Below are 57,671 nucleotides of genomic sequence, written 5' to 3' on the forward strand. Positions count from 1 at the left end.
CCGGGACGATCCGGCGCGGCGCCACGCCCGACGACGATCGCGCACTCGGCGCGGCCCTGATGGCTTCCGCCAAGGAGCGGCTCGAACACGCGCTCGTCGTCGACGCGATCCGCGCCGCGCTCACGCCGCTGTCGCGTGCGCTCGACGTGCCCGCGGAACCGTCGCTGCACCGGCTGCCGAGGCTGCAGCACCTGAGCACGCCGATCCGCGCGACGCTGAACGCGGACGCGACGCTCCTGCAGGTCATCGCGGCGCTGCACCCGACGCCGGCGGTGGCCGGCCATCCGCGCGACGCGGCGCTCGACCACATCCGCGCGCATGAAGGATTCGATCGCGGCTGGTATGCGGCGCCCGTCGGCTGGATCGACGCGCACGGCAACGGCGACTTCATCGTCGCGCTGCGTTCCGCGCTGGTCGACGGCGGGGCCTGCCGGTTGTTCGCGGGCTGCGGCATCGTCGCCGATTCCGAACCGGTCAACGAATATCAGGAGACCGAACTCAAGTTGTCGGGCATGCAGGCGGCGATCCGCGTGCGTGATGTGGGGATGGAGGCGGCATCGGGTGCGCATGACCCGGCACGGGTGTCGGCTTCGTCGACGGTCGAGTGACACCGCGGCGCGGCGGCCGCGCGCATCACAACAGCGGCAGCGTGAGCCGGATATGCTCGGCGAACGCCGCCGTCAGGTGCGACGGCCGCTTGCGATCGAACTTCAGCGTAATGCCCACGGCAGGCAACGGCGGCAGGCGCGGATCGCCGGTGACGATCGCCAGGTCGGCCGGTACCGCCGTCTGCGTCATCACCGCGAACGCCTGCCCCGAACGCACCAGCGCGATCAGCCCCGCGAGACTGCTGCTCGCGTATGCGACACGGTAATGGCGGCCGGCGCGCTCCAGCGCCTCGCAGGCCGCGATGTGGTCGAGCGTGTCGCGATCGGACAACGCGAGCGGCAGCGGATCGAAATGCCCGGGTTCCAGCCCCGGATAGCCGATCCAGACCAGTTGCTCGCGGCGAATGATGTCGTCGTTCGCGCCGTCGTCCGGCAATGAAATCATCGCCAGGTCGACCGCGCGTTTCTCCAGCTGTTCGACGAGACGCGGCGTCGGCCCGCACACGACCTCGACGATCGCCTGCGGATGCTGGCTCGAAAACTGCCGCAGCAGCGACGGCAGCCACACCTGCGCGTAATCGTCCGGGCACCCGAAGCGGATCGTCCCCGACAACCCCGTGCCGCACAGGTCGGCCATCGCCTCGTCGTGCAGCCGCAGGATGCGCTGCGCATGCACGAGCAGCCGCTCGCCCGGATGCGTCAGCACCACGCCGCGCCCGGTGCGCTGGAACAGCGGCTGGTCGACGGCCTCCTCGAGCCGCTTCATCTGCTGGCTGAGCGCGGACTGGGTGCGGCCGACACGCGCGGCCGCGCGGCTGAGCGCCCGCACCTCCGCGATCACGACGAACGAGCGCAGCAGGTCGATTTCAAGCGAAAGCCCCAAGGTATTAGCTCCTTTTCTACCTTGCATAAGAACTATTCGTTTCCATCAAACCAGACACACGCCTAGACTGCAAGCGATCCCTGCCCCTTGCCCGGAGAAGCCCGATGTCCCTGAACGACGACCCGACCTTCTGGCGCAACGCCAGGCAGCACCTGGTCCGCTACGGCGGCACGTTCGAGCCGATGATCATCGAGCGCGCGAAAGGCAGCTTCGTCTACGACGCCGACGGCCGCGCGATCCTCGATTTCACGTCGGGCCAGATGAGCGCGGTGCTCGGCCACAGCCATCCGGAGATCGTCTCCGTGATCGGCGAATACGCGGGCAAGCTCGACCATCTGTTCAGCGGGATGCTGTCGCGGCCGGTCGTCGACCTCGCCACACGCCTCGCCGACATCACGCCCGACGGGCTCGATCGCGCACTGCTGCTCAGCACCGGCGCGGAATCGAACGAAGCGGCGATCCGGATGGCGAAGCTCGTCACCGGCAAGTACGAGATCGTCGGCTTCGCGCAGTCGTGGCACGGGATGACGGGCGCCGCCGCATCGGCCACGTACAGTGCCGGCCGCAAGGGCGTCGGCCCGGCCGCCGTCGGCTCGTTCGCGATCCCGGCACCGTTCACGTACCGGCCGCGCTTCGAGCGCGACGGCACGTACGACTATCTCGCCGAACTCGACTACGCGTTCGACCTGATCGACCGCCAGTCGAGCGGCAACCTCGCCGCGTTCATCGCGGAGCCGATCCTCAGTTCAGGCGGGATCATCGAGCTGCCGGAAGGCTATATGGCGGCGCTCAAGCGCAAGTGCGAGGAACGCGGAATGCTGCTGATCCTCGACGAGGCGCAGACCGGCGTCGGGCGCACCGGCACGATGTTCGCGTGCCAGCGCGACGGCGTGACGCCCGACATCCTGACGCTGTCGAAAACGCTCGGCGCGGGGCTGCCGCTCGCGGCGATCGTGACGTCCGCGGCGATCGAGGAACGCGCGCACGAACTCGGTTACCTGTTCTACACGACGCACGTGTCGGACCCGCTGCCGGCGGCCGTCGGCCTGCGCGTGCTCGACGTGGTGCAGCGCGACGGGCTCGTCGCACGGGCGAACGTGATGGGCGACCGGCTCCGGCGCGGCCTGCTCGACCTGATGGAACGGTTCGACTGCATCGGCGACGTGCGTGGGCGCGGGCTGCTGCTCGGTGTCGAGATCGTCAAGGATCGCCGGACGAAGGAACCGGCGGACGGGCTCGGCGCGAAGATCACGCGCGAATGCATGAACCTCGGGCTCAGCATGAACATCGTGCAGTTGCCCGGCATGGGCGGCGTGTTCCGGATCGCGCCGCCGCTGACCGTCAGCGAGGAGGAGATCGATCTTGGCCTGTCGCTGCTGGGGCAGGCGATCGAACGGGCGTTGTAACGGCGCGCGGTAACGCCCTTCCCCGCATCACGCATTCCGTCGCGCCGGCTCGACCGACCGGCGCGACGAATTTCCGATCGATCAACGCGCCTCGGCCGCCCACGCCTCGGCATCCGCGCCGGCCGGAATGCGCATCGGGCTCGACGGATCGGTCGCCGCCCGCCATACGGCTTCGGCGACGTCCTGAGCATGGGTGATCGGCCCCGATGCATCGAGCATCCGCGCGACGGCCTTCCCGACAAACTCCGCATACGCTTCATGCTCGAAGCCGTGCATGTTCGCGCGCGCGTTGTCGCCGAAGCGCGTGTCGGGCGCCCGGCCCGGCAGCACCAGATGCGCGCGCACGCCGAACGGTTCGAGTTCGACCGCCATCGATTCGGTGTACGCATTGACCGCCGCCTTGCTCGCGCGATACGCGCCGACCAGCGGCAACGCCTTCAGCGTGACGCTCGACGTGACGTTCACGACCACCCCGGCCCCGCGCGCGCGAAACTGCGGCAGCACGGCCTGCGTGAGCGCGATCGTGCCGAGCGTGTTGGTCTCGAATAGCGCACGCACCGTATCGAGCGGCATGAGCTCGGCCGGCGCGGCCGCGCCGAAACCCGCGTTGTTGACGAGCACGTCGATCGGGCCCGCCGCGTCGACCGCGGCACGGATGCTGTCCGCGTTCGTCACGTCGAGCGGCAGCACGCGCAGGTTGGCCGACGGCGGCAGCACGTCCTCGCGCGGCGTGCGCATCGTCGCGACGACTTGCCAGTCGCGAGCCAGGAAATGGCGGGCGATCTCGAGGCCGAAGCCGGAGGAACAGCCGGTGATCAGTACGGTCTTCATGTGAACTCCTGTGATGTGTCATGTGTCGGGCAGGTGTTCGTACGATAGATGGCCGGATCCGTATTCGCTACAATCGAAAATCCGCTTTTCTTTTGCGAGAGTCCGGCGATGATCGACCCGCTGACCGAAGTCGTGACGCTGTTGCAACCGGGCGCGCGGTACTCGAAGTACGTGCGCGGCGCGAGCCCGTGGGCGATCAGCCGCACGGTCGCCGGCGAACCGTTCTACTGCGCGATCCTCGACGGCGGGTGCCGGATCGCGATCGACGGGCACGCACCGATCGAACTGTTGCCCGGCGACTTCATGCTGATTCCGGCGGCCCAAGGCGTCGCGATGTCGAGCCTCGAACCACCGGCACCGGGCGTCGAAACCGCGCCGCCAGTCGCGCTCGACCACGGCGAATACCGGATCGGCGACGCCGCCAACCCGGTCGACACGCGGATGATGGCCGGCAACTGCAGCTTCGGTTCGCCCGATGCATCGCTGCTGGTGTCGCTGCTGCCGCAATTCGTGCACGTGCGCGGCGAACCGCGGTTGACCACGCTCGTGCAACTGGTGCGCGACGAATCGCGTGCGCAGCGGCCGGCCCGCGAGATCGTGCTGGCGCGCCTGCTGGAAGTGCTGCTGATCGAGGCGCTGCGCTTCACGTCCGGCACGAACGCGTCGCCCGGCCTCGTGCGCGGGCTTGCCGACAGCCGCCTCGCAGCCGCGATCCGGCGGATGCACGAACGTCCGGCGCACCCCTGGACGGTCGTCGAGCTGGCAAAGGAAGCCGCGCTGTCGCGCTCGACGTTCTTCGAACGCTTCAGCCGCGCGGTCGGCGTCGCACCGATGGAATACCTGCTGACATGGCGCATGGCGCTCGCGAAGGACCTGCTCCGGCGCAACGAGGGCCGTATCGCGGAGATCGCGGGGCGTGTCGGCTACAGCTCGGCCAGCACGTTCAGCGTCGCGTTCACGCGGCACGTCGGCCGGCCGCCCGCGCAATATGCGCGCGACGAACAGGCGACGACGAACGACGCGTGAATGGCCGGGGCCGGGGCATCCGGCAGCGCGTGAGCGGGCGGCATCGGCGTACACTGCAGGACACGTCACGACGCGGCACGAAACGAGCGATGGAGAGGGACACGGCGACGAACGGCAGCGACACGCGCGACCACTGGCTCGTCGCTCGGCGCGATGCGGACACCGGCATCGAGAGCCTGCATGCGCATTTCAGCGGTCATGCATACGATGCGCACGATCACGACGACATGCTGGTCGGCTTCACCGAACAGGGCGTGCAGCAATTCCAGTGCCACCGGTCGGTGCATACGAGCGTGCCGGGCCGCGCGATCCTGATCGAGCCGGCCGCGCTGCACGATGGCCACGCGCCCGAAGCCGGCGGCTTCACGTACGGAATGCTGTACCTCCCGCAGGCATGGGTCGAGCGAGCGGCACGCCGGCTGGACCTGCCGGGCCTCGGCGGCGTCGAAGCCGCGTTCGGCCACACGCTGGTCGACGATCGCGGCCTCGTCGACACGATCCGGCAGGCGTTCGTCGCGCTCCACGGCAACGAGGGCAAGCTCGCACGCGACCAGGCGCTCGACCGCCTGCTGACGCGGCTCGGCGGCGAATTGCGCGCCCCGCTTGAGAGCAGCGGCCATGCCGTCGCGCCCGCGATTGCCCGCGCGCGCGATCTGCTGCATGCGCGCATGAGCGACGATATCGGCCTCGACGCACTCGTCGATCTCACCGGGATCGACCGGTTCCGGCTGACGCGGCTGTTCCAGCGCGCGTACGGCACGTCGCCGCACGCATACCTGGTGCGCGTGCGGCTACGCGCCGCGCGCCGCCTGCTGGCCGCCGGCCGCACGCCCGCACAGGTCGCGGCCGACGTCGGCTTCGCCGACCAGAGCCACCTCGGCCGCTGGTTCCGCCGCGCATACCGGATCACGCCGGCCGCGTACCGGCAGATGTGCACAAACGTTCCAGACTGATCGCACGCGGCATCCGATCATGTGCGCTTCAACGAGGAGCAATCATGTTCGATACCAAGGTGGCGCTGATCGTGCGCGACGATCTCGCGGCGTGGCAGAAACTCAATGTCGTCGCGTTTCTCGCGACGGGCGTCGCGGCTGAAGCGCCCGAAGCGCTCGGCGAGCCTTACGAGGATGCGGCGGGACGCCGCTACGGCCGCATGCTGGGCCAGCCGATGCTGGTGTTCGCGGCCGATTTGAACGGCCTGCAGGCCGCGCACCGGCAGGCGCTGTCGCGCGAGCTCACGATCGTGCCCTACGTGCACGCGATGTTTTCGACCGGGCACGACGCGGCCAACCGCGAAGTCTTTCGTGCCGGCGATGCCGAGCATCCCGACCTCGTCGGGCTGGCGCTGCGCGGGCCGAAGAAGGCGGTCGACAAGGCCGTGAAGGGGCTGGCATTGCATACGTGAACACCCCGGCCGCCCCCGCATCCCGGATCAACGATGCGCGAGCACGTTGACGAGCTTGCCGAACGGATCGCGCACGTAAAACCGCCGCACGCCCCAAGGCTCGTCAGCCGGGCCGTATTCGACGGGAATCCCCGCCGCATGCACGCGTGCGAGCGCTTCGTCGACGTCGTCGACCTCGATCGACAGATCGGGCGTCGGCGTACCCGCCCCGCCATGCGATGCGAAGCTGATCTGCACGTCCATCTGCTCGGCATTGCCATAGGTTGCGATCCAGCCGTGGTCCATCAGCACGTCGAGGCCGAAGATCCGCTGGTAGAAGCGCTTTGCGTCGTCGACTGATCGTGTGTCGATATTGGCGACGATCCGTTTGACCTTCATCGGATTCCTTCACAGGTCGTGACAGTACCGCGACGCTACACCGGAATCGCGTGCACAACCAGCGCGTCAGCGCCCGGCCGCTTCCATCCTGGCACGCCGGGCCCGGGTGGCCCGCTCGCCTGGCTTGCCGGCCAGCCACACACCGATCGCGACGACGACGATGCCGAGATAGGTCGACACCGCGATGCTGTCGCCGAACATCCACGCGGCCCAGGCCAGCGTCACGGGCGGTTCGAGATAAACGAGGGTCGCCACGCGCGTCGCGGGCATGCGCTTGAGCAGCGCCCACAACGACAGGTAGGCGATGAAAGTCGAGAAAACCGTCAGCCACACGACGGACACCCACACATCCGGCTGACGGACGACGGCAATCGCGCCGCGCTGCAATTTGCGCGACGTGCTGAAAAGCACGTTCAGGATCGGCCAGGGTAGAAAAGGCATCGGCAGGTCGAGGTCGAGGCCGAACCGCTGCCGATGGAGGTGTTTCGCGTCGCCGCCAGTCGTAGCCGGATCAACTACGATCGAAGCCGAATCGGCTACACCATTCGCGTAGACCGCCGGCCCGTTGCAGGCCGGCGGCTTCCTTCATCAACCGCCGAGGTACGCTTGCTTGATCCGGTCGTTCGCGAGCAGGTTCGCGCCCGTATCGGCAAGCACCACACGCCCCGTTTCGAGCACGTAGCCGCGATCGGCCACACCGAGCGCCTTGTTCGCGTTCTGCTCGACGAGGAACACCGTGACGCCCTCGTCGCGGATCGTCCGGATGATGTCGAAGATCTGCGCGATCACGAGCGGCGCGAGGCCGAGCGTCGGTTCGTCGAGCAGCAGCAGGCGCGGCTTGCTCATCAGCGCACGGCCGATCGCCAGCATCTGCTGCTCGCCGCCCGACATCGTGCCGGCCCGCTGCGTCGCGCGCTCCTTCAGGCGCGGAAACAGCTTGAACACGTGCTCGATGCCGTCGTCGATCTCGTGACGGCTCGCGAAGAAGCCGCCCATTTTCAGGTTCTCGAGCACCGTCAGGCTCGGGAACACGCGCCGCCCTTCCGGCGAGATCGCCATCCCCTGCCGCATGATCTGGTGCGTCGACATCGCGGCGATGTCGTTGCCCTCGAACAGCACGCGGCCCGACGATGCGCGCGGCGTGCCGCACACGGTCATCATCAACGTCGTCTTGCCGGCGCCGTTGCTGCCGATCAGCGTGACGATCTCGCCCTTGTTCACCTCGATCGACACGCCCGCGAGCGCCTCGACCGCGCCGTAGTGCGTATGGACCTGTTCCAGCTTCAGCATCACTCTTCCCCCAGATACGCCTTGATCACGCGCGGGTCGTTGCGGACCGCTTCCGGCGTGCCGATCACGATCGGCCGGCCGTGCTCCATCACGAGGATGCGGTCGGACACGCCCATCACGAGGCTCATGTCGTGTTCGATCAGCAGCACCGACACGCCGAACTCGCGGCGCAGCTTGTCGATCAGATGCTGCAGTTCGACCTTCTCCTGCGGGTTGAGGCCGGCCGCCGGCTCGTCGAGCATCAGCAGGCGCGGCTCGGTGATCATGCAGCGCGCAATCTCCAGACGCCGCTGATGCCCGTACGACAGCGTGCCGGCCGGCCGGTTGGCGACCGACGTCAGCCCCATCCGGTCGAGCCACACCGCCGCGCGCTCGAGCGCTTCCTTCTCGGCACGGCGATACGCGGGCGTCGAGAAGAGGCCCGGCAGCAATCCCGCCTTCACCTTGCGGTGCTGCGCGACGAGCAGGTTCTCGACGACGGTCAGCGACTTGAACAGGCGGATGTTCTGGAACGTCCGCACGAGGCCCTTCAACGCGATCTTGTGGCTCGGCAGCCCCGCGATCGCGTGGCCGTCGAGCACGACGTCGCCGCCGGTCGGCTTGTAGAAGCCGCCGACGCAGTTGAACACCGTGGTCTTGCCCGCGCCGTTCGGCCCGATGATCGCGAACACCTCATCACGGCGCACGTCGAAATCGATCCCGTCCACCGCGAGCAACCCGCCGAAGCGCATCTGCAGCCCGGCGACCTTCAACAGTTCTGCATGTGCGCTCATCGCGGCAGCTCCACGTGGGGACGGCTCGCGGGCAGCAGGCCCTGCGGACGCCACATCATCATCAACACCATCACCAGACCGAAGATCAGCATCCGGTACTCGGCAAAGCCGCGCGCGACTTCCGGCAGCACGGTCAGCAGGATCGCCGCGAGAATCACGCCGAGCTGCGAACCCATCCCGCCGAGCACGACGATCGCGAGAATCAGCGCCGATTCGATGAAGGTGAACGATTCAGGATTCACGAGGCCCTGGCGTGCCGCGAAGAACGCGCCGCCGATGCCCGCGAACGCCGCGCCGAGCGTGAACGCCGACAGCTTGATGCGTGTCGGGTTCAGGCCGAGCGAACGGCACGCGATCTCGTCGTCGCGCAGCGCTTCCCACGCACGGCCCATCGGCATGCGGATCAGGCGGCTCGTGACGAACAGCGTGAAGCCGACCAGCACGAGCGCGAGCAGGTACAGGAAGATCACCACGTGGTCGCCGCTGTATTCCAGCCCGATCAGTTCGTGGAACGTCTTCGCGCCTTCGACGCTCGCGCTGCGCGCCATCTCGTAGCCGAACACGGTCGGCTTCGGGATGCCCGAGATGCCGTCCGGGCCGCCCGTGAGGCTCGTCAGGTTGTTCGCGAGCAGGCGGATGATTTCGCCGAAGCCGAGCGTGACGATCGCGAGATAGTCGCCGCGCAGCCGCAGCACCGGGAAGCCGAGCAGGAAGCCGAACGTCGCGGCCGCGATCGCCGCGAGCGGCAGGCACTCCCAGAACGACAGCCCGAAGTACTGGTTCAGCATCGCATACGTATAGCCGCCGACCGCGTAGAACCCGACATAACCGAGATCCAGCAGCCCCGCGAAACCGACCACGATGTTCAGCCCGAGGCCGAGGATCACGTAGATCAGCGCGAGCGTCGCGACGTCCACCGCGCCGCGCGAGCCGAAGAACGGCCACACGAGCCCGACCGCGAGCAGCACCCATACGACCGCGCGCTGCTGCCGCGCGCCCATCGCGGGCATCGCCGGCAGCTTCACCGCCGATTTCGCGCGCACGAGCCACGGCTTGAACAGCTGGAACAGGAACACGGCCGCGACCGCGATCCACACCGGCCGCCAGTGCGGCGTGAGCACCACCTGATAGCCGTCGAGCTTCAGTTGCAGCCCGAGCACCGGAATCGTGAGGATCGCCGTCAGGAACGCGGCGGCCACGGCATTTTTCAGCGCCTGGCCGAACGAAGCGTCGGCGGCCGGGCGGCGAACGGAAATGACTGTACTCATCTGCGTCTCCGTCAAACCTTTTCGATGTCCGACTTGCCGAGCAGGCCGGTCGGGCGGAAGAGCAGGATCAGCACGAGCAGGCCGAACGCAACGACGTCCTTGTACTCGGCCGGCATGTAGCCTGCGGCGAAGGTTTCAGCGAGGCCCAGCAGCACGCCGCCGAGCATCGCGCCCGGGATGCTGCCGATCCCGCCGAGCACCGCGGCGGTGAACGCCTTGATGCCCGCGACGAAGCCGATATACGGGTTCAGCTTGCCGATCGTCAGCCCGATCAGCACGCCGCCGACGGCCGCCAGCATCGCGCCGAGCACGAACGTGAACGAGATCACGCGGTTCGTGTCGATGCCGAGCAGGTTCGCCATCTTCATGTCCTCGGCGCATGCGCGGCAGGCACGGCCCATCCGCGAATGCGAGATGAACAGCGTGAGCGCGATCATCAGCACGACCGTCACGCAGACGATCAGCAGGCGCGCATACGGGATCGTCACGTCGAAGTCGCCGCCGAGATGGATGTCGAACGCGCCGGAGATCAGCACCGGCACGGACACGTCGCGCGCGCCCTGGCCGATCTGCACGTAGTTCTGCAGGAAGATCGACATGCCGATCGCGGAGATCAGCGGCACGAGGCGCGGGCCGCCGCGCAGCGGCCGATACGCGACGCGCTCGACCGCGAAGCCGTACAGCCCGGTGACGATCACCGACACGATCAGTGCGGTGCCGAGCACGAGCGGCAGCGGATAACCGGCGGAGATGCCGATGGCCGTGAGGGTGACGAGGCCCACGTATGCGCCGATCATGTAGATCTCGCCGTGGGCGAAGTTGATCATGCCGATGATGCCGTAGACCATCGAATAGCCGATGGCGATCAGCGCATAGATCGCACCCAACGTCAGGCCGTTGACCAGCTGCTGGGCGAATTGCGGAAAGAAGTCAGTCATGTGCGGGAAGCTCCCGTTGGCGCTGTGTCGCGTACCGCGCCGGATCACGGCATTCGGCCGCGCGCAACGCACGGTGTCGTCTCGGGCCGCCTGCCGGCCGCGCACTGGGGACATGCGCGGCGCGAATGCACACCGGCCCCGTCCGGGTTTCGGACAGGGCGGATGCGTGGGCGGGTACTCCGTATTACTTGGCGGCGGTCTTCGTCGCGTCCTTGTGCCACGTGTACACGACGAACTTGAACGCCTTCAGGTCGCCCTGCGCGTCATACGCGACCTTGCCGATCGGCGTGTCGAACGTCGTCTTGTGCATGTACGCGGCGACCTTGGTCGGGTCGGTCGTCTTCGCACCCGCGATCGCGTCGGCGATGATCTTCACCGCGGCGTACGACGGCATCTGGAACGGGCCGTTCGGATCGCGCTTCTTGTCCGCGAACGCCTTCACGAGCGCCGCGTTGGCCGGATCGGCGGAGAAGTCGGCCGGCAGCGTGACGAGCATGCCTTCCGAGGCCGGGCCGGCGATTGCCGTCACGTCCTTGTTGCCCACGCCTTCAGGCCCCATGAACGTGGCCTTCACGCCCTGCTCGCGCGCCTGGCGCAGCAGCAGGCCCATTTCCGGGTGGTAACCGCCGAAGTAGACGAAATCGACGCCTTGCGACTTCAGCTTCGTGATGATCGCCGAGTAGTCCGAATCGCCGGCGTTGATGCCTTCGAACAGCACGACCGGGATCTTCGCGGCTTCGAGGTCCTTCTTCACCGACGATGCGATGCCCTGGCCGTACGACTGCTTGTCGTGCAGCACCGCGACCTTCTTCGGCTTCACGTTGTTGATGATGAAGTGCGCGGCGGCCGGGCCTTGCTGGTCGTCACGGCCGATCGTGCGGAAGATGAAGTGACGCTTCTTGCCTTCCGTCAGCTGCGGTGCGGTGGCCGACGGCGTGACCATCACGATGCCTTCGTTCTGGTAGATGTCGGAGGCCGGGATCGTCGACCCCGAGCACACGTGGCCGATCACGTACTTGATCTTCTGGCTGACGATCTTGTTGGCGACGGCGACGGCCTGCTTCGGTTCGCATGCGTCGTCCATCATCACCACTTCGAACTTGTTGCCGCCCGCACCGCCTGCTGCGTTGACCTGCTCGATCGCGGTCAGCGCGCCGGCCTTCACCATGTCGCCGTATTGGGCGACCGAGCCGCTCATCGGACCAGCGATGGCGATCTTCACGGTTTCCGCTTGCGCGGTGGCCGCGCCGGCGGCGAACAGCACGGCGGCGACGGAAATGGACGTAAGACGGGACAGCGTCATCTGGGAGCTCCTCGATGTTGTTTAGTCATACGGGCAAAGGCGGCATGACTTGCGCAATCGAACAGCACCCGGGGCGAGGACATGGGACACGCCCGAGACACATAGAAGACGGAACTCCAGCGGAATGTTGCGTAGCGGGGCCCGGCTCTTGCAGTCCCCGAAGGGGACGTCTGGTTCGGAAAGACATCGTGATGCGTCTTGCATTGCGCAAGCGTTTCGCCTGCCCCGCTTGCCAAACCGCTTGATCGGAGGGGTGGTCCGACAGCCGTTGGCAAGGCAGTCGAAATTATATGGGCGTTTTTAAATCGTCTGTCAAAAATGCCGGTCGACCGAGGGAAAACACGTAGAGAGGTTGTGACAGTCGGTAGCAATGACGGCGCAACCTTGGGGGCCGTGGGGTGCTTGGTGGGAGTGCAATCTGGTTGCTATTGGCGGGGGTTTTTCGGCGCTGTGCCTTGTCGGGATTGGGATTGGGTGATAGGCGATTTTTCGTGGGGTGTAGTTGGGCCGTAAAGGGTCGCATCGTCGTTCTTCAATCGACTGATGATTGGTTTGGCGGGCACCATTGCAGTGCGTTGGGTGGAGGCGCTCAAGCCTTCTGTTTGCCGACGATTCTCGATCATTTGAAAGGTGATTGTTATTTATGTGAAATAATACGAATTCGCCTCTGCAATCCAGCCAGCCTTCCTGCGAGACGCGTCCACCGCGCCTCGCAGTCGCTTCAGGGCCACTTCAACGCCCGCCCGTCGCCCAGCCGCCAGCCAGTGATCTGCCGTTTTGTTCATTGCACATCACCTGATTGGGATCGCTCATGAATCATCCGTTTCGCCTTTCCTCCGCCGCCGCGATCGCGTGCGCGCTTTCTGTTTCTACCGCCAATGCGGCCGGTCGCGATACGCTGACCGATCGGTCGGCCGGTGCCAATGTCTTTCGTTCCGAACGGCGCGCCGCCATTCGCGATGATGGACATACGGCACGCATGAACCGCCGCCGCTCGCAGTACGCCGCGCCCGTGGAACGTAGTCCTTTCGATACGCCGGATACGCGGCCGTTGCGTGTAACGGGCGATGCGCTTGTGGCACCGCCGCCTTCGTCGGAACATGAACCCGAGTTGGTGTTGCCCGCGAATCGGGTCGCACTCGGGGCGGGTGGCAGCGAGAGTTTTGGCCGCGCGGTGCCTGGATACGAGCAGCGTGAGCAGAACTGGAATGAATACCTGCGAGCGAATGGCTCACGGCCGGCGGGTAGTGGCGGATCGTATGCGGCGCAGCGGCCGTACGACGCACCGCGCGGGCCGCATGGTGCGCCGAATCCGTTCGATCCGTCCGTGCCGCAGCCGGAGACGCGGACGTTCTATGACAATGGAGCGGGGACGCATTGCACGGCTACCGGCGGTGCGGGGACGTCGCGGTCTTCTTGCAATATCGCTTGGTGATCCGCTCGTCGCGGGTGGCTTAGGTTGCCCTGCCCGGCGCGCTGCGCGAGTTCGCGCAGCGCGACCGCATCTTGCGGCGTTGCCTTTTATAACTGCGTGATGATCAGGCTGCCGGGCTCGATCAGGACTTGTCCTTTGCGGCGCGGGACAAAACACGCGTCGTTGATCAGCCATATTCCACCGATCTTTATGTACGGAAAGAACTTTTCCGGCTTGAGGTCGGTTTTCGGCGTACCCCACATTTCCTGAATCGTGACGAAACGTTCCGTCTTTGGTGGTCGTGCTTTATGATTCGGCTTAGCCATGGGCAACGCCCACTTAGTTGGCCGCGGTTAGCGGGTCGTGAGTGTTGGTAGCACTTGCGGCCTGCGCTCGTTTACTGCGGCGTTTTAGTGGTTCGGAATCCTTCTTTGTTGGTATTCGGTAGATACAGTGCCTTGATAGGGAGTCGGCGCGTGTGGCACATCCATTCACGCGCTCGGCGTGCACGCAATCATCATCAGTTGGACATTGCCTATTAGACCATCACCGACGCGTATTGAGCTGCACGTTAGCCATTGGGTATAGGCACGCGACTTGGTCAGTCCTCGGTTTATTGCGCGCTTCGAAGCCAATGGGGAGCAAATCGACGCAAGCGCGATCCGTCCCTGACACGACTGATCAGAACGTGACGATTTGAAACGGTTCGGCCTTGGCCACGCGCCACGTATAGCCGCTACCGGTACGGCGGTGAGCCTGCGCTTCCCCTAACGCGAACGCGCATAGCGGTTGCCGTGGTCGTTACGATGGCATCCGCATTAGACATTCGCGCAGGCGCTTAATCAACTCCGGGTTGTCAGTGCAATCGATAGGGCGGATGTTGTCGAGTGCCGGGACGTTCAAACTTATCCACTTCTGCGCCGACTTCGGGCCGGCAACCCAGTAGATCGTGTAAGCAAGATCAAGGTGCCCATTTAGAGCCTTGGCGAGATCTCGGACCTCCGGCAAATCCTTGTATTTCGCGAAAAGATCGGAGAATTTTTTCCAGACATCGTCACCAGCGTAGTACTGTTCGAGCTGATTCAACAGAGCACCCCCAAAAAGAAGCTAGATCGCCATCCTCATGATCATGCGCCAACGGCACGAGCACTACACCGTCACAATTCTGGCTGACTCAGCCTCCCGTATGTGAGTGCATGTGTAGTTGCTCTCGATGTCTTGGACCTCGGCAGATACCAGTCGTCCACCCGTACCGCAGCGATAAGAAAGCTCCATACTCGGTGTGCCAGTCGCCGCGCGGTACGGAATCTTCTTCGGCAACAGCGCGCAAGTATTGCGGTAAACAGTCGGCCGCTGTAGCGCGTGTAGTCGTCCACCGCATCCTTCGGGCGTGTGATTCGGAATCGGTCGAATCGCTTACGATCCGCGCCAATCAGGAAACGCGCTCACGGTAGCTTTCGCACCGGCTTATTCGTGGACGCTTTTTGCCAGGCGAGCAATATTCCCGCCTCTCCGCAAGCGTTGTTGACTTCGGGCAAAGCAGTCGCATCGATCGACCAAATCCACATGCCATTTGAAATGCTTTCCAACGATCCTCGAGAAGAATCAGATCCGATCCATTCTTTCAATGAAAGATCGTTGACGCGAATCTCCAGATGTTCTTCATTGAGAACATTCAGGGGATAAACCATCCTGAGTTTTACTCCTTCGTAGCTCGCCGACCCTGGCGACCTATTAGGAAGCTCCCCGGTGAAAAGAGATGTATTTTCAAAAGGAAAAATTCCAACCAGATTAACACCAGTCGAATATTTGAACGCAATCGAAGAATTTTCCGCATCGTAAGCGATCGCGTATTTAAATCTCACATTAATGGCCGCATGCTTTATAAATTTCACTATTTCTTCACTCACCTCGCCAATTGACCTCCCTATCTGGACATCAACAAATGATAGCCCCTCAAATTCCGGAGCGTTGTGGCCAAATGAAATAACTGGGACGCCACCATTTTCCTCGTCGTTATATACCTGAAATTCAACGACCTCCCCAGCTGCAATCCTGCCCCTTAATTCAGCGATAGACGTTTCACGATCATCAGCAAATCTCTCTCCGTTCCGGACAACGAATTCCAGAAAAACCGCCTTAGTTGCTTCTCCACCAAATTGACGAAACAGGCTTTCAGCCAATGACAGAGCGGACTCGACCTGAGTCGGATCGGTTCCATAAATTACGATTCCAGCGCTCATCTCTTCTCAGACTCCTGATATTGAGGCGAGAACAATTCCGTTCGCGTCTTAGTTGGAAAATTCCGGCTCTTGAAGCTCCGGCGCATCTGGCCCAGTAGATCCGAGGAAGAATCGAATCCGAATTAGCTGTCGCACTTCCCCGCTACGGTTTGTCTTTCGCGCATCTCCAAGGATCATCTCGAAGAGACATCGCTTTCCGGCGCACCGTGCGGCGAGTTCGTTCCTCTCGAATTTGCCCACCACCTGCAAGTAGGCCCTTGCGCCAAAGGCAACGTCTGGAAGCGTATCAAGATTGAGGTAATTTGTATGCAGCACTGCCCGTGATCTACGTTTCGGGCTCGTCATTGACTCATACCTTCATCGTACGACCTAGATCGAACCAATATTTGGCCATGGGAAATCAGTGGATCAACAGTCTGCATGCTAGCTGCTTGAGTATTCGACGGATGCTCTCCGAGAGTTTAATTTCAAGCCGCATGAAATCTCAATGCACCTCCGTCACTGTCTTCAAACGTAACCTACTGGCTGCCTATGGCGGCATTCCAAGCCCGCTCAAAATCTTCTTGTTTAATTTCGTCTTTTAACGAAAGATTAAGATCACCCCTCACTCCATCAAAGAGCAAAAATCCTATATCAGGATTCCAATCCTGTAAGGATGAAGACGCGTAGACCTTTCCACTATCAGGACAGCTGATCTGACGTGCCGCAACACCATTGACAAATTCCGTAAAAATCTCTCCGAAACCACACGGAAACTCCGTCCTAGAGCGAAAATACTCTCTTTTCACGAATAGATCGATCCGCTTATCTTCATTCGACACGAAATGTCAACCGTTAAAAAATCATCAAAACCCACACGAACTCGAAAAATAAGGAAAGCAACGCTGCCTCGCTCGATTCCAGGTCGCTCATGCATATAATTACCTACAATATTCTTTTATAACACCATCATCAAACGACTTACTTCCTGACACCCTACTTCCCAATAAATAATCAACATCCAGCCCACCCAATTCGACACCATTTCTTTTCGCCGCAAAAACAATGGTCAAAAGTGGATAGGAATAATAGTTTGGATTTTCCATTACATCCCAAATCAATCGAGCCCCAACCTCCATCGCATTTATGACCCTAGGCAAATAAATACCTGTCACTTTTTCGCACATCCATCGACACGTCGATTCGACTTCCATCTCGTTCTGCGGCAAGTCAACTGCACCACCGGGATTCGGAGAGAAAGATTTTACTCTCTCCATGGATGTATTCATCGCAAGCACCAACCCCGTAGGTATCCTCGGCTTATACGGGGGATTATTTTTTTTAAAAAAATCCTGAAGATCAGGCGAATCGGCAGCGGCGGAAAGAATGTAGCCATTTGCATTCTTCAGGAATCTGAATCCAATTCGCCCGTTACCCCCACCTTCTCGACCGACAAGAATTTCCCCCTTTGACACCTTAGCACCACTCTCAGTGACCTTTTCCTTGAGAACTTCCTGCAATCTTTTTTCAAAAATCTTCCTTAACTCCGCACTCACCTTGCACACCTCAGAATTTCAGCCATCGAATGGTGCATCGTACGAAATATCACGCCCCCAGGCACCTCACCTATATCTACATTGCCAGCTTCGGTCCAAATTTCCCAGATTTTCCCCGCTGACGACCTAATTACCGCACAACCAATTCCGGCGACCGTATCGATGCCATCCATTCTTTTTGCATCGAACTGTTCCAAATCTTGTAGCAGCCCGCAAGATCAATTTATTCAATGCTCACACTCAGATCCCAGCTACCTGTTGTCATTGATCGCCAGGAATTAAGCTCTTCAAATAGGAAAGAATTTTCCTCCCGAGAGGAGACCCTAAATTCCCATTCAACAATATGATCTCGCCATACTCATCCATCGAAACACCAACATCATGTTCGCAAATATAATTACACAGTGTATCCAGAGCCAAGGGCGCCTCATTGAAATCGATATATCCTAACGCAAATCTTATTTCATTTTCGGAAAGACGGCCATTAAACCCCTCTCCAAGCACCCTCAATCTCTCCAAATCTTCCATTTATTTCGCCTCCGGTAAAATCGGAATAGGTTCATTGTCCGGGAATGCTGTCACGATTCGGCCAACAGCAGGCTGATAAACAGTGCGAATTCGCACACCATCTCTCACTTCCCAAGACACCCACGTGGCCGGCTCTCCCGCCTTAGTTAGAGCCCCGCCGGTTCCTGTCTGGGCGTACCATTTGGTGTTCGGAGAATTAACAACGCCGTCAACCTCAGAAATAATCTTTGTTGCATCCCACGATTCTGGAAATACGGTTTTCCCGGGATTACCGGGCCACATATGCCCGCCACTCGTAGGACTATCACCATAGAGGATATGTTTACGTGCTTTTGGATCACATCCAAACAATCCAAGTGGATCAATCCAGCTTATCGGATTGCCATTGGCATATTGATATAGATTAACCCCACCTGCCAGACCGATCGGGTCCGGACTAATATAACGTCCAACGTCAGGATCGTAGTATCGGAACAGGTTGTAATGTAGCCCCGTCTCTCGATCTAGATATTGCCCCTGGAAACGCAGGTTCTGCGGCCGCGGCACGGAACTCGGTCCAGATGCGGTCCCCTGCACTTCACCCCATGCCGGAATTGGCCGCTGTGACTCCCGCACGATCCAATCCTCCCGGACCGCGCTCCCCCACATCTTGTAGCGAGCCTGCCAGGTCAGTTCGCCATCGGCATTGGTCAGTTCCTCCGGCAACCCCGACACATCGTTGTGGAAATAGTAGACCGCATCCCTCGCATCAGCATCGTTAGCCGCCGGCTTGCCCTGATCAATCCGCGCAAGCGGCACATAGCTATCAGCCTCATACAAATACGTCAGCGCTTCCTCACCCTGACGGTCGTGATACGTCTCCTGCACGAGCCGCATACCGTCCCACAGGAAATCCGTACTCGCGTAACTGCCGTTGAGCTTCCGAATCCGCCGACCAAACGCGTCGTATTCAAAATGCGTCGTCGAGATCCCAAGCCGATCCTTCGTCACGACGGTCTTCAACTGGTTCCAGTCGTCGTATTCAAGCGCCAGCTCTTTAGCAGGCCCATGACCACTCACCTTGCGAACCAGCCGACCATAAACGTCATACTCGAAGCGCTTGTCCTCGAACATCTTGAGCCGGTTGTGCTCGACGTAGCCACCCGGGTGATCACTCGACACCAAGTTAGCCGCCGCATCCCAGCGAAACACCTCCGACGGCAATCCCGGCCCCGCCGCCTGTTCAATGCGCCCCGTCGGGTCATACCGGTAGTTCGTCGTCCCATAACGCTGATCGCGCTTCTGGATCACGTCGCCCGCTGCATCGTATTGCCACTGCTTCGCAAGCAGGTCATCAGCCGCATGGCCCCGCTGCGCAGCGTGCCGTGCGCGACGGCCTACCGCGTCGTATCCGAAACGACTGGTCAGCTTGCCCTGCGTTCGCAGCACCTCGCGATGCAGATCATCGCGTTCCATGTCGGCGACCGCAGCACCGTCAACACGAATCTGGTGCACATGTCCCGACCCGTAATGCAGCCAGTCGATCGTGCGCTCACCGGAGATCGTGGTGCTGACGCGATTGCCGAGTTCATCATAGGTATGCGCGAGCCAGCCGGTCGGTGTGTATTCCTCGACGACCTCACCGCGAGCGCCGTATTTCAAGCTGACCCGATTCTTCAGCGACGGGCCGCGAGCAGCCAGCGTGTACAACTCGGCGGATGTGATTCGGCTCGCCTTGTCGTACAGATATTCACACCGCTCATGCGCGGCTTGCTTCGCCGTCAGTCGACCGATCGCGTCGCGCTCGTATCGCGTCTCGATCTGTCCATCCCGGACACTCGTGCCTTGGCCGCACACGTCATATTCGTACGTACGCTTGTGACCATCGAGGCCGATCTGCGCAGAAACCAGATCGCGACGGTCATACTGGAAGCGATACGTCTCGCGATTCTCGTTGGTCAAACTCGCGAGCCGGAACGCATCGTCGTACCCGAATCGCACGACACGATCAGCCGCATCCGTGCGTGATACCAGCAATCCCCGCGGATCAAGTTCATAACGCGTGCTGCGCTGATTCGCATCAACGACCTCGACGAGCCGCCCGGCCGCATCGTATCGAAACATCTGGCGCGCACCGTCGGCCGTCCCGATCCCCGTGACACGCCCCATCGCATCCGTTTCATAGACGGTGGACTGGCCCATCGCGTCGGTCACGCGCGCAAGCGTACCCCGCGCATCGTATGCAAACCGCGTGATCTTCCCGGAACAATCCGTGTACGAGGTCAACTGCGCGCGGCCGTTCCATTCGAGGAACTTGTAACCACCGCGCGCATCGCGGATCGTGTGTACCAACCCGCGTTCATCCCGGTGATACTCGGTCGCGAAGCCCGCCGGATCGCGCGTCATCGTCAGGTTGCCGCGATCGTCGTAGCGATAGATCCAGCGCGAATTGGCCGGATCGGTTTCCGCGACGGGCAGATCGTAGTGCCCGTTCCACTCCGTGCGCTCGACCTGGCCCAGTGCATCGATGCGCTGCGTCTGCCGCCCGCGCTCGTCATATTCGAAGCGGGTCGTGTTCCCTGCCGGATCGGTCGTACTGACCAACTGCCGCATCGCGTTCCATTCGAGGTGCCACACGTGACCTTCGGCATCCGTATGACTCGTCGGCTGCTGATCCTCGTTCCACGTCCACTGCGTCACGCGGCCGATCTGGTCGGTAATCGTCACCGTGCGCCCGGCGAGGTCCGCATTGAACGTGTACGCTTCGCCGTCGTTGGTCCAGTGGCGCACGACACGCGCATCGCGCCCAACCCCCTCCCACGCATAGAAACACTGCAAGCCGCCGCGCAACGTGTGCTGAACCATCAGTCCACGCTCGTACGCGAAACGTCGCGCGATATAGCCGCTGCGGTCGGTAACGGCAACCAGTTCGCCGGCATCGTTGTACGCGTAACGCACCAGCGTATCGGGTTGCTCACCGTCCACACCACGGGTCAGCTCGATCGCGGCAATGCGCCGGGCGTGCGACTTGTCGTAGGCGAACGCCAATACGCGACCAGCGCTGTCATGCAGCCGTGCCGGCCGCACGAACTCACCGGCCACTTCCTGCTCCACCTCGATCCAGTTACCGTTGCGATCCTCGAGACGCCACAGCTTGAGCGTTTCGTTATCCGCATCGCTCCGGGCACGACCGAAATCGCGATACACACCATCGACCGTCTCGACCACATAGTGGCCACCCTCGGTGCAGATCAGGTAAATGCCTTCAGGCACGCTGAAGTGACTCTCACCCGGCGACACGGCCGGGAACACGATATCGCGCCCCTGCTCGTCCCAGTAAGTGATCGACTGAACCTCGCCGTGTTCACGCGCGAGCCGCAGTTCGACGCTGATCGGCACGCTCCATCCCGTCCCGAACAGGCTGTCGGCACGATCATCGAGGCTGCTATAGAAACGCTGCCACACGATCGGCAACGGCCCGGGCAGTACGAAGTCGGTATCGTCCGTGCCGTCGAGAATCTTGCTGCCGGTAATGACGTTGACCGGATGCCCTGCCGACGGCCGCGCCAGGCTCCCCAGCCAGGTACCGAACGCACCCGCCGCAAAATTCACCGCAAGACACGGCACCTTGCTCTTCAGGAACTGCCCCCAGCTCATCTTCCCGCGCCCGCAAACTGCGAGCGCAATACCCAGCGCCGCCCCCAGCCATCCGAGCCGGGTAGCCGACTTCACGTCCCTCACCCGCTGCGTGCCGCCGCCGATGAAAACGTTGTCCGAACCTTCGGCAATCGTCCCGTCGCACGTGGTCTTGTCCCCGACCCGCGCGGCCGGTTGATCGTTGATGTAAACACTCCCCGACCCATCGGCAATCATCTGCGGCCCGGGATGATCGGTACACGCAACGGTATCGAGATCGCCCGGCTTCGCCGCCCGCGCCGCCTTCTTGTTGTTGACGTAAACGTTCCCCGATCCGCTTGCGATCTTGCCCTTGATCTCGGGCGGCACCATCGAATTGGCCAGCGCCTTCGCGCCGTCGTCGATGGCCTCGTTCATCCCGCTCGCTTCCATCAGCGCGCCCGAGCCAACGGCCACGCCGACGCCAATCGCAATCACGAGCGGCGTCGCCAGCCCGGCCGTGCCGATCTCGAGCGCGGCGAGGCCGGCGAATATCAGCCCCTCCATCGCCTCTGCCACCAATGCCCCGACGATGGCGCCGCCGACCACCGATCCGACCGTACCGACCAGTTCACCCAGAAACGACGTGTGCTGGATCGGATCTTCGAAGCGAGCGGCCGCGAAGTTTTCCGCGCTCACGACGCGTCACCCGGCCCGAGCAGGGTCGGTCGCGCCGCGCGCGGCTGGAAACTGGCCAGCATGCGGTCGGCGATCGCCTGCTGTTCTTCGGTCAGCGGTGCCGCGCTGGTCAGCGTCATCACCAGCACGCGGCCGGCGTCGTCCGACGGAAACATGGTCTGCACCTGATGCCAGAGCCGGCCGTCCCGTTCGTGCGTGGAGTCGATCTGGATACCCGCACGACCCGCCACCGTCACGGGCCGGCGCGCTTTCTCGGTCAGCATCCTGGCATCGCGCGACGCCACTTCCCATTCGCGCGCGACGAACGCGTCGAGATTCTCCCCGTCACGCAAGCGCCCGCGAGCGATCACGAGATTGAGGCCGCCGGGGCCGGCGTTCATCATCAGGATGTTGACCGTACGATCAAGCGCCGCGTCCGGCAGTTCGAAGGTGCCTTCGTGAATTGCGTAGTGCATGGCTGGTTTCGTTCGTTTTATTTGTTGAGATCGATGCGCTTGCCGTTGACCATCACGCCGTCGTCGGTCATCAGGATCACGGAGCCCTTGTGTTCGAGGCGAATGCCTTCCGGCGCGAGCGAGATCGAGCTGTCCATCACCTTCAGCAGGATGCCTCGCTCTGCCATGTAAACCTGCGTGCCGCCGCCCCCGTCCTTGGCCGGCGTCGTCACCTCGACGGTGGTCGCGGTCGTGCTGCGCTTCTCGGCGATCGTCTCGGTCAGGTTGCCCTGCGGAATCTGCTTCTCTTCGCTGCCGGTGGCCACCAGCACGGTACGCATCGGCCCCAGCACCTTGTGCGTCTCGTTGTTCTCGACGACGGTGTTCATGTCCTTCTGCGCGTGCATGAAGAACTCCTGCATGCCGTTCGTGTCGGTCATGCGGATCTCGTTCGACCCCTGCCCCTTGTGCGTCTGGCTCTTGATCCCCATCGTCTGGCCGGCCGCGCCGTGATACGGGTTGCCTTGCTCGCCGTTGAACACGCGGCCGACGATCACCGGGTTATCAGGATCGCCCTGGTTGAACGCGACGAGCACTTCCTGCTTGATCCGCGGAATCGCGGCCGCACCCCAGCCGTCGCCGGCCCACGGTTGCGACACGCGCACCCACATCGAATCGGAGCCGTCCTTCTTGCCGCGCCGGTCCCACGGAAAATGCACTTTCACCGCGCTGCCGTTGGTATAGATTTCCTCGCCCTTCGGCCCGACGACGATCGCCGACTGCGTGCCGTGAATCACCGGCTTCGGCGTGCTGCGCGGCGCGCGATACGGCACCTTCTTCGGCAGCAGCGCAAAGCTGTTGCGGTACGGCAGCTTCGCGCTGTGCTGCGTGTAGTCGTTCACCGCCTCGTGACGCACGTGCAGGATCACGTATTCCTGGTTGTTCTCGAGCACCGGGTGATTCGCCACGGTGACCGCGCCCGCCGTGGTCATGCGCCACGCGTAGCCGCCGCCGGTATAGCGGTGGGCCTGCGCCTCCTCGGCCTCCATCGCAAAGCGGGCGTAGCGGTTGCCGTCGTCGCCGTGGTCGTACAGCGACTGGTGCTCGAACCGCTCGGTCGCGTCGAGCCGCGCATGCTTGAGGTTCTGCGGCCCGGCTTCCACCAGCATCAGCGGCGACGACGGGTTCTGGTGATTGAAGTCGCGGAACGTGACCTTGCCGACGCCGAAGCGCCGGCCTTCGTGCAACTGGTCGATCCCGCTGTCCTCACTCGCCTCGGTGGCCGCGAACGGCACCGTGGCGAGCCCGTCGATCGGGCGGAACAGCAGGTTCGAATCGCCGATTACCAGGATGTGCTTGTCCTTCTCGTAGCGATGCGTCCAGACGAGCCCCTCCTGCTCCATCAGCCGCGCGCAGAAGTTGTAGTAGCTCTCCTGGTACATCACGACATACTCGAGCGGCTTCTGGCTCGTCCGGATGTCGAACACGAAGTCGGAAAACCCGTGCTCCTGGAAGATCTCGGTGAGGATGTCCTGCGCGGTCTTGTTCTGGAAGATCCGGCAGTCGGTCGAGCGCGTCAGGAACCAGAACCACGGCACCGCCGTCAGGTGATACTGCGTGACGTTCCCGGGGTTGCCCGCGCGGTCGAACGATGCCACGTAGCCGTCGAAATAACGGTCGTTGTCGCCGGTACCCGATGCGACGACACGCTCGAGCGTCGACAGGCGCGCCTGCTGGTCGAAGCGGATCTTGACCTGCTGGCCGATCAGGTCTTCCGGGCGAAGGTCGTGGCGATGGGACAGCAGGTCGAGGTGGATCTCGGGCAACCGGTTCACGTGCTCGTCGACGACGGCGGCGCTGACCAGCAGCACATCCGGGCCGAGCGGCGTATCGAGCGTCACGTAGCGGTTGAGCTGGGTCAGGCGCGCGGGGTTGGCGGCACCGTTGATCGCCTCGGCGATCGCGCCGGGCGTCTTGTCCATCAGCGAGAAGCCGGTCTGCGCGAGCTGCATCGCGCGCTGGACGGTGTCGACGTGGCCGGCCAGCCCCGCGAGCGGCCCGAGGCTGCCGGCGACACTCGACGCAACCGGGCCGGCCAGGCCGCCGAGCGCGCTCAACGAGCCCAGCCCGCCGCCGCCCAAACCATTGGGAATACCCCCGTTCGGAGCGAAACTCATTCTTGTTCCTTGCGTATGATCTCAGGTTCCGTAGGCCGGCTGGCCGGCCCGAAGCCCCGATAATGTAGGACAAATTCCGACAGCGCGGAAGCCACTCGCAAACGTTTACGCTCGCGCCCCGAAAACCGGTAAACCAGGCTGACAGCGGGATTCCGGGGCAGGATCGCCCTCGGCGCCCCCATGGTGAGGAAGTACTCAAGGAGCCGGTGGGGCGATTTCGTCCGGGCACGTGAAAGCCCCGGGCTCGAATGCGTCGAGCAACGCCATCCGGGCGTCGAAGACTGCTTCACCCGGTAATGCGCCACGTCAGCATGTCAGGGGCATGACGATCGGCTGCTCGCGGGGAGCAAACACCCGGGATTCCGCGGCACGCGCCGCGCCGCCCCGCCGAAACGAAACCTCACCGCGGCGAAACCACGATCGCCGCCCGCCGATTCTGCGCGCGGCCCGCCGGTGTCCGGTTGTCGCCCACCGGGTCGAGCTTGCCTTTCCCGACGACCGCGATGCGCTTCGGGTCCAGCCCGAGATCGACGAGCTCGATCGCCACCACCTCGGCACGCCGACGCGACAACTCGACGTCGTAGTCGTCCACGCCCTCTTCGTCCGTATAACCGTAGACCCGCACCCCGTTGATCCCGGCCGAATGGAGCGTGCGCCCGATCCGCTCGACGATCCGCCGCACATCGGGCTTGAGGTTGTAGCGATCGAAATCGAACAGGATCGGCCCGGTCGAGCCGAATTCGAAACCCTGCTGGGTTTCCTGGAAACCGGCCGACTTGAGCGCCGTGACCTGCGTCTGCGTCAGCCCGCGATGAAGCGGTGGCGTCTTGCAGCCGCCCAGCGCCATGCACAGCAGCAGCGCGCTCCAAACGCACGTACGCCCGATGCCCACCGGAAACGAGTGGTTCATGTCGCATCCCCTTCGAGTGCGCCCGCGCCGGGCGCGCTTGTTGTCATCCGCGGCTGCGGCCTCGCCCGCAGCGCGAAGCAATCGATCAAACCGGTCCCGCGACACCTTCGGCCAGCTGCCACGAGCCTGGCCGGGCGCGCTTGGCCCGGTACATCGCTGCATCCGCCGCGCGCAGCAAACCGCTCGCGTCCGATGCGTGGTCGGGATACAGCGCTACGCCGGCACTCATCATGGTGGCCACCATGCGGCCGTCGGACAGCTCGATCGACGGCGCCATGCCGGACAAGATCTCATCGGCGATCCGGCACACGCTGCCCGCTTCGGGCACCGCCGCCAGCATCACCGCAAATTCGTCGCCGCCGAGGCGGGCGACCAGATCGGTCTCGCGCACCTGCGTGCGCAGCCGCGACGCGACGCCGATCAGCACCGCGTCGCCTGCATCGTGACCGAGACAATCGTTGATCTCCTTGAAGCGATCGCAGTCGAGATACAGGATCGCGACCCGCTGGCCCGTCGCATTCGCGTCGCCGAGCGCGCGCGCCAGGCGCGACTCGAACTGCACGCGATTGGGCAGCCCGGTAAGCGCATCGTGCGTCGCCCTGTGTTCGAGCGACGCGTTTTCGTCGCGCAGCGTGTTCTGCCAGTCTTCGAATTCGTCGAGCAGCGCATTGAAGTCGTCGCCGAGCTCGTTCAGTTCCGCGATCGCCGCCGGCTCGACACGCCGCGCGAATGCCCGTTCGCGCCGCACCGCGTGCGCGACGCCGGCGAGCGCACGCAGCGGTGCGACGATGTTGCGCAGCAGGCGTTTCGAGCTCACATACGCGCCGAACACGCTGACGGCCAGGCAGCCGAGAATGCCGCCGATGCCGCCGAGCAGGAAGCCGAAGAACTGGTGCCCGCGGCCACGCACGACGACCTTCCCGACGACGATGCCGTCATGCACGACCGGCACCGCGACGGGCCCGGGCAGCGCGACGTCGGCCACGATGCGCTCGAGCCGCGCGATCCCGTTGCCGGCTGGCAACTGCCACGTCGCGAACGGCTGGCCGTTGCTGTCGGTGACGACGACCTGCGCGACGTCTTCCTCGCTCGCGATCATTCCGATCGCCTCGTTCGCCGCGACGCGATCGCCGAACACGAGCGCCGCCTCGACCGTATAACCGAGCGAGCGGGCCAGCAGGTTCAGGTTGTTGCCGGCATACGCACGCAACGCGATCACGGCGACGACGATCAACGACACGGCCGCCATCGCGACGGCGACGAACGCGAGGCGCAGGTGCGCGCGGCGCAGCACGCTTTGCAGCGTGGGGCGCGGCATGCGCGAAGGGGGCAGGTGGAGCAACGGCCGCATCATGGCGCCCCCGGCCGTCGTGCGAGATTCAGCACGTTCGGGTGCACGCGCACGCCGCTGCGCGCCACCGCATCGAGATTGATGTCGAACGACACGCGCTCGCCATCGACATTGAGACAGAACATGCCGCCCGCGGTGCAGGACGGATCGTGCTCCGCGATCGTCAGGACGGGATGGCCGGCCAGCGCGCTCCTGACGCGCGTTCTCTCGTCGTTGTTCAAGGTGCCGAGATACACGACGTCGCACGCGATGCCGAGCGACGGATCGTCGAAACGGACATGCTGCACGTCGAGCAGCGTCGAGCCGGCCTGCAGCGTATCGGTCAGGCCGCGCGCGTAGTCGGGGCGGCCGGTGACGCACAGGTGCAGGCGCACGGGCATGGTCGGCCAGCGCGTGAAGCTGACGATGCCGAGCACGACCTGACGCACGGCGGAGTCGTGTGACGAAACGGCGCGATCGGGTGTCGCCGCGGAATCGGCAGGGCTTGCGGCGGCGGCGATGTGCATGGTGTCGGACGGACCGTCCGTGTCGGCGGGTACCCCCGCGAGCACGGCCGGCGCCGCTCCCAGAACGCAAACGATTGCGAGAAGTGCGTGGCGCGGTGGAGCGGTACGGCCGGGCCGGCCCGTCTTCCGCGCGGCGATCGCCGCCGCGCACGTTGGCGTCGTTGCCGTCGCAAAACCGGCGGCCGCCGCGCACACTTTCGCATCCATGATGGCAACATCCGCTGGCGTCGCTCCGGCGCTGCCTCCCGCCTCCCTCCGTGCGCGAGCAGGCACCGTATCACGCGCACGATTGCTTCATCTTAGGTAAAAATCCGCGTGATCCACCAGTGGGAAACACCCGCTGGGAAGGGGGAGCAAGCACGCTGAATCCGCCTTGCTCGCAACGCCGCGCGTGAATGCGAACATCGTCTTCGATTCAGCGTCGGCGCCGCAGTATTGATCGGCGGATTGGCGCACCGGTTGTATCTTGGATTGCCTCGGTACGAACGGATCGATCGCGGCGGGATGTCTCGCGATGCGCCGTTCGCAATGGCGTGGCGACCACCCGATGAACGCGGCCGCGCATTCCCTCGAACGCGGTCCGTCGCATCCGGTGACGGCCCGCTGCCGAGAAAGCCACTGACGTAGAATGGCCGGCACCGTCGATTCTTACGACGAAACTGCACGTCATCTCACCTCGCTGATTCCAATGAACCTCATCGCCAGGATTTTCGGCGCGCGGCCACCATCCATGGCGCCCGCGCACACGGTCTACTTGCAGCAAGGCCAGGCGATGCCGCTCGCCGACGCGCTGCAGAAGGTCGCCGCGAGCCGCGACGTTGCGCTGCTCACGCAGGCGATCGGTCATTACTCGGGCTATGTTCGCGAAGCGGCGATCGCCCGAGCGGTCGAGCTTGGCGACAGCGCACTGCTCGAACCGATCGCCGCACGCATCAACGACTGGGTGCCCGAAGTGCGGCGCGCCGCGACGAACGCACTCGTCACACTGCTCGCGACCGTGCCGGCCGCGCACTTCGCCGCCCTGCTTCCGTCGTTGCGCCAGCTCACGTCGGCCACGCGCGAAGATCACGGCCCATGGCTGCACGCATTCGAACAGCGGCTGGTGCAGGCAGGCGGCGTCGATACGATCGTCGACGCGATGCACGCCCCGGACTTCCGGCTGCGCCGCGTCGCCTGCCTCGTGGCATTCGATCACCGGATCCTGCCGGCTGCCGAACTGGTCACGCACGGCCTGACCTCCGGCGACATCGTGCTCGCCCGACGTGCGGTGGCGATGCTCGACGACGTGCCGGCAAGCGATCGCATGCGCTGCATCGATCTCGCGGCCGACTCCCCGTTCGGCCCGGTTCGCCGCGCCGCACTCGTTCACGTGATCGACCAGGGCATCGACGACGGCGCCGAGGCGTTCCTGTGGCGGTCAACGCTCGATTCGCAAGGCAGCTTGCGCGCCGCGGCGGCCCGGTTGCTCACCGAACTCGGCCGGAATGTCGCGGACCGCTGCGTTGCGCTGCTCGATACGGGCTCGTTGTCCGGAACTCGGGTTCGCGCGGCGCTGTCGTTGCTCGCCGAACTGCGTGCGCCCGCCGCAATAGCGACGATGGAGCGGTTCTCGACGGATGCGCGCAGCCCGGTTCGTGCACACGCACTCGTGCTGCTAGCTCGCTTGTCGCCATCGATCCGGGACGAGGTGGCCGCGCGCGCGCTGCTGGACCCCGCCCGCAGGATTCGCAAAACCGCGGTGCGCCTGTGCGAGCAAGGCGCATTCGTCTCGCTCGCGCAAATCGAACAGGTGCTCGAGCGATACGGCGATCGCCATGCCGCACGTGCGATCTGCTCACGGGATCAGTGGGACAGTCTCGTGTGCATCGTGCTGATTGCCGCACGCAATGAGCAACCGGACGATCCGGACGACGCGCTGACGCGCGACCTGCAAACGTGGCTGCGCAATCCCGTCTCGATGTGGACGCGCCCCGGCGCGGCGCAGCGCGCGATGCTCGACACACCGCAAGCAACACGCCTGCTGGCGAGGGTCGCACGCGATCATCGCGAGGAGCTGCGCACCCGGCTCCTGGAACACGGAATCGAGATCTGACGCGCGAGCGGCCGACAACTCGCCGCCCGCAACACGCCCCGCGCCGTCGCGAGTATGCTTGCAGTTCGAACGAATTCCCGTTCGGGCGAAACAACCGCCACGATCTCGCGCTCTCCCGGCTAACCGTCACTCACCACCACAGATGGACTTCGACGTCATCGTTCTCGGCGCCGGCATCGTCGGCGTCTCCGTCGCACTGCACCTGCAGGATCGCGGACGCAAGGTCGCCCTCGTCGATCGCGGTGCGCCCGGCGAAGGCACGAGCTTCGGCAACGCGGGGCTGATCGAGCGCTCGTCGGTCGAGCCGTATCCGTTCCCGCGCAGCCCGTTCACGCTGATGCGCTACGCGCTGAACCGCTCGACCGATCTCTACTGGCACAGCGCGTCGCTGCCCGCGTTCGCGCCGTGGCTCGCGCGTTTCTGGTGGGAATCGGCGCCGCTGCGCCACGCGGCAGCTTCACGCGACATGCTGCCGCTGATCGAACGCTGCATCGTCGAGCACGACGCGCTGATCGCACGGGCCGGTGCCGGCGAACTGATCCGCGCGAACGGCTGGCTGGAAGCGTTCCGCACGCCCGCCGCATTCGAACGCGGCGTGGCCGAGGCCGGCCTCACCGCACGCCGCCACGGGCTCGGCATCACGCCGCTCGATGCCGCCGCGCTGCTCGCGCACGAACCGAGCCTCGCCCCCGGCTTCTGCGGCGCGTTGCACTGGCTCGATCCGAAAAGCGTCGTCGATCCGGCCGCGCTCGTCAAAGCGTATGCGCATCTGTTCGTGCAAGGCGGCGGCACGCTGCTGACTGGCGACGCCGCGAGCCTCGACGCACTCTCGCCCGGCTGGCAAGTGAACACGCAGGACGGCACGGCCGCCGCGCCGGCTGTCGTCGTCGCGCTCGGCCCGTGGTCCGATACGGTGTTCGGCAAGTTCGGCTACAAGATCCCGCTGCGCGAGAAGCGCGGTTATCACATGCATTACGCGCCGTCCGCGCGCGGCGTGCCGTCGGCGCCGATCGTCGATCGCGAATACGGCTACGTGATCGCACCGATGAAGCGCGGGCTGCGGCTGACGACCGGCGTCGAGATCGCGCGGCGCGGGCTTCCGCCAACGGGCGTGCAGTTGGAACGCGCGGAACGCGTCGCGCGCCCCGTGTTCGGTTTCGGCGAGCGGCTCGACCCGCAACCGTGGCTCGGCTTCCGGCCGTGCACGCCCGACATGCGCCCGGTGATCGGCCCCGCGCCCGCGCATCGCGGGCTGTGGTTCGCGTTCGGGCACAACCATCACGGGCTGACGCTCGGCCCCGTCACGGGCCGCCTGCTGGCCGAGATGATGACGGGCGAAGCGCCGTTCACCGATCCGGCGCCGTATCGCGCGGATCGCTTCTGACCGCGCAGCGCATCGACGCGCGCTCAGTCGAGCGCGCGCCCGAAGATGCGGATCACTTCGTCGAGGTGCTCGGCCATCGCGCGGCGCGCGGCGTCCGGGTCGCGCGCGCGGATCGCATCGAGGATCGCGCGGTGTTCCAGTTCCGATCGGTGCGGCATGTCGTTCGGCATGTACAGCGACTGCAGCCGCTGGAACATCAGGTCGTACTTGTGCGCGAGCAGCTGCTTGATCATCAGCGCATACGCGGCGTTGTCGCTCGCTTCCGCGATGCGGATATGAAACAGCCGGTCGCCCGGATGCGTGAGCGAGCCGCTGCGGTTGTCTTCCTGGTTGCGCAGGAACGCCTCGTGGATACCTTCGATCTGCTCGTCGGAGCCGTGCTTCGCGGCAAGCGACGCGGCTTCCGGCTCGATCAGCCGGCGCGCCTGCAACAGCGCGAACGGCGGGATTTCGGTATCGAGATCGAGTGCGATGCCGAGTTCGGGATCGATCTCGATGACCGTGAACGGCGCGGCCTTCCCTGCCAGGCCGGGTGCGGGTTCGGGTGCGGCGGCCGTTTCGGGGTGGCGCACCTTCACGCCGTCGCCGACGCGTACGCTGACGAGCCCGCTCACTTCGAGCGCGATCAGCGCTTCACGCACCGACGTGCGCGACACGCCGAACTGTTCGGCCAGTTCGCGCTCGGGCGGCAGGTAACTGCCCGGCGGAAAATCGCCGGACTCGATCATCGCACTGAGCTTGTCGGCGATCTGCTGGTACAGGCGGCGGTTCTGGATCGGCTGGATGGACATACGTTGATGCTGGTGATCGGTTGCATTGCGGACGGCCCGGCGAAGCGCACGGGCCGTTCGCGCCTATTTTATATGCCGCGCTTCGCATCGCCCGGCACCGCGTAACAACGCGCCGCCGTCCCGCCCCACAGCGCGCCGCGCTCGGCCGCCGACAGCCGCGATTCGGCCCAGCGCTCGACGATCGACGCGACTTCGTCATACGACGCGGCCAGCAGGCACACCGGCCAGTCCGACCCGAACATCAGCCGCTGCGGGCCGAACGCGTCGAGCGCCGCGTCGAGGCACTGCTCGATATGCCGGACGTCCTTCCCGCGCAGGCCGCGCTTCCAGTCCGCTTCCGTCACGAGCCCCGACAGCTTGCACGCGACGTGTGGCAGCGCGCCCAGCTCGCGCAACGCGGCGCGCCAGCGCGCGAGCGCCGATTCGTCGCGCTCGAATTCGGCCAGCGCGGGCTTGCCGGCGTGATCGAGCACGAGCCAGTGCGCGTCGTGCCGTGCGCAGAACGCCTGCACGTCCGGCAACTGGCGCTCGAACACAAGCACGTCGTACACGTAACCGTTCGCCTGCAGCCACGCGATGCCGCGGTTGAAGCCGGGATCGGCGACGAACGCGCCGGCGTCGGCTTCGTCCTGCACCTGGTGACGGAAGCCACGCAGCTTCGGGCTGCGCCATTCGGCGACGCGCTCGGCAAGCTGCGGCGCGGCAAGATCCTCCCAGCCGACCACCGCCGCGATGTGCGCGTCGTCGCGGGCGAGATCGAGCAGGAACGCGGTCTCGTCGCGCCCGGCGCGCGCCTGCATCGCGATCGACGCGCCGAGCGCCTGCGCATGCATCAGCGGCCGCAACGCGTCGGGCAGGTAGTCGCGCGCGAGCACCTCCATGCCGGGGCCGATCCACGGATAGTCGGCCGCGCGATAACGCCAGAAGTGCTGATGGGAGTCGATACGCACTGCGCCCATGGTGTCCTCGTGTTCTGCTCAGGCGGCCACTCGCGCCGCCGCGCCGCCGCGCCGCCGCACATGCTACGCGCCGCGCGCGGCGGCGCCGTGGCACGGCGTTCAGTCGTACAGCACTGCCGCGATCTTCGGATCGTCGATATTGGTCTTGTCGTACCAGTAGAAACCGGTATCGATGACCTTCGGCAGCTTCTCGCCCTTGATCGCCTTCACGGCCGCCTCGACCGTCTTGTAGCCGATCCCGATCGGGTTCTGCGTGATCGCGCCGGCCATCAGCCCGCTGCGGATCGCGTCCTTCTGCTGCTTGCCCGAATCGTAGCCGACGATCACGACCTTGCGCTTCATTTCACGCACGCCGTTGACCACGCCGATCGCCGAGCCTTCGTTGGTGCCGAACAGCCCCTTGAGCTTCGGGTACCCCTGCAGGATCGACTTCGTCACCTCGGTCGACTTCAGCTGGTCGCCTTCGCCGTACTGCACGGTCACGACCTGCACCTTCGGGTGCGCCGCCTTCATCCGCTCGAGAAAACCGTCGCGGCGGTCGATGCCGGTGCGGCTCGTCTGGTCGTGCGCGACCACGGCCACTTCGCCCTCGTCGCCGATCAGCGCGGCGAGCTTGTCGGCGGCCAGCGCGGCGGCGGCCTTGTTGTTGGTCGCGGCCGTCGTCACCGGGATGTCGCTGTCGACGCCCGAGTCGAATGCGATCACCGGGATCTTCTCGGCCTGCGCCTTCTTCAGCAGCGGCAGCGCGGCCTTGCTGTCGAGTGCCGCGAAGCCGAGCGCGGCCGGCTTCTTCGCGATCGCGGCCGACAGCATGTCGATCTGCTTGTCGACCATCGCCTCGGTTTCGGGCCCTTCGAACGTCACCTTCACCTTGTAGTCCTTCGCGGCCTGCGTCGCGCCCGATTTCACGGCCTGCCAGAACTGATGCTGGAAGCCCTTCGAGATCAGCGGGATGTAGGCTTCCTGCGCGTGCGCACCGGCCGTGACGCCGACGGCGAACGTCAGCCCGACGATCGCGTTCAACACCTTGCTCCTGATCACTTCGCGTCTCCTTTTTTCGTATCGACTGGAACGACTGGAACGCCGGCCGGAACCGGCGGTGAAGCACATGCCTGCGTGCATCAGCGGCGCCGCCGGCGCAGGATGTCGACGTAGACGGCCAGGATGATGATCACGCCCGTCACGACCGTCTGCCATTCCTGCGCGACCGACATGATGCGCAGGCCGTTGGTCAGCACGCTCATGATGAACGCGCCGATGATGGTGCCGACGATGCTGCCCGCGCCGCCCGACAGCGACGTGCCGCCGATCACGACGGCCGCGATCGCATCGAGCTCGTAGCCCTGCCCGAGCGCCGGCTGCGCGGAGTTCAGCCGCGACGCGATCAGCAGCCCGGCGATCCCGCACACCGCGCCGCTGAACGTGTACACCGCGATCTTCCACGCGTCGACGTTCACGCCGGACAGCCGCAGCGCCTCCTCGTTGCTGCCGAGCGCGAACGTGTAGCGGCCGAAGATCGTGCGGTTCAGCACGATCGACGCGCCGATCGCGACGAGGAACAGGATCAGCACCGCGTTCGGGATCGGCAGCGCCGGAATGAGGTTGCCGATCAGCGAATCCTGCGCGATCGACGTGAAGCCCGGCGTGTCGTTGAAGTAGATCGGCCGCGTGCCCGAGATCACGAGCGACAGCCCCTTGAGCAGCATCATCATGCCGAGCGTCGCGATGAACGGCGGCACCTTCATCTTCGCGATCACGAAGCCCGATACGCAACCCGACAGCGCGCCGAAAAACAGCGCGGCCAGGATCCCGAGCGGCAGCGGCATGCCCCACTTCGTCAGCACGACGCCGGCCATCACCGCGCAGAACGTCATCAGCGTGCCGACCGACAGGTCGATGCCCGACGTGATGATCACGTAGGTACACGCGACCGCCAGCACGCCGTTCACGGCGGTGGCCTGCAGGATCGTGACGAGGTTGTCGACTTCGAGGAAGTTCGGCGACGCGAAGCTGAAGAACACGATCAGCAGCACGAGGCTCGCGAACGCGAGCAGCTTCTGGCGCGCGGCGGGGTTGAAGAAGCGCGACTTCAGGCTCGATGCGCCGGCAGGCGTATCGCCGGACGCGAGGGGCGGAACGGGATGCGTATCGTTGGACATGATCGGATAGGCGTATGGATCGGCGTCTGAATCAGGACAACACGGTCGACTCGCGCTGCGTCGCGAGCTGCATGATCTTTTCCTGCGTGGCGTCGGCCGCGCGCAGCTCGCCGGTCACGCGCCCCTCGCACATCACGAGAATCCGGTGGCTCATGCGCAGCACCTCGGGCAGTTCCGACGAGATCATCACGATCGCCTTGCCGTCGGCGGCCAGCGCGTCGAGCAGCTTGTAGATCTCGCTCTTCGCGCCGACGTCGATGCCGCGCGTCGGCTCGTCGAAGAACAGGATGTCGCAGTCGCGCAGCAGCCACTTCGCGATCACGATCTTCTGCTGGTTGCCGCCCGACAACAGGCGTGCGGGCTGCGCGACCGACGGCGTGCGGATCGCGAGCTGCCGCACATACGCGTGTGCGGTGTCGCGCATCGCGCGCGCGTCGAGAAACACGCCACGGTGCACGAAGCGACGCATGCTCGACATGGCGATGTTGTTCTGCACGTCCATCCCGACCGCGAGCCCGAAGTGCTTGCGATCCTCGGACAGATAGCCGATGCCGTGCTTCACCGCATCGGCCGGCGTGCGGATCGTCACGGTCTTGCCGTGCACGCGGATCTCGCCCGCGTCGATCGGGTCGGCGCCGAACACCGCGCGCGCGACCTCGGTGCGGCCCGCGCCCATCAGCCCCGCGAAGCCGAGGATCTCGCCGCGCCGCAGCGTGAAACCGACGTCGCGGATCGCGCGGCCGCGCGACAGCCCGCGCACTTCGAGCGCGACGTCGTTCGCGGACGTATCGGGCGGCGTGCGGAATTCCGTCGCGAGCTGGCGGCCGACCATCATCGCGATGATCGCGTCCATCGACGTATCCGCCATCGGCACGGTCGCGACGTACTTGCCGTCGCGCATCACGGTCACGCGATCGGCGATCTGGCGCAGCTCGTCCATCTTGTGCGAGATGTAGACGATGCCGACGCCGTTCGCGCGCAGGTCGCGGATGATGCGGAACAGCTCGGCGATCTCCGCGTTGTTGAGCGCGGCGGTCGGCTCGTCCATGATCAGCACGCGCGAGTCGAACGACAGTGCCTTCGCGATCTCGACCATCTGCTGCTTCGCGACCGTCAGCCGGCCGACCGGCGTGCGCGGGTCGAGATCGAGCCGCATCCGCCGGAAGATCGCGGCGGCATCGCGATTCAGCGTGTCTTCGTCGACGAACACGCCGAAGCGGCCGCGCGGCTCGCGGCCGATGAAGATGTTCTGCGCGACGCTCAGGTGGTTCATCAGGTTCAGTTCCTGATGGATGATGCCGATCCCGAGCGCCTGCGCGGCGCGCGGATCGGCGATCTCCACCGCACGGCCGTCCATCCGGATCTCGCCGCCGTCGCGCTGGTACACGCCCGCGAGGATCTTCATCAACGTCGATTTGCCGGCGCCGTTCTCGCCCATCAGCGCATGCACTTCGCCGGCACGCAGGTCGAAACGGCAATCGTCGAGCGCCTGCACGCCCGGGAAGCGCTTGCCGATGCCGGTCAAGGCGATCAGCGGCGGCGCGGCAGTCAGGTTCGGGTCGGGTTGCATGGAGCGCGGCCCTCAGCTGATCGCACGGTCGAGATGCGTATAACCGCCGTCGACGAACAGCCACTGGCCCGTCGTGTGCGATGCGCGTGCCGACAGCAGGAATACGGCCGTATCGGCGATCTCGTCGGCCGTCGTGAAGCGTTTGCCGAGCGGCACCTTGCCGGCGATGCCCGCCAGCTTCGCGTCGGGGTCGTCGAAACCGGCGAGCCAGTTGCGGTAAAGCGGCGTCATCACCTCGGCCGGAATCACCGCGTTCACGCGCACGCCGTCGTCGCGCAACGCAACGGCCCATTCGCGTGTCAGCGCGAGTTGCGCGCCCTTCGACGCGCAATAGCCGCTCGTGTTGCCCTGGCCGGTCACGGCCGTCTTCGACGAGACGTTGACGATCGCGCCGCGCGTCGCCTTCAGGTGCGGCACGCAGTAGTGCGCCATCACGTAGTAGTGGATCAGGTTGCGCTCGAGCGACGCGACGAACGCATCGCGACCGGCATCGAGCCCGACACCGTCGTTGACGCCCGCGTTGTTGACGAGGCCGTCGAGACGACCGAAGCGCGCGACGGTCTGCGCAACCGCGTCGCGGCACTGTGCATCGTCCTGCAACTCGACCGACATGCACGCGGCCTGCGGCTGCTTCTGCACGAGTGCGCGCCAGAACGCATCGTCGGGCGCGTGGCGCGCGAACACCACCGGAATCGCGCCTTCTTCGGCAAGCCGCATCGAGATCGCGGCACCGATGCCCGATGCGCCGCCGGTCACGATCACGACCTTGTGTTGCAGATTCAAATCCACTTCGCGTCTCCGTCGTTCAAGTTGTCGGCGCGCACGACGCGCGTCGCGCGCGCCGTGCCTCAGCCCCGGAACCGGTACTGCTCCAGCGATTCGGGTTTCATCTCGATCGAGAAACCGGGCGCCGTCGGCGGCATGTAGGCCGCGCCGCGCACGATGCACGGTTCGACGAAATGCTCGTGCAGGTGATCGACGTACTCCGTCACGCGCCCTTCCTTCGTGCCGGAAATGCACACGTAGTCGATCATCGACAGGTGCTGCACGTATTCGCACAACCCGACGCCGCCCGCATGCGGGCAGACGGGCAGCCCGTACTTCGCGGCCATCAGCATCACCGCGAGAATCTCGTTCACGCCGCCGAGCCGGCACGCATCGATCTGCACGACGTCGATCGCGCCGCGCGCGATGAACTGCTTGAACAGGACGCGGTTCTGGCACATCTCGCCGGTCGCGACCTGCACGGGCGCGATCGCTTCGCGGATCGTGCGATGCCCTTCGACATCGTCGGGGCTCGTCGGCTCCTCGATGAACCACGGCCGCGCGAACGCCAGCTCGCGCACCCAGTCGATCGCCTCGTCCACTTCCCACACCTGGTTCGCGTCGATCATCAGCTTGCGGTCCGGGCCGATCACTTCGCGCGCGATCGTCACGCGGCGGATATCGTCCTCCAGGTTCGCGCCGACTTTCAGCTTCACGTGGTCGAACCCGGCTTCGACGGCTTCGCGGCACAGCCGCCGCAGCTTGTCGTCGCTGTAGCCGAGCCAGCCGGCCGACGTCGTGTAGCACGGGTAGCCGTCGCGCTCGAGAATCGCGATCCGTTCGGCCTTGCCCGGCGCCTGCCTGCGCAACAGGTCGAGCGCTTCGTCCGGCGTCAGGCAGTCCGTCAGGTAGCGGAAGTCGATCGCGCGCACCAGTTCCTCGGGGCTCAGGTCGGCAACGAGCCGCCATAACGGCTTGCGTTCGGCTTTCGCCCACAGATCCCACACCGCGTTGACGACGGCCCCCGTCGCCAGATGAATCGCCCCCTTGTCGGGGCCGATCCAGCGCAACTGGCTGTCCGACGTGACGTGCCGCCAGAAGCGGCCCATGTCCGCGCGAATCCAGTCGAGGTCGAGGCCGACGACGAGGTGACGCATCGCATCGATCGCCGCGCAGCAGATCTCGTTGCCGCGCCCGATGGTGAACGTGAGGCCGTGACCTTCGAGCCCGTCGCGGTCGGTTTCGAGCACGACGTACGCGGCCGAATAATCGGGGTCCGGGTTCATCGCATCGGAGCCGTCGAGCTGGCGCGAGGTCGGGAAGCGCACGTCGAGGACGCGCATCGATCGAATGATAGGCATGACGAATCGTCCGCGAAAGGGAATCAGGCCTGCACGGTGCGCTGGCGTTGCTCGCCGAGCCCGTCGATACCGAGCGTGATCATCTGCCCGGCGCGCAGATAGACGGGCGGCTTCTGCCCGAGGCCGACACCCGGCGGCGTGCCGGTCGAGATCACGTCGCCCGGCTGCAGGCTCATGAAGCGGCTCAGGTAGCTGATCAGGTGCGGCACGCGGAACACCATCGTCGCGGTCGTGCCGTTCTGGTAGCGATGGCCGTCGACGTCGAGCCACAGCCGCAGCGCATGCGGATCGGGCACTTCGTCGGCCGTCACGAGCCACGGGCCGAGCGGCCCGAACGTGTCGTTGCCCTTGCCCTTGTCCCACGTGCCGCCGCGTTCGAGTTGGAATTCACGCTCCGACACGTCGTTCACGACGCAGTAGCCCGCCACGTGCGACAGCGCGTCGGCTTCCGCGATATAACGACCGCCCTGGCCGATCACCACGCCGAGTTCGACCTCCCAGTCGGTCTTCTCCGAGCCGCGCGGAATCTCGACGTCGTCGTTCGGCCCCGAGATCGCGCTCGTCCACTTGCCGAACACGACGGGCTCCTTCGGCACTTCCATCCCCGATTCGGCCGCGTGGTCGGAATAGTTGAGCCCGATGCAGATGAACTTGCCGACGCGCCCGACGCACGCGCCGAGCCGCGGCGTGCCTTCGACCCGCGGCAGCGACGACGGCGGAATGTCGCGCAACCGCGCGAGCGAGGCCGGCGCCAGCGCATCGCCGGCGAGATCGTCGATCACGCCCGACAGGTCGCGGATGTGGCCCTGCGCATCGAGCAGGCCCGGTTTTTCATGGTGTTTGTCGCCAAATCTCAGCAGTTTCATGTCGTCTTGAACGGAAATGGAAAGTGAACGGAGAAAGGCGCGGTCAGTTCGACCAGCCGCCGTCGATCAAATGGATCGCGCCAGTCGTGAACGACGCCTCGTCGGACGCGAGGTACAGCGCGAGCGCGGCCACTTCGTCCGCGGTGCCGATGCGGCCGATCGGCTGGCGCGCGACGAACGCCTGGCGCACCTCGTCGGCCGACACGTCGCGCATGCGCGCCTGGTCCGCGATCCGCTGCTCCAGCGACGGCGATTCGATCGTGCCCGGGCAGATCGCGTTGCAGCGGATGCCGCGCTCGACGAAATCGGCGGCCACCGCCTTGGTCAGGCCGATCACGGCCGCCTTGGTCGTGCCGTAGACGAAGCGGTTCGGCACGCCCTTCACGCTCGACGCGGCCGACGCCATGTTGATGATCGACGCGCCGCCCGCTTCGAGCATCGCGGGCAGCAGCGCGCGAATCAGGCGATACATCGACGTGACGTTCAGGTTCAGCGAGAACGCCCATGCGTCGTCGTCGCAGTCGAGGATCGAGCCGTGGTGGACATAGCCCGCGCAGTTGAACAGCACGTCGAACGCGCGCTCGTTCGCGGCAAGTGCCGCGACGTCCTGCGCATCGGTGACGTCGAGCCGCCGCGTGGCCAGCCGGCTGCCCGCGCGTTCGGCGTCGGCCTCGAGCCGCACGAGCGCGGCTTCGTTGATGTCGGTCGCCAGCACGTCGGCGCCCTCGCTCGCGAACCGCAGCGCGGTCGCGCGGCCTATACCCTGCCCGGCCGCCGTCACCAGCGCGCGTTTGCCCTGCAATCTCATGAGCGACTCTCCCGAAAAAAACCGACCACCCGTCGGCCGATTGGCACAAAGGACTAAAGGTCCAACCAATCATAGGAGCCGACTTTGCGTTTGTCACGAAATCGGAATTCAGTATTTACCCGGGCGTGGAAATCGGGCGGTCGAGCGAGCATCCGGCATTCGACGGCCCGCCGGCGCCTGTCCCGGGATCCGCGCACACCCAATACCGACGGGCCGTCCAGCCGTTTATCCAGACACGCCCCGGCGCGGCGCTGCGCCAAACTGGCGAAAAAGTCATGTTCGCGTCAGGGTCTCAACGGGATGCGCGCGCCATCATGACGTACCGGACTGCGCTACCGGTCCATCGCCTCCCCGCCCGCGTTCGATCCCTGCGGGCACCTCCGTCCCCCGGCGATGGGCTCCGTGACTGGGCGAGCAGACACGGCGCGCAGGCCGATTTCCCGCCCCGGACTTCATGTCCGGGGCGTTTTTGTCTTTGGTTTTCCAAGAAAATAAGCGTGGATTGTTTCTAAATCGGCAAAAGGTAATTTGAGCCAGACAGGATGTTTTTTCCGGTCACAGACGCTTACATTTAGCGCACCACTCATGGAAACCGCTACGGATTCGCCATCGGGTAGTGACATCCACTGCCACGGCCGAACCGCACGAGCTTTAGGAAACGGCAAAATGAAGGCCTCCAAATCCCTGCCTGTGCTCGATCCCGCCGACGTCCACGTCGAAATTCTCGAACGCTCCGATACGCTACTCGTCGTCCGCTGGGTCGAGCCCGGCCGCTGTCACTACGGTGAACAGCGCTGGCGCCGCCGCTTCGCGCAACGCACCGGCACGTGCGCGCTGTCGCGCCAGGTCATCCAGCGCGGCGACGAAGTCTTCCGCCCGGCCGAACGCCCGGCGCCCGCGAACGCGGCCGCGATGATCTCCGCCGCCGAAGTGCTCGCGCTGGCCGGCGGCAGGTAAATCCTGCCGGCCGCGCATCGCGGCATGCGGTGCCTCACGATGCGCAAGCCCTAGAAGCGCCGGTCTAATTCCCCTGCTTGTCTGCCACGACCACGCGCACTATCGTTACACCACTCGATGTAACGATTACGTGCCGCGGCCATCCGGTCGCGCCGATGGAGGCAGACATGCATGCATGGAGCGCGCGCCACGTGCCGGCGCAGGGCGGCAAGGTCGCGGTCGTGACCGGTGCCAATAGCGGGCTCGGCTGGCAACTCGCGGAAACGCTGGCCGCGAAAGGCGCGACCGTCGTGATGGGCTGCCGCGACGCGGCCCGCGCCGCGCAGGCCGCCGATGCGATCCGCCGGCTCCATCCCGATGCCCGCGTCGAAGTCGACGCGCTCGACCTCGCCGATCTCGCCTCGATCGCACGCTTCGCCGCCGATGTGGCCGAACGCCATGGCCGCGTCGATATCCTCTGCAACAACGCCGGCGTGATGTTCCTGCCGCTGCGCCATACGCGCGACGGCTTCGAGATGCAGTTCGGCACCAACCACCTCGGCCATTTCGCGCTGACCGGCCATCTGCTGCCCGCGCTGCGCGCCGCACGCCGGCCGCGGGTCGTGACGATGTCGAGCGGCCTCAACCGCGGCGGCCGGATCCGCGTCGACGACCTGCGCGCCGAGCGCCGCTACAACCGTTATCTCGCCTATTGCGACAGCAAGCTCGCGAACCTCGTGTTCGCGATCGAACTGCAGCGCCGTTTCGAGTGCGCGGCGTTCGCCGGGATCAGCGTGGCCGCGCACCCGGGCTACGCGGCAACCAACCTGCAGTTCGCGGGCCCGGCGATGGACAGCTCGCCCGCGCGTGCGGCGCTGATGCGGGCCGCGAACCGTTATCTCGCGCAGCCGGCCGACCAGGGGGCGCTGCCCGCGATTCATGCGGCGACCGCGCCCGATCTCGCGGGCGGCGCGTATATCGGGCCGTCCGGCTGGTTCGAGTCGCGCGGGCTGCCGGCGCCCGCGAGCGTGCCACGCGCGGCCCGCGACGTGGGATCGGCGGCGTTGCTGTGGGAGGCATCGGAAGCCGCGACGGGCGTGCGCTTCCTCAGCTCGGGCGCGCCGGCCGGACGTTCGCCGGGCCGGCCGTTCGACGCGGCGGCCGAGGCGCGCTGAAATGCGTGCCGGCCTCCGCAACATTCTTCATACTTGTTGCACCAACCGATAAGAAAGCCCGTTGAAAGCCTGAGTCGACGCGCCACTGTTACTGCCCAGGAAACAATCTATCGTCAAAATCAGCGTTTACCCTGAACCTTCCGATGACTAAGATTTGATCAATCGCTTAAGACATGGTGTCGAGAGCGAACTCAATAAAACACCGGAGGTCATCATGAAATCGCTCGTTTCCGCAGTCGTTGCCGCTGCCGCCCTGTCCGCTTCGTTCGGCGCATTCGCCCAAAGCACCGTGACCCGCGCGCAAGTGAAGAACGAACTGGTTCAGCTCGAACAAGCCGGCTACAAGCCGGGCCTGTCGAGCCCGTACTACCCGAACGACATCCAGAGCGCCGAAGCGCGTGTTCATGGTGCCGACACCAGCGGCTACGGCGCGCAACCGGCTCCGGCCGTTCACTCGGGCGCCCCGGCCGCAACGTCGTCGAACGCTCGCGACTCGATCTTCTTCGGCCAGTAAGCCGATGCGCCCCCGACGGGCGCCGCGCGCAGCGCGATGAAGAAACATCAGGACGAGCCCCCTTGCGGGGCTCGTCCTTTTTTATGAAACGCATACCTCCGCCGCCCGGCAGCGGGTGGCTTCGCCCGGGCGCCTCGCGTCCGGGCGCTTTTTCGTTTGCGAAGCCCCGCAGCGAGCACGATCGCCGAAGCAAGGCCGGGGCGAATCCGGGTCACCCTGCGCCCGGCCGCAACCGAAGACTGTTCAACGACGTATCCCGCGTCTCGATTGCCCCGTCTCGTCAACCGAGAATGTCGCTTCACCGGCCGACGGACCGGCACGCACGGCACCTGACAGCCATCCAACCGAAGTGTCGAGTTTCGTCTGCGCACCCGAATTACTCGGGACACACGGCTGGAGCCGATAAAAAAACTGGCGCTGCTGCCCGTCGAGCCCTCTCGAAAGCCAACGCACAAGGTACGGCAATTTTCCGTTCAAGTTTTCAGCGTCGCTGCCGATAGGTAGTGAGTCATTTCCGCGGCCGAGGTCGACCGTGAGATCGCGTTCAGTCAAATGATCGTCGACTTCGCGGGGCAAATCCGCAGGACTTGGATACGACGGGGTGCCTCGCCGCAGAGCGAGCGAATTTCGACAATTCAATACCAGTCCGACTTTCCCGTGCCAGGGCAGATCGGATCAGAACAACAACGACCAATATGGATTTGTTACGGGGTGGCGTCGGCAGCGAACCGACGCCAGGGACGCTTTACGCGTCCAAAAGTCATTCGTTTCCGCGGAACAGCACAGCCGACTATCGGCGCGACATCGACGGGCTTCGCGCGGTTTCCGTTCTCGCCGTTCTCCTGTTCCACGCATTTCCCGCGCTGTTACCGGGCGGCTTCGTCGGCGTTGACGTGTTCTTCGTGATATCGGGCTACGTCATCACGAAACACGCGTTGCGCGAACTCGATGCCGGCACATTCAGTTTTTCCGGTTTCTACGCGCGAAGGATTCGGCGGATCTTCCCTGCACTGCTGCTCGTTTTCGTCGGGCTGTACGCATTCGGCTGGCAGACCATGCTGCCGGAAGAGTTCAAGCAACTCGGCAAGCACATCGCCGGCGGCGCCGCCTCCGTCGCGAATCTGGTCTTTTGGCACGAGGCGGGTTATTTCGACGTTTCCGCGGAACAAAAGCCGCTCCTTCACCTGTGGTCGCTCGGCGTCGAGGAGCAGTTCTATCTCGTATGGCCCGTGCTGCTGGTCGGCGCGTGGCGCCTGAGAAGTTCGCCCTTCTGGCCGATTGCGATCGTGGGCCTCGGCTCGTTCCTGATGAGCGTGCTCACGCTGTCGCACGATCCGGTCGGCGCATTCTATTCGCCACTGACGCGTGCGTGGGAGCCGATGCTCGGGGCATTCCTCGCGGTCAGGCACCACACTGCCGGCGAGCGGCTGCCATCGATCGCCTCGGCCAACGTGAAGGCGGGTATCGGCATCGCGTTGTTGGCCGCGTCCGTCGCCCTCATCGACCCATCCCTGCCATTTCCGGGTGGGCTGGCGCTGGGCCCGACCGTTGCAGCGTATCTGTTGATCGACGCCGGTTCCCGCTCGCCGCTCGCGCAGCGCGCACTAGGCGGCCGGCCGCTGGTGACGATCGGTCTCATCAGCTATCCGCTCTACCTGTTTCACTGGCCATTGTTGTCGGCGCTCCGGATCATGAGTAGCGGCACCACGCCGGCGTTGTCGCGTGCCCTCGCATTGCTGGCCTGTTTTCCGCTGGCGTTTCTGACGTATCGGTATATCGAGACGCCGATCAGAAAATCGCGTTATCCGAGACTGATTGTCTCGACGCTGATCGTCCTGATGGCGGGGTGCGCCTTTGCGGGCTACAACGATTATTCGCGAGGCGGCCTGGAATTCCGCATGTCGCGGTTGGTTGGCGCCTTTGCCGATGGTGTTGATTTTGACCGGGACCGGATCTGGCGCCGAGGGCAATGCTATCTCGAGGGGGACGATCGAGGATTCAGCCCGGCTTGCGTGGATGGCGGGTCAGGGCCGGTCGTCATGCTTTGGGGCGACTCGCGTGCCGCGGCGCTGTCTCCGGGGCTCCGCAGTGCGAGCGCCGAGCGGGGCATTCGATTTGCGCAATTGAGTACGTCGGGTTGTCCGCCGCTGATCGATGGTGGCAGTGAAAGATGCCGGGATTCGAACGCGCGCGTACTTGAACTCGTGCATACGGTAAAGCCGGCGACAGTGCTGCTGACGGCGAACTGGAGCTCCGACCGGCTGCAGGCGCTGCCAGGTACGATCGGCGCTTTACGGGCCGCCGGCGTCAAGCGGATCGTGCTGATTGGCCAGGTCGCCACCTGGCAAAGCGCTCTGCCCAAGTTGTACTGGCTTTACTGGCGTGAACATCATCAGACGTTACCCTCTCGGACAGACTTCGGGCTCGATCCGGCATCGAAGCGCTACGATCGGGAAGGCGCGGCGATGGCATCGCAACTCGGAATCGAGTATGTCTCGGCTTACGATGCGATGTGCGATGCCCGAGGATGCATTACGCGCGCCGGCATCGGGCGGGGCAGCATCGTCATGTTTGATGACTCGCACTTGACGCCGCAGGGCGCCGTCGCAGTGTCCGATCGCATCGCGTCAACCTTGTTCGGGAAATAGGCATCGCCGCGCAAGTTTCGCCGGAACTCGAAACGGAGCGCCAACATTCGATTTCAAGCACAAGGAATCCGGTCGTTCCATCGGCTGAATGACCGGACCTCCCGAATTGATCACGAGGCGCGGTCCGCCTTTCGGCAAGCGTTGCACACGAAACGTGGAGCCCCGGCCATCTGCCGACCGATCGGTACGTCGTTTTCGATGTACCCATCGGCCAGCCCGCACGCCACCCCGGACCGCGCCGGCACAACCTGGCAATTCCGTTGTCTCAACAACGAGCCCGCGCCGACGCCGAACGCGACAGCACGCGCCACCGCGACAGCAATTCGTCGCGATCGACGTAGCAGCCCTGCAGATGCCGGCGGCCGGTCGACGGATCGAACTCGGTGCGCGCATGCAGCACGCGCCGATTGTCGAACGCCCACATGTCACCCGCCCGCAGCCGGCGCTGCACGCGAAAGCGCGGCTCGCGCGCAAGCACGAGAAACCGCCGGTACGCGCGATAGACGGCCGCGACCGAGCCGGCCGGCGCATCGAGCGGCCCGCGCAGGAAGTTCGCGACGCGCACCTCGGTCACGTTGCCGCGCGCATCGAGCCCGATCACCGGCGCCGAGCAGCGATAGTCGCTGTTCGCACTCTTGTTCCAGAACTCGAACGGCGTCGACGCGAGTTGCTCGAAATCGGCCGGATGCTCGCGCCGCAGCGCATCCGCCAGTGCGAAGCCGTCGAGGAACACGCTGTCGCCGCCGGTCGCATCGTTCGCCAGGCAATGCAGGAACTGCACGCCCGGCTGCAACTCGCGGGTCGGCAGATCGGTATGCGGCGGCAGGTTCAGCGACGTATACGCATTGCTGTCCGGGCGCGGCTTCGATTCGACGTCGAACAGCACACCGAAATTGCTCTCGCGGATCAGGCCGACGCGGCGCGCGATCTCGTCGACGCGCCCGCGCTCGGCCGGCACGCCTTCGACGAGCGTCAGCCCGGTGCGCTGCAACGCGGCGAGCCATGCGAGCAATGCGCCGTCGTCCTCCATCACGTCGCGCCACGCGAACACGCCGATGGCCGTCGCATCGTCGCCGGCCCACACGTGCCGCCCGTGCGCGGCCTGGCGCTCGGCGCGCGACGCGTCGTCGTACGCATGCGCGCGCAACCATCCCGGTGACCACGCGCTGCGATGTCCGTCGTTCCACTCGACATGCAGCGCGCCGTCGGCTTCGATGTGCACCGCGCGCGCGGCGAGATCCTCGCGCGCGTCGGCGATCTCGAACACCTGTTCACGCGTGACGGCATGCACGCATGCGGAGCACGCGCAGTTGTCGCGCAGCCAGTCGAAATGAAACGGCGATCGTCGTGTGTCGCTCCACTCGACGTCCACCGCTGAGTCGCCAATCGCGACCGCCGCAATGGTCGCGTCGACCGAAAACGTCCGCCAGTCCTCGATACGGTGTTGCGCTGCCTGCATCGTTGCCTCCCGGAAACGCCCGCTACGCGTGTGGTGCGAGCAGAAACCCGCCGACCGTCCGGTGCATCCGCGCCGCCTGCGGGCTCGTTCCGAGCGCGCGCCAGCAGCCGTGCACCAGCCCCTCTCCCATCCAGTAGTGCGCGGCACCGCCGGCCGCGCGAATCCGTTCGACGTACACGCGCGCATCGTCGCGCAGCGGATCGTGTTCGGCGCCGATCGCGAGAACGGGCGGCAGGCCGTCGAAACGCGCCGCCGCGAGCGGCACCGACGCGCGCAACAGCGGATTGCCGTCTCCCAGCGCATCGGACAAGTCGCCGTTCCAGTACAGCGCGCGATAACGATGGACATCGTCGAGCGTCAGCATCGGCGCGTGCGCTTCCGTTTCGCGCGCCGGCGATTGCGGTTCGAACCCGAGCATCGGATAGACGAGCGCGATGCCGTCGACACCGCCTTCGCCCGCATCGCGCAACGCGGTGGCCACGGCCGCCGCGAGCATGCCGCCCGCGCTGTCGCCCGCGAGCGTCAGCGGATGCGCGCACGGCCCGAACGGCCAGCGCGCGTCGCGTGCGGCGCGCGTGACGGCCAGGCAATCTTCGAGCGCGGCCGGCGCGCGATGCTCTGGCGCCAGCCGGTAGTCGACCGCGATCACGTCGAGCCCCGTATCGGCCGCCAGTTGCGCGGTGATCAGCGCATGACTGTCGAGCGAGCCGACGACGAAGCCGCCGCCATGCAAGAACAGCACCGTGCCGCGCGGCGCACCCTGCGCGGACGTGTAGCGCCGCAGCGCGATCGCGCGGCCGTCAGGCGCCTGCCAGACGGCGTCCTGCTGCACGATGCCGGTCGGCAGCGCGGCCGGCGTCCATTCGGCCGCGAAGCGGTCGTAGAGGCGGCGCTGCTCGGCGGGCGCGCGTTCGGCCGCGTCGGCCGGATACCACGCGTCGACGGCAGCGACGAACGCCGCGATTTCCGGTTCGAGCATCGTGTGCGCTCCGCGCTTGAAGGTTCGCGCCCGCTATCGGCGCGGCGGCAGCGCGATCACGCGGCCCGCATACGCGGGTGCCGCGCAATCGCGCTGCAACGCATGCAGCCCGGCCACGCGTGCGGCCACGTCGTCGTCGAACGGCGCCGATTTCGCGCCGTCGCGCGTATCGACGTGCAGCAGCATCTGCTCGCTCGCCGATACCGCGTCGTCATGCCCGTCCGCGAACAGCTCGAGATACAGGTGCAGCCGCTTCGCGTCATGCGCCAGCACGCGCGCATCGACACGCACCTGCGTGCCCTCCTTGATCTCGTGCAGGTAGTTCACGTGCGCTTCGAGCGTGTAGACCGAGCGGCCCCGCTCGCGGCGCGCGGCGTCGTCGAGGCCGATGCGATCCAGCAGCGCATCGGTCGCGAAGCTGAAGATCAGCAGGTAGAACGCATCGCGCAGGTGGCCGTTGTAGTCGACCCATTCGGGCCGCACCACGTCGCGGTATATCGTCAGCGGGGTATCGCCGGTCATCGCCTTCAGTCCTTTAGTGCTTTAGTCCCTTAGTCCTCGAATCGCATCCCGTGCCGCGCCTTCACCGCGGCGATCGACTTCAGCACCTCGGTGATGCACTCGTCGCGATAGCGTTCGAGTTCCTTGATGCTGCGCGTGCCCTGCTGTTCGGTCGTGCCTTCGACGACGCTGTCGATCAGCGCATCGGTGAGCGTGGGCGCGACCAGCTTCGTCCACGGCAGTTCGAGCGCGGGGCCGAATTGCTGCATGAAGTGTCGCATGCCCGCGTCGCCGCCGGCGAGCGTGTAGGTCAGGAAGGTGCCCATGAACGACCAGCGGATGCCCGCGCCGAAGCGGATCGCGTCGTCGATCTCGCCGGTCGTCGCGACGCCTTCGTTGACGAGGTGCAGCGCCTCGCGCCACAACGCCTCGAGCAGCCGGTCCGCGATGAAGCCCGGCACTTCCTTGCGTACGTGCAGCGGCCGCATGCCGAGCTTGCGATAGATCTCCATCGCGCCTTCGACCGCTTCCGGCGACGTGCGCGCGCCGCCGAGCACCTCGACGAGCGGCAACAGGTAGACGGGATTGAACGGGTGGCCGACCACGCAGCGCTCCGGATGCGTCGCCCGCGCGTAGAAATCCGTCGGCAGCAGGCCCGACGTCGACGACGCGATGATCGCGTCGGGTTTCGCCGCGCGGCTGATCTGCTCGTGCAGTTCGAGCTTAAGCGCCTCGCGCTCGGGCGCGCTTTCCTGGATGAAATCGGCATCGGCGACGCATGCTTCGATCGTCTCCACGAAACGCAGCCGCGCGGGATCGGCGCCGGGCGCGAGGCCGACGCGCTCGAGCGCGGGCCACGCGTTCGCGACGTTCGCGCGCAGCCGTTCCTCCGCGCCCGGCGCGGGGTCCCAGACGACCACGTCGAGACCGTGCGCGAGCGCGCGGGAAATCCATCCGCTGCCGATCACGCCGGTGCCGATGGCGGCGAACGTCTTGATGTCGGTCTTCACAGCCATGTCAACGCATCCTTCAAATCAGGGGAAATCGGTGGGCGGCCGCGCTGGGCGTGCCGCCGCGTCATGTCGGTCAGTCGGCGCAACCGCTCACGCGAACTCGGCGACCGCCCGGCGTTCGAGCGGACGCTCGCCCCGTGCGGGCAAGCCGAGCTTGCGGCGGCCTTCGGCCGGCGTCAGCACCCGGGCGCCGAGCCGTTCGACGATCTCTCTCGCGCGCTCGACGAGCGTGCCGTTGGTCGCATGCACACCGCGATCGAGCCAGATGTTGTCTTCGAGGCCGACGCGCACGTGGCCGCCGAGCAGCATCGCCTGCGCGACCATCGGCATCTGCATGCGGCCGATCCCGAAGCCCGCCCAGTGCGCGCCCGGCGGCAGGTTGTCGACCATCGCCTTCATCGTGCCCGTATCGGCCGGCGCGCCCCAGGGAATGCCGAGGCACAGCTGGAACAGCGGCGGATCGTCGAGCAGCCCCTCCTTCAGCAACTGCTTCGCGAACCACAGATGGCCCGTGTCGAAGATTTCCAGCTCCGGCTTCACGCCGAGTTCCTGGATGCGCTTCGCGCCGGCGCGCAATTGCGCGGGTGTCGACACGTAGATGTAGTCGCCGTCGCCGAAATTCAGCGTGCCGCAGTCGAGCGTGCAGATTTCGGGCAGCAACTCCTCGACATGCGCGAGGCGTGTGAGGCCACCGACCAGGTCGGTGCCCTTGCCGAAACGCATCGGGTCCTCGCCCGGGCCGATCTCGAGATCGCCGCCCATGCCGGCCGTCAGGTTGATGATCACGTCGACGTCGGCCGAGCGGATACGGTCGACCACTTCGCGGTACAGGTTCGGGTCGCGGCTGCCGCGCCCCGTCTGCGGATCGCGCACGTGGCAGTGCGCTACGGTCGCGCCGGCCTTCGCGGCCTCGATCGCGGCGGCCGCGATCTCCTTCGGCGTGACCGGAATCGCCGGATGCTTGCCGACCGTATCGCCCGCGCCGGTGACGGCGCAGGTGATGATGACTTCATGGTTCATGCTGGTTGCCTCGCTTGACTCGGGTTGTGTCGCATTGCGGGTGTTTCGTCAGGGCGCGCCGCGGGCGGCGCGCGGGCCGTCACAGGCCGAGATACGCCTTCACGGCCGGCAGCCCGTCCTTGCCGTCGAACGTCTTGACGCCCGCGAGCCACGGATCGAGCACCTGCGGGTTCTTCTTCAGGTACGCCTTCGCGGCGTCGGCCGGCTTCGTCTTGTTCATCACCGACTGCATCAGCTGGTTCTCGAGCTGCGTCGAGAAGCGCAGGTTCGTGACGAGCTTGCCCGCGTTCGGGCAGCGCGCGATGAAGTCGGGCGCCGTCAGCGTGTACACGCGCGCTTCGCCGTAGTTCGGGCCGAACGACGCGTCGCCGCCGGACAGGTAGTTCATGCTCAGCTGGATGTTCATCGGATGCGGTTCCCAGCCCAGGAACACGACCCACTTCTTCTCGCGGATCGCGCGCTCGACCGTCACCAGCATCCCGGCCTCGCTCGATTCGACGAGCTTGAAGCCCCCGAGCCCGTACTGGTTCGTGTCGATCATCTTCTGGATCGTCGCGTTCGCGCTGCTGCCCGGCTCGATCCCGTAGATCTTGCCGTCGAGTTCAGCACGGTGCTTCGCGATGTCCTCGAAGGTCTTCAGGCCGGCCTGGTATTCGTAGCTCGGCACCGCGAGCGTCGCCTTCGCGCCGGACAGGTTCGGCGGCTCGACGACGTTGATCGACTTGCTGTCGAGGAACGGCTGGAGCTGCTTCTGCTGCACGGGCCACCAGTAGCCGAGCGACACGTCGAGCTGCTTGCTCTTCAGGCCGGCGAACGAGATCGGCACCGACGCGATCGTCGTGGTCGGCTTGTAGCCGAGCGCCTCGAACACGGTCGACGCGAGCGCCGTGGTCGACGTGATGTCGGTCCAGCCGATATCCGCGAAACGCACGGTGCGGCAGGTCGCGGCCTCCGTTTCGGCCCATGCCGCATGCGTGAACGCGCCGGTCGCCAGCACGGCCGCGGCAAGCGCGGCAATCTTCGTCGACTTCATGGTTCGGTTCCTCCCTGTTGGACTCGTGGCAGCCGGTGCGCGGGGTGTGCGCCGACCTGCATCGTGGGAGTAAAAGTAACGAGCCATATTGGTCGCGAGAAGACCGGCGGCGACCTGTTCTTGACTGTTTGCGACTATGAGTGGAAACCACTAGGTTTCTTGGGAGGCTTGTTGGACGGGGTTCTTGCGCGTATTGCGGGGGAATTCAGCTTGTCCACGTGCGGCGCGATACCTGGGGCTCCGCCAGGACGAAACGGAGCGCCGGTGCGGCTTCCGACCCGGCACGCGCGCGCCGCACCGACGAACGGGTGTCATGGACGCATGTGAAGCTGGCCCGGCCTCCAGCAGCCGAAAGCGCGTTTCGTATTGCGGAATCCGCGCCAATTTCCCGTGCCGCCGCGTTTTCGCCGCTTGAAAACTTGTTTTGCATCGCAAAAACAGCAACGTAACCCGTTGAAAAACAACAGAAAATAATGTCTTATGTCTTATATAAGACATCACCAAAAGCTCAACGGGCGGCGTTACTATTTATCCCATGCAGTTCGCTGCGACAGACGTGGCGGGCACGCTCAACCAGTTACTCAAACGCGCTTTGCTCCCAGGAGATTGACATGGCCCAGTATCAAGACGACATCAAGGCAGTTGCCGGTTTGAAGGAAAACCACGGCAGCGCGTGGAATGCGATCAGCCCCGAGTACGCCGCCCGCATGCGTGCCCAGAACAAGTTCAAGACGGGCCTGGACATCGCCAAGTACACCGCGAAGATCATGCGTGCCGACATGGCCGCCTACGACGCCGATCCGTCCAAGTACACGCAGTCGCTGGGTTGCTGGCACGGTTTCATCGGCCAACAGAAGATGATCTCCATCAAGAAGCACTTCAACAGCACCGAACGCCGCTACCTGTACCTGTCCGGCTGGATGGTCGCCGCGCTGCGCTCCGAGTTCGGCCCGCTGCCGGACCAGTCGATGCACGAAAAGACCTCGGTCAGCGCGCTGATTCGCGAGCTCTACACGTTCCTGCGCCAGGCCGACGCCCGTGAACTGGGCGGCCTGTTCCGCGAACTCGATGCCGCCAAGGACGCTGCCGCGAAGGCCGCGATCCAGGACAAGATCGACAACCACGTCACGCACGTCGTGCCGATCATCGCCGACATCGACGCCGGTTTCGGCAACGCGGAAGCCACGTACCTGCTGGCCAAGCAGTTCATCGAAGCGGGCGCATGCTGTATCCAGATCGAAAACCAGGTGTCCGACGAGAAGCAGTGCGGCCACCAGGACGGCAAGGTCACCGTGCCGCACGAGGACTTCCTGGCCAAGATCCGCGCGATCCGCTACGCGTTCCTGGAACTGGGCGTGGACGACGGCATCATCGTGGCCCGTACCGACTCGCTGGGCGCCGGCCTGACCAAGCAGATCGCCGTGACCAACACGCCGGGCGACCTGGGCGACCAGTACAACGCGTTCCTCGACTGCGAAGAACTGTCGGCCGACCAGCTGGGCAACGGTGACGTGGTCATCAAGCGCGACGGCAAGCTGCTGCGTCCGAAGCGCCTGCCGAGCAACCTGTTCCAGTTCCGCGCCGGCACGGGCGAAGCGCGCTGCGTGCTCGACTGCATCACGTCGCTGCAGAACGGCGCCGACCTGCTGTGGATCGAAACCGAAAAACCGCATATCGCGCAGATCGGCGGCATGGTCAGCGAGATCCGCAAGGTCATCCCGAACGCGAAGCTGGTGTACAACAACAGCCCGTCGTTCAACTGGACGCTGAACTTCCGTCAGCAGGCGTATGACGCGATGAAGGCAGCAGGCAAGGACGTGTCGGCATACGACCGTGCGCAACTGATGAGCGTGGAGTACGACGAGACGGAACTGGCCACGCTGGCCGACGAGAAGATCCGCACGTTCCAGGCGGACGCATCGCGCGAAGCAGGTATCTTCCACCACCTGATCACGCTGCCGACGTACCACACCGCCGCGCTGTCGACCGACAACCTGGCCAAGGAATACTTCGGCGACCAGGGCATGCTGGGCTACGTGGCCGGCGTGCAGCGCAAGGAAATCCGTCAGGGTATCGCCTGCGTGAAGCACCAGAACATGTCCGGCTCGGACATCGGCGACGACCACAAGGAATACTTCAGCGGCGAAGCAGCGCTGAAGGCGGCAGGCAAGGACAACACGATGAACCAGTTCTGATCGTTGCCATACCGGAAGCACGACGCCAGCCCGTTTCGACGGGTTGGCGTTTTTTTTATCCGGCGGGATGACGCACGGGGTGCCCTTCAGGCATCGTGCCGTGCGCTTTCCGCTGCGATCACGCGCACGAACGCGTCCGCCAGCGCCGTCGGCTCGACCGGCAGCACCAGCGCGCACGCCGATTTTGCGTCGTCATCCGAGATCGGCACGAAAACGACCCCGTCGATACCGAGGCTCGCCATCCGCTCCGGCACGATCGCCACGCCCTGCCCGGCCGCGACGAGATTCAGCATCGACGTCTTCGGCGACACGATCCGGGCGGTCGCGGGCACGAATCCCCGTTTCAGGCAAAGGTCGATCACGACGCGCGCCAGCCCGCCCCGCTCCCGATGCACGGCCGATACGAACGGCTCGTGCCGCAGCCGCGAGATCGCGGTGCGCCGGCGGCCCGCCAGCGGGTGATCGGCCGGCACCGCCACGCACAAGCGCTCGGCCGCGAGCTCGATGAAACGCACGCGCGGATCGCGGCGCAGCACCGGCACACGGACGATCCCGAGATCGGCGTTGCCGTTCGCGATCTCCAGCACCTGATCCTCGGACGACGCGCGGTCGAGGTCGATCCGCGCACCCGGGCATGCGCCCATGAAACGCTCGAGCACCGGCATCAGGCTGCCGACGGGAACGGTGCTCGAATGCAGGAGCCGCAATACACCCGCTTCACCGCGCGACAACCGTGCGCCCTCCTCGGCCGCGGCAGCCAGCGTCGCCGGAATCGACGCGACGCGATCGCGATAGATCGCGCCGGCCGGCGTGAGCCGCACGCCCCTCGGCTCCCGGTCGAACAGCGGGAACCCCAGTTCGTCTTCCAGTTGACCGATCTGCCGGCTCAGCGCCGACTGCGCGACGTGGAGCGCGCTCGCGGCCGGCGTGAAGCCGCCGAGATCAGCCACGGTCAGGAAGTACTGAATTTGTCTCAGGGATGGCATGCCGAAACGAGATGGACAAGCGCCAGATTTGATATTTGCGTTATACCGCCACGCTTCCCAGAATGGAAGCCTGCCGTGCCGGAACCGCCGTCGCGGCCACATCGCCGGAGCGGCTCTCTTCGTGACTACTCTCCTGTCGTATCTGCTGGCCGTCGCCGCCGGCATCAGCGTGGCGTTGCAGCAGGTGCTCAACGCCAACCTCCGCGCGCAGCTCGGCTCGCCGTGGTGGGCCGGGTCGGTCAGCTACCTCGTCGGCCTGGCCGCGATGCTCGCCGTCGCGCTCCTGTCCCCGCACCCTCGCCTGAGCGGCACCGTCTCCGAGGCGGGGTCGTGGTTCAGCTGGACCGGCGGATTCTTCGGCGCGGTGTTCGTCGGCATCGCGATCCTGATGGTGCCGCGACTGGGCGCCGCGACGACGCTCGCGCTGATCGTCGTCGGGCAGATGACCGGCGCGCTCGTGTTCGATCATTTCGGTGTGCTCGGCATCCAGCAGCATTCGGCCAGCCCGATCCGCCTGGCCGGTGCGGCGTGCCTCATTCTAGGCGTGGTGCTGGTTCGTGCGTGATGCGTTCGTGGCGTTCGCGACATTCGTTGCGTTCGCGCGTGCGATAGGATGTCGTGCTCCCGTCGTGCTCCGACCCGGCCGGCTGGCCTTGCGCATCGCCCGGTGCCGCATCGCGCGGATGCTTCAGGTCGAGCGCGCCCGCGCCGAACGGGATCGGCGCGCGGCCGCAGCCCGCCGCCGGCGCCCGGCCGCGTTGCCGCGATCCGGATGTGCCCGCCTGCGGCATGCGTGCGCGGCCGACGTGACGGCGACGCACGCACCCGTCGTTACGCTCATGCGTAGTTCATCATCACCGACTTGCTTTCCGTGTACTGGTCGATCACCGCGCGACCGAGTTCGCGGCCGAAACCCGACTGCTTCATCCCGCCGAACGGCATCGCGTTGTCGAGCAGCGAGTGGCAGTTGACCCACACCGTACCCGCGGCGATGCGCGGGATCAGCTTGTGAATCGCGGAAAGGTCGTTCGACCAGATGCTCGCGCCGAGGCCGTACGGCGTGTCGTTGGCGAGCTGCACGGCCGTGTCGACGTCGTCGAACGGCATCGCGACGAGCACCGGCCCGAAGATCTCCTCGCGCACGACGCGCATCGCCTGCGTCGTATCGACCAGCACGGTCGGCTCGACGAAGAAGCCCGGGCCGTCGATCGCGCGGCCGCCCGCCGCGGCGCGTGCGCCTTCGCCGAATCCCGAATCGATATAGCCGCACACGCGCTCGCGCTGCTTCGCCGAGACGAGCGGGCCGATCTGCGTCGACGGATCCATCCCCGGGCCGATCTTCAGGCTCGTGGCGATCTTCGCGACACGCCCGATCACGTCGTCGAACACCTTCGCGTGGATGTACGCGCGCGACCCGGCCGTGCACACCTGCCCCTGGTTGAAGAAGATCGCGTTCGCCACACCGAGCGCGGCCTTGTCCGGATCGACGTCGGGCAGCACGATCACCGGCGACTTGCCGCCGAGTTCCAGCGACATCCGCGTCATGTTGTCGAGCGCCGCGTGGCCGATCGTCTTGCCCGTCTGCGTCGAGCCCGTGAACGCGATCTTGTCGATGCGCGGATCGCGCGACAGCGCGGCGCCGGCCGTATGACCGTAGCCGGTGACGATATTGACGACGCCGTCCGGGAAACCGGCCGCCTGGATCAGCTCGCCGAGGCGCAACGCACTCAGCGGCGTATCTTCCGCGGGTTTCAACACCACGGTGCAGCCCGTGGCCAGCGCGGGCGCGAGCTTCCACGCCGCCATCAGCAGCGGGAAATTCCACGGAATGATCGCGCCGACCACACCGACCGGCTCCTTGCGCGTGTAGGTGAAGATCTCGCTGTCGGGCATGTACGGCATGCCCGCGTCGATCACGCTGCCTTCGATCTTCGTCGCCCAGCCGGCCATGTAGCGGAAGCACTGCGCGGCCATCGCGACATCGAGCCCCTGCGCCACCATCACGGGCTTGCCGTTGTCGAGCGACTCGATCTCGGCCAGCTCGCGCGCATTCGCTTCGATCAGGTCGGCGAGCGCCAGCAGCAGACGCTCGCGGTCGGTGGTCTTCGCGGTACGCCACGGCCCCGCATCGAATGCGCGCCGCGCGGCCGCGACGGCCTGTTGCACGTCGTGCTCGTCCGCCTCGGGCACACGTGCGAGCACGGTGCCGTCGGCCGGATTCACGACGTCGAGCCGGCGGCCCGACGCAGCGTCGCTCCACTCGGCGCCGATCAACATCTTCTTCGGCTTCGCGAGAAACGCGCGTGTGGCGTCGAGCAGCGGAAAGTTCTGGTTCGTCTCCATCTTCGTTTTTCCTCGATTTCCTGAATCGGTCGGTCAGTAGCGATCCACGACGCCGTCGACCCCGCGTGCCTGCAACGCGCGAACGAGGCCGGCGCGCACGGTCGCGACGTCGGAATAGGCAGGACGGCGGTGCGCGGCGACTTCGGCGGCCGTATAGGGCTTGAAGTCGCGCGGCAGCGCGTCGCGGTTCATGGTCGTGAGTACCCAGTTGAGCACGTCGGCGAGGTCCTGGTCCGACAGGGCCGAGTTCGATGCGCCCGGCACGCGCATCACGTACTCGCGCCCGGCCGGCAGATGCGTGAAATAGCCGAGCGAGTTCGCGAGCGGCGGCACCTTGCCGGCGATACCGCCGCCCGTGGCCGTGTGACAGCCCATGCAGTTGAGCACCCAGTGCTGCCGCGCGAGCGCCGCGTCGGCCGCGCCTTCCGCATGCGCGGGTGACACGGTGAGGCCGACGACCGCCCCGGCAAGCATCAGCAGCGACGACAGGCGGCGCGACAGGTGGCCGAGCCACGATGCCGCCGCGCACCGCGTGCACGGCGCGACGTCGCAAACGCGGGATGCACGGGCAACCTTCACAGGCCGAGCCTCTTGATGACGACGTCGCGTTGCGC

At 65.3% G+C, this 57,671-nt stretch carries 54 protein-coding genes (1 of these 54 running past the window's edge); 14 read left to right on the top strand and 40 right to left on the bottom strand.

All coding sequences use genetic code 11. The features are described 5' to 3' along the window. Positions 1 to 608 (top strand): isochorismate synthase (locus L810_RS26650; protein ID WP_042976326.1); only part of this gene is annotated, 608 nt, incomplete at its 5' end. Positions 609 to 633: 25 nt separating this feature from the next. Here the strand turns inward: L810_RS26650 and L810_RS26655 are convergent. Further along, a complete protein-coding gene (locus tag L810_RS26655; RefSeq protein WP_081052663.1) occupies positions 634 to 1,518 on the bottom strand; it encodes a LysR family transcriptional regulator in 885 nt (294 codons plus the stop codon). A gap of 77 nt (positions 1,519 to 1,595) precedes the next feature. On the opposite strand from L810_RS26655, the gene L810_RS26660 reads away from it, so the two are divergent. Further along, a complete protein-coding gene (locus L810_RS26660) occupies positions 1,596 to 2,897 on the top strand; it encodes an aspartate aminotransferase family protein (RefSeq protein ID WP_021161416.1) in 1,302 nt (433 codons plus the stop codon). An 81-nt stretch (positions 2,898 to 2,978) separates the two neighbouring features. Here L810_RS26660 and L810_RS26665 read toward each other — a convergent pair whose 3' ends face one another. After that, the gene (locus L810_RS26665; protein ID WP_021161417.1) at positions 2,979 to 3,728 is read right to left on the bottom strand and encodes an SDR family oxidoreductase; all 750 of its coding nucleotides are present in this window, start codon (positions 3,726 to 3,728) and stop codon (positions 2,979 to 2,981) included. Between the two features lie 48 nt (positions 3,729 to 3,776). On the opposite strand from L810_RS26665, the gene L810_RS26670 reads away from it, so the two are divergent. The 3 genes from L810_RS26670 (at position 3,777) to L810_RS26680 (ending at position 6,159) form a co-directional block, all read left to right on the top strand. After that, a complete protein-coding gene (locus L810_RS26670; protein ID WP_021161418.1) occupies positions 3,777 to 4,754 on the top strand; it encodes an AraC family transcriptional regulator in 978 nt (325 codons plus the stop codon). An 89-nt stretch (positions 4,755 to 4,843) separates the two neighbouring features. Beyond that, complete coding sequence (locus tag L810_RS26675) at positions 4,844 to 5,707, top strand: AraC family transcriptional regulator (protein WP_021161419.1); 864 nt, start codon at positions 4,844 to 4,846, stop codon at positions 5,705 to 5,707. A gap of 44 nt (positions 5,708 to 5,751) precedes the next feature. Beyond that, on the top strand, positions 5,752 to 6,159 hold the full coding sequence (locus L810_RS26680; protein WP_021161420.1) for a DUF2000 domain-containing protein: 408 nt from the start codon (positions 5,752 to 5,754) through the stop codon (positions 6,157 to 6,159). A gap of 27 nt (positions 6,160 to 6,186) precedes the next feature. Here the strand turns inward: L810_RS26680 and L810_RS26685 are convergent, their stop codons facing one another. From L810_RS26685 to L810_RS26715, 7 genes are all read right to left on the bottom strand, one after another. Then, complete coding sequence (locus L810_RS26685; protein ID WP_021161421.1) at positions 6,187 to 6,537, bottom strand: VOC family protein; 351 nt, start codon at positions 6,535 to 6,537, stop codon at positions 6,187 to 6,189. 66 nt (positions 6,538 to 6,603) lie between these two features. Beyond that, entirely contained in the window at positions 6,604 to 6,978 is a 375-nt protein-coding gene (locus L810_RS26690; RefSeq protein WP_021161422.1) for a DMT family transporter, read from the bottom strand. Between the two features lie 147 nt (positions 6,979 to 7,125). Continuing rightward, positions 7,126 to 7,827, bottom strand: a complete 702-nt coding sequence (locus L810_RS26695; RefSeq protein WP_021161423.1) for an ABC transporter ATP-binding protein — start codon at positions 7,825 to 7,827, stop codon at positions 7,126 to 7,128. After that, complete coding sequence (livG, locus tag L810_RS26700; protein WP_027789672.1) at positions 7,827 to 8,600, bottom strand: high-affinity branched-chain amino acid ABC transporter ATP-binding protein LivG; 774 nt, start codon at positions 8,598 to 8,600, stop codon at positions 7,827 to 7,829. Before livG ends, L810_RS26695 begins: the two co-directional genes overlap by 1 nt. Next, positions 8,597 to 9,868 (bottom strand): high-affinity branched-chain amino acid ABC transporter permease LivM, encoded by a 1,272-nt coding sequence (locus L810_RS26705; protein WP_042976328.1) that lies wholly within the window; start codon positions 9,866 to 9,868, stop codon positions 8,597 to 8,599. Before L810_RS26705 ends, livG begins: the two co-directional genes overlap by 4 nt. 11 nt (positions 9,869 to 9,879) lie before the next feature. Continuing rightward, positions 9,880 to 10,806: a high-affinity branched-chain amino acid ABC transporter permease LivH gene (gene livH, locus L810_RS26710; protein ID WP_042976347.1), complete on the bottom strand. Its 927-nt coding sequence runs from the start codon at positions 10,804 to 10,806 to the stop codon at positions 9,880 to 9,882. Between the two features lie 184 nt (positions 10,807 to 10,990). Further along, positions 10,991 to 12,109: a branched-chain amino acid ABC transporter substrate-binding protein gene (locus L810_RS26715; protein WP_021161425.1), complete on the bottom strand. Its 1,119-nt coding sequence runs from the start codon at positions 12,107 to 12,109 to the stop codon at positions 10,991 to 10,993. A gap of 811 nt (positions 12,110 to 12,920) precedes the next feature. Between L810_RS26715 and L810_RS45715 the strand changes: the two genes are divergently transcribed. After that, on the top strand, positions 12,921 to 13,544 hold the full coding sequence (locus L810_RS45715) for a hypothetical protein (RefSeq protein ID WP_021161426.1): 624 nt from the start codon (positions 12,921 to 12,923) through the stop codon (positions 13,542 to 13,544). Between the two features lie 86 nt (positions 13,545 to 13,630). On the opposite strand, the gene L810_RS26720 is transcribed toward L810_RS45715, so the two are convergent. The 12 genes from L810_RS26720 to L810_RS26755 form a co-directional block, all read right to left on the bottom strand. Beyond that, positions 13,631 to 13,849 (bottom strand): hypothetical protein, encoded by a 219-nt coding sequence (locus L810_RS26720; protein WP_042976330.1) that lies wholly within the window; start codon positions 13,847 to 13,849, stop codon positions 13,631 to 13,633. A 475-nt stretch (positions 13,850 to 14,324) separates the two neighbouring features. Continuing rightward, positions 14,325 to 14,609, bottom strand: a complete 285-nt coding sequence (locus L810_RS26725) for a hypothetical protein (RefSeq protein WP_042976333.1) — start codon at positions 14,607 to 14,609, stop codon at positions 14,325 to 14,327. A 359-nt stretch (positions 14,610 to 14,968) separates the two neighbouring features. Continuing rightward, positions 14,969 to 15,766, bottom strand: a complete 798-nt coding sequence (locus L810_RS47525) for a hypothetical protein (protein WP_155836379.1) — start codon at positions 15,764 to 15,766, stop codon at positions 14,969 to 14,971. Between the two features lie 518 nt (positions 15,767 to 16,284). Then, positions 16,285 to 16,587 (bottom strand): hypothetical protein, encoded by a 303-nt coding sequence (locus tag L810_RS47530; RefSeq protein ID WP_155836381.1) that lies wholly within the window; start codon positions 16,585 to 16,587, stop codon positions 16,285 to 16,287. 99 nt (positions 16,588 to 16,686) lie between these two features. Further along, positions 16,687 to 17,301 (bottom strand): hypothetical protein, encoded by a 615-nt coding sequence (locus tag L810_RS47535; RefSeq protein ID WP_155836383.1) that lies wholly within the window; start codon positions 17,299 to 17,301, stop codon positions 16,687 to 16,689. Between the two features lie 261 nt (positions 17,302 to 17,562). Next, complete coding sequence (locus L810_RS47540) at positions 17,563 to 17,829, bottom strand: MafI family immunity protein (protein ID WP_155638414.1); 267 nt, start codon at positions 17,827 to 17,829, stop codon at positions 17,563 to 17,565. Then, positions 17,830 to 22,122: an RHS repeat-associated core domain-containing protein gene (locus L810_RS26730; RefSeq protein ID WP_021161428.1), complete on the bottom strand. Its 4,293-nt coding sequence runs from the start codon at positions 22,120 to 22,122 to the stop codon at positions 17,830 to 17,832. Further along, entirely contained in the window at positions 22,119 to 22,577 is a 459-nt protein-coding gene (locus L810_RS26735) for a DcrB-related protein (RefSeq protein WP_021161429.1), read from the bottom strand. The genes L810_RS26730 and L810_RS26735 overlap by 4 nt, the downstream gene beginning before the upstream one ends. Positions 22,578 to 22,594: 17 nt before the next feature. Next, the gene (locus L810_RS26740) at positions 22,595 to 24,733 is read right to left on the bottom strand and encodes a type VI secretion system Vgr family protein (protein ID WP_021161430.1); all 2,139 of its coding nucleotides are present in this window, start codon (positions 24,731 to 24,733) and stop codon (positions 22,595 to 22,597) included. Between the two features lie 400 nt (positions 24,734 to 25,133). Further along, positions 25,134 to 25,643 (bottom strand): OmpA family protein, encoded by a 510-nt coding sequence (locus L810_RS26745; protein WP_021161431.1) that lies wholly within the window; start codon positions 25,641 to 25,643, stop codon positions 25,134 to 25,136. An 85-nt stretch (positions 25,644 to 25,728) separates the two neighbouring features. Further along, on the bottom strand, positions 25,729 to 26,961 hold the full coding sequence (locus L810_RS26750) for a diguanylate cyclase domain-containing protein (protein WP_021161432.1): 1,233 nt from the start codon (positions 26,959 to 26,961) through the stop codon (positions 25,729 to 25,731). A gap of 32 nt (positions 26,962 to 26,993) precedes the next feature. Continuing rightward, positions 26,994 to 27,707, bottom strand: coding sequence for a YfiR family protein (locus L810_RS26755; RefSeq protein ID WP_021161433.1), 714 nt, complete (start codon positions 27,705 to 27,707; stop codon positions 26,994 to 26,996). 523 nt (positions 27,708 to 28,230) lie between these two features. On the opposite strand from L810_RS26755, the gene L810_RS26760 reads away from it, so the two are divergent. Together L810_RS26760 and L810_RS26765 are read left to right on the top strand one after the other, a co-directional pair. Next, positions 28,231 to 29,592 carry a hypothetical protein gene (locus tag L810_RS26760; protein ID WP_226286341.1) on the top strand — a complete coding sequence of 454 codons (1,362 nt, stop codon included), beginning with the start codon at positions 28,231 to 28,233 and terminating at the stop codon, positions 29,590 to 29,592. A gap of 142 nt (positions 29,593 to 29,734) precedes the next feature. Then, positions 29,735 to 30,976, top strand: a complete 1,242-nt coding sequence (locus L810_RS26765; protein WP_021161436.1) for an NAD(P)/FAD-dependent oxidoreductase — start codon at positions 29,735 to 29,737, stop codon at positions 30,974 to 30,976. Between the two features lie 23 nt (positions 30,977 to 30,999). Here L810_RS26765 and L810_RS26770 read toward each other — a convergent pair whose 3' ends face one another. From L810_RS26770 to L810_RS26810, 9 genes are all read right to left on the bottom strand, one after another. Continuing rightward, a complete protein-coding gene (locus L810_RS26770) occupies positions 31,000 to 31,767 on the bottom strand; it encodes a FadR/GntR family transcriptional regulator (RefSeq protein ID WP_021161437.1) in 768 nt (255 codons plus the stop codon). Between the two features lie 68 nt (positions 31,768 to 31,835). After that, a complete protein-coding gene (locus L810_RS26775; RefSeq protein WP_021161438.1) occupies positions 31,836 to 32,726 on the bottom strand; it encodes an amidohydrolase family protein in 891 nt (296 codons plus the stop codon). A gap of 99 nt (positions 32,727 to 32,825) precedes the next feature. Beyond that, entirely contained in the window at positions 32,826 to 33,767 is a 942-nt protein-coding gene (locus tag L810_RS26780; RefSeq protein ID WP_021161439.1) for an ABC transporter substrate-binding protein, read from the bottom strand. A gap of 80 nt (positions 33,768 to 33,847) precedes the next feature. After that, positions 33,848 to 34,885 carry an ABC transporter permease gene (locus L810_RS26785; RefSeq protein ID WP_021161440.1) on the bottom strand — a complete coding sequence of 346 codons (1,038 nt, stop codon included), beginning with the start codon at positions 34,883 to 34,885 and terminating at the stop codon, positions 33,848 to 33,850. Positions 34,886 to 34,916: 31 nt separating this feature from the next. After that, positions 34,917 to 36,455, bottom strand: a complete 1,539-nt coding sequence (locus L810_RS26790; RefSeq protein ID WP_021161441.1) for a sugar ABC transporter ATP-binding protein — start codon at positions 36,453 to 36,455, stop codon at positions 34,917 to 34,919. Between the two features lie 12 nt (positions 36,456 to 36,467). Beyond that, a complete protein-coding gene (locus L810_RS26795) occupies positions 36,468 to 37,244 on the bottom strand; it encodes an SDR family oxidoreductase (RefSeq protein ID WP_021161442.1) in 777 nt (258 codons plus the stop codon). A gap of 59 nt (positions 37,245 to 37,303) precedes the next feature. Next, the gene (locus L810_RS26800) at positions 37,304 to 38,581 is read right to left on the bottom strand and encodes an L-fuconate dehydratase (protein WP_021161443.1); all 1,278 of its coding nucleotides are present in this window, start codon (positions 38,579 to 38,581) and stop codon (positions 37,304 to 37,306) included. A 23-nt stretch (positions 38,582 to 38,604) separates the two neighbouring features. Continuing rightward, the gene (locus L810_RS26805; protein ID WP_021161444.1) at positions 38,605 to 39,447 is read right to left on the bottom strand and encodes an ureidoglycolate lyase; all 843 of its coding nucleotides are present in this window, start codon (positions 39,445 to 39,447) and stop codon (positions 38,605 to 38,607) included. Between the two features lie 43 nt (positions 39,448 to 39,490). After that, positions 39,491 to 40,255: an SDR family oxidoreductase gene (locus L810_RS26810; protein ID WP_021161445.1), complete on the bottom strand. Its 765-nt coding sequence runs from the start codon at positions 40,253 to 40,255 to the stop codon at positions 39,491 to 39,493. Between the two features lie 666 nt (positions 40,256 to 40,921). Here L810_RS26810 and L810_RS26815 point away from each other — a divergent pair. From L810_RS26815 to L810_RS26830, 4 genes are all read left to right on the top strand, one after another. Continuing rightward, positions 40,922 to 41,212 (top strand): DUF3331 domain-containing protein, encoded by a 291-nt coding sequence (locus L810_RS26815; RefSeq protein ID WP_021161446.1) that lies wholly within the window; start codon positions 40,922 to 40,924, stop codon positions 41,210 to 41,212. A 167-nt stretch (positions 41,213 to 41,379) separates the two neighbouring features. Next, positions 41,380 to 42,366, top strand: a complete 987-nt coding sequence (locus L810_RS26820) for an oxidoreductase (RefSeq protein ID WP_021161447.1) — start codon at positions 41,380 to 41,382, stop codon at positions 42,364 to 42,366. Between the two features lie 214 nt (positions 42,367 to 42,580). Next, positions 42,581 to 42,880: a DUF4148 domain-containing protein gene (locus tag L810_RS26825; RefSeq protein WP_021161448.1), complete on the top strand. Its 300-nt coding sequence runs from the start codon at positions 42,581 to 42,583 to the stop codon at positions 42,878 to 42,880. A gap of 695 nt (positions 42,881 to 43,575) precedes the next feature. After that, the gene (locus tag L810_RS26830) at positions 43,576 to 45,528 is read left to right on the top strand and encodes an acyltransferase family protein (protein ID WP_021161449.1); all 1,953 of its coding nucleotides are present in this window, start codon (positions 43,576 to 43,578) and stop codon (positions 45,526 to 45,528) included. 265 nt (positions 45,529 to 45,793) lie between these two features. Here the strand turns inward: L810_RS26830 and L810_RS26835 are convergent, their stop codons facing one another. The 6 genes from L810_RS26835 to L810_RS26860 form a co-directional block, all read right to left on the bottom strand. Continuing rightward, complete coding sequence (locus L810_RS26835; RefSeq protein ID WP_021161450.1) at positions 45,794 to 46,987, bottom strand: TauD/TfdA family dioxygenase; 1,194 nt, start codon at positions 46,985 to 46,987, stop codon at positions 45,794 to 45,796. 22 nt (positions 46,988 to 47,009) lie between these two features. Next, positions 47,010 to 47,966, bottom strand: a complete 957-nt coding sequence (locus tag L810_RS26840; protein WP_021161451.1) for an alpha/beta hydrolase — start codon at positions 47,964 to 47,966, stop codon at positions 47,010 to 47,012. 33 nt (positions 47,967 to 47,999) lie between these two features. Further along, positions 48,000 to 48,488: a thioesterase family protein gene (locus L810_RS26845; RefSeq protein WP_021161452.1), complete on the bottom strand. Its 489-nt coding sequence runs from the start codon at positions 48,486 to 48,488 to the stop codon at positions 48,000 to 48,002. 29 nt (positions 48,489 to 48,517) lie between these two features. Then, positions 48,518 to 49,483 carry an L-carnitine dehydrogenase gene (locus tag L810_RS26850; RefSeq protein WP_021161453.1) on the bottom strand — a complete coding sequence of 322 codons (966 nt, stop codon included), beginning with the start codon at positions 49,481 to 49,483 and terminating at the stop codon, positions 48,518 to 48,520. Between the two features lie 87 nt (positions 49,484 to 49,570). Beyond that, positions 49,571 to 50,500: a 3-keto-5-aminohexanoate cleavage protein gene (locus tag L810_RS26855; RefSeq protein ID WP_021161454.1), complete on the bottom strand. Its 930-nt coding sequence runs from the start codon at positions 50,498 to 50,500 to the stop codon at positions 49,571 to 49,573. Positions 50,501 to 50,579: 79 nt separating this feature from the next. Then, on the bottom strand, positions 50,580 to 51,533 hold the full coding sequence (locus tag L810_RS26860) for a choline ABC transporter substrate-binding protein (protein WP_021161455.1): 954 nt from the start codon (positions 51,531 to 51,533) through the stop codon (positions 50,580 to 50,582). 611 nt (positions 51,534 to 52,144) lie between these two features. Here L810_RS26860 and L810_RS26865 point away from each other — a divergent pair. Next, the gene (locus L810_RS26865) at positions 52,145 to 53,728 is read left to right on the top strand and encodes an isocitrate lyase (protein WP_021161457.1); all 1,584 of its coding nucleotides are present in this window, start codon (positions 52,145 to 52,147) and stop codon (positions 53,726 to 53,728) included. A gap of 86 nt (positions 53,729 to 53,814) precedes the next feature. Here the strand turns inward: L810_RS26865 and L810_RS26870 are convergent, their stop codons facing one another. Beyond that, positions 53,815 to 54,714 (bottom strand): LysR family transcriptional regulator, encoded by a 900-nt coding sequence (locus tag L810_RS26870; protein ID WP_042976339.1) that lies wholly within the window; start codon positions 54,712 to 54,714, stop codon positions 53,815 to 53,817. A 121-nt stretch (positions 54,715 to 54,835) separates the two neighbouring features. Between L810_RS26870 and L810_RS26875 the strand changes: the two genes are divergently transcribed. Continuing rightward, on the top strand, positions 54,836 to 55,279 hold the full coding sequence (locus L810_RS26875) for a DMT family transporter (RefSeq protein WP_021161459.1): 444 nt from the start codon (positions 54,836 to 54,838) through the stop codon (positions 55,277 to 55,279). Between the two features lie 272 nt (positions 55,280 to 55,551). On the opposite strand, the gene L810_RS26885 is transcribed toward L810_RS26875, so the two are convergent. The 3 genes from L810_RS26885 to L810_RS26895 form a co-directional block, all read right to left on the bottom strand. Beyond that, entirely contained in the window at positions 55,552 to 57,057 is a 1,506-nt protein-coding gene (locus tag L810_RS26885; protein ID WP_021161461.1) for an aldehyde dehydrogenase family protein, read from the bottom strand. Between the two features lie 33 nt (positions 57,058 to 57,090). Continuing rightward, positions 57,091 to 57,531: a c-type cytochrome gene (locus L810_RS26890; RefSeq protein WP_230971970.1), complete on the bottom strand. Its 441-nt coding sequence runs from the start codon at positions 57,529 to 57,531 to the stop codon at positions 57,091 to 57,093. Between the two features lie 101 nt (positions 57,532 to 57,632). After that, a protein-coding gene (locus L810_RS26895) for a c-type cytochrome (protein ID WP_021161463.1) crosses the window boundary here: on the bottom strand, positions 57,633 to 57,671 show its final stretch. The gene runs 462 nt beyond the window's last position; 39 of the gene's 501 nt are visible here — the last part of the coding sequence; its start codon lies off the right edge, out of view; its stop codon occupies positions 57,633 to 57,635.

Source organism: Burkholderia sp. AU4i (assembly GCF_000466765.1).
GTDB classification, from domain to species: Bacteria; Pseudomonadota; Gammaproteobacteria; order Burkholderiales; family Burkholderiaceae; genus Burkholderia; species Burkholderia cepacia.

Coding starts and splice junctions, on each gene's coding strand:
- L810_RS26805 (WP_021161444.1), bottom strand. CDS start 39,447: ATGAAACTGCTGAGATTTGGCGACAAACACCATGAAAAACCGGGCCTG.
- L810_RS26800 (WP_021161443.1), bottom strand. CDS start 38,581: ATGCCTATCATTCGATCGATGCGCGTCCTCGACGTGCGCTTCCCGACC.
- L810_RS26740 (WP_021161430.1), bottom strand. CDS start 24,733: ATGAGTTTCGCTCCGAACGGGGGTATTCCCAATGGTTTGGGCGGCGGC.
- L810_RS26660 (WP_021161416.1), top strand. CDS start 1,596: ATGTCCCTGAACGACGACCCGACCTTCTGGCGCAACGCCAGGCAGCAC.
- L810_RS26870 (WP_042976339.1), bottom strand. CDS start 54,714: ATGCCATCCCTGAGACAAATTCAGTACTTCCTGACCGTGGCTGATCTC.
- livG (WP_027789672.1), bottom strand. CDS start 8,600: ATGAGCGCACATGCAGAACTGTTGAAGGTCGCCGGGCTGCAGATGCGC.
- L810_RS26885 (WP_021161461.1), bottom strand. CDS start 57,057: ATGGAGACGAACCAGAACTTTCCGCTGCTCGACGCCACACGCGCGTTT.
- L810_RS26840 (WP_021161451.1), bottom strand. CDS start 47,966: ATGCTCGAACCGGAAATCGCGGCGTTCGTCGCTGCCGTCGACGCGTGG.
- L810_RS26750 (WP_021161432.1), bottom strand. CDS start 26,961: ATGCCGCGCCCCACGCTGCAAAGCGTGCTGCGCCGCGCGCACCTGCGC.
- L810_RS26655 (WP_081052663.1), bottom strand. CDS start 1,518: ATGCAAGGTAGAAAAGGAGCTAATACCTTGGGGCTTTCGCTTGAAATC.
- L810_RS26695 (WP_021161423.1), bottom strand. CDS start 7,827: ATGCTGAAGCTGGAACAGGTCCATACGCACTACGGCGCGGTCGAGGCG.
- L810_RS26760 (WP_226286341.1), top strand. CDS start 28,231: ATGGCGCCCGCGCACACGGTCTACTTGCAGCAAGGCCAGGCGATGCCG.
- L810_RS26775 (WP_021161438.1), bottom strand. CDS start 32,726: ATGGGCGCAGTGCGTATCGACTCCCATCAGCACTTCTGGCGTTATCGC.
- L810_RS26820 (WP_021161447.1), top strand. CDS start 41,380: ATGCATGCATGGAGCGCGCGCCACGTGCCGGCGCAGGGCGGCAAGGTC.
- L810_RS26770 (WP_021161437.1), bottom strand. CDS start 31,767: ATGTCCATCCAGCCGATCCAGAACCGCCGCCTGTACCAGCAGATCGCC.
- L810_RS47525 (WP_155836379.1), bottom strand. CDS start 15,766: ATGAGCGCTGGAATCGTAATTTATGGAACCGATCCGACTCAGGTCGAG.
- L810_RS26810 (WP_021161445.1), bottom strand. CDS start 40,255: ATGAGATTGCAGGGCAAACGCGCGCTGGTGACGGCGGCCGGGCAGGGT.
- L810_RS26850 (WP_021161453.1), bottom strand. CDS start 49,483: ATGGCTGTGAAGACCGACATCAAGACGTTCGCCGCCATCGGCACCGGC.
- L810_RS26735 (WP_021161429.1), bottom strand. CDS start 22,577: ATGCACTACGCAATTCACGAAGGCACCTTCGAACTGCCGGACGCGGCG.
- L810_RS26830 (WP_021161449.1), top strand. CDS start 43,576: ATGGATTTGTTACGGGGTGGCGTCGGCAGCGAACCGACGCCAGGGACG.
- L810_RS26855 (WP_021161454.1), bottom strand. CDS start 50,500: ATGAACCATGAAGTCATCATCACCTGCGCCGTCACCGGCGCGGGCGAT.
- livH (WP_042976347.1), bottom strand. CDS start 10,806: ATGACTGACTTCTTTCCGCAATTCGCCCAGCAGCTGGTCAACGGCCTG.
- L810_RS26755 (WP_021161433.1), bottom strand. CDS start 27,707: ATGGATGCGAAAGTGTGCGCGGCGGCCGCCGGTTTTGCGACGGCAACG.
- L810_RS26705 (WP_042976328.1), bottom strand. CDS start 9,868: ATGAGTACAGTCATTTCCGTTCGCCGCCCGGCCGCCGACGCTTCGTTC.
- L810_RS26865 (WP_021161457.1), top strand. CDS start 52,145: ATGGCCCAGTATCAAGACGACATCAAGGCAGTTGCCGGTTTGAAGGAA.
- L810_RS26890 (WP_230971970.1), bottom strand. CDS start 57,531: ATGCTTGCCGGGGCGGTCGTCGGCCTCACCGTGTCACCCGCGCATGCG.
- L810_RS26690 (WP_021161422.1), bottom strand. CDS start 6,978: ATGCCTTTTCTACCCTGGCCGATCCTGAACGTGCTTTTCAGCACGTCG.
- L810_RS26680 (WP_021161420.1), top strand. CDS start 5,752: ATGTTCGATACCAAGGTGGCGCTGATCGTGCGCGACGATCTCGCGGCG.
- L810_RS26845 (WP_021161452.1), bottom strand. CDS start 48,488: ATGACCGGCGATACCCCGCTGACGATATACCGCGACGTGGTGCGGCCC.
- L810_RS26825 (WP_021161448.1), top strand. CDS start 42,581: ATGAAATCGCTCGTTTCCGCAGTCGTTGCCGCTGCCGCCCTGTCCGCT.
- L810_RS26835 (WP_021161450.1), bottom strand. CDS start 46,987: ATGCAGGCAGCGCAACACCGTATCGAGGACTGGCGGACGTTTTCGGTC.
- L810_RS26790 (WP_021161441.1), bottom strand. CDS start 36,455: ATGCAACCCGACCCGAACCTGACTGCCGCGCCGCCGCTGATCGCCTTG.
- L810_RS26670 (WP_021161418.1), top strand. CDS start 3,777: ATGGCCGGATCCGTATTCGCTACAATCGAAAATCCGCTTTTCTTTTGC.
- L810_RS26745 (WP_021161431.1), bottom strand. CDS start 25,643: ATGAACCACTCGTTTCCGGTGGGCATCGGGCGTACGTGCGTTTGGAGC.
- L810_RS26860 (WP_021161455.1), bottom strand. CDS start 51,533: ATGAAGTCGACGAAGATTGCCGCGCTTGCCGCGGCCGTGCTGGCGACC.
- L810_RS26715 (WP_021161425.1), bottom strand. CDS start 12,109: ATGACGCTGTCCCGTCTTACGTCCATTTCCGTCGCCGCCGTGCTGTTC.
- L810_RS26720 (WP_042976330.1), bottom strand. CDS start 13,849: ATGGCTAAGCCGAATCATAAAGCACGACCACCAAAGACGGAACGTTTC.
- L810_RS26815 (WP_021161446.1), top strand. CDS start 40,922: ATGAAGGCCTCCAAATCCCTGCCTGTGCTCGATCCCGCCGACGTCCAC.
- L810_RS45715 (WP_021161426.1), top strand. CDS start 12,921: ATGAATCATCCGTTTCGCCTTTCCTCCGCCGCCGCGATCGCGTGCGCG.
- L810_RS26785 (WP_021161440.1), bottom strand. CDS start 34,885: ATGTCCAACGATACGCATCCCGTTCCGCCCCTCGCGTCCGGCGATACG.
- L810_RS47540 (WP_155638414.1), bottom strand. CDS start 17,829: ATGGAAGATTTGGAGAGATTGAGGGTGCTTGGAGAGGGGTTTAATGGC.
- L810_RS26665 (WP_021161417.1), bottom strand. CDS start 3,728: ATGAAGACCGTACTGATCACCGGCTGTTCCTCCGGCTTCGGCCTCGAG.
- L810_RS26675 (WP_021161419.1), top strand. CDS start 4,844: ATGGAGAGGGACACGGCGACGAACGGCAGCGACACGCGCGACCACTGG.
- L810_RS26765 (WP_021161436.1), top strand. CDS start 29,735: ATGGACTTCGACGTCATCGTTCTCGGCGCCGGCATCGTCGGCGTCTCC.
- L810_RS26685 (WP_021161421.1), bottom strand. CDS start 6,537: ATGAAGGTCAAACGGATCGTCGCCAATATCGACACACGATCAGTCGAC.